The sequence below is a fragment of the Streptomyces sp. NPDC055189 genome, from assembly GCF_053606765.1.
In genome coordinates this window covers 226,578-283,958 of the sequence record NZ_JBSGSG010000002.1, presented here as the reverse complement: position 1 = coordinate 283,958, position 57,381 = coordinate 226,578, and the positions used below count along the sequence as shown (strand labels likewise).

Here is a 57,381-nt window from a genome sequence, read left to right as displayed (position 1 = left end):
GGCGGCCGGCGTGGCTGCCGCGGCGGCGAACTCCGGCTGGTGCGGGCCGCAGCCGCCCCCGCTGATGTCGAGCACGGGGTGGATGGACGGCACGACGTGGGAGACGTTGCCCATGTCCGTGGATGCGAAGGGCCCGCGCCGCTGCGGTTCGGGTCGCCCGAGGGCGCGCGCATTCGCCTCCCACAGCGCGACGAGAGCGGCGTCCGACCGGAAGTCGAGATAGTCGGGCGCGGGCTGTTCAAGCTCCACCGCGCACCCGGCCGCGAGCGCCCCCGCCCGGAAGCAGTCCGCCACCCGCTCCCGCAGCTCGCGCAGCTCCTCCACCGACGGGGTCCGCAGCGCGTACGCGGCGCTCGCCCGCTCGGGAATCGCGTTCAGTGCCGTCCCGGCCTCGGTCGTGATCCCGTGCACCTTCCACTCGCCGGGCAGCTGCTGCCGGAGCAGTCCGAGTGCCACCTGAGCGACGGTCAGCGCGTCCGCCGCGTTCCGCCCGTCCTGCGGGTTGAGCGTGGCGTGCGCGGACTTGCCGGTGTACGTCGCCGAGAGCGCCCCCATTGCGTACGAGTGGAAGTCGGCGACCTCGAACGGGCAGGGGTGCACCATCATCGCCGCGTCGACCCCCTTGAAGGCCCCGGCATCGAGCAGCAGCGCCTTCCCGGCGCCGCTCTCCTCGGCGGGAGTCCCCAACACCCGTACAGTGAGCCCCAGTTGATCGGCTACCGGAGCGAGTCCGAGCGCGGCCCCCACACCCGCCGCCGCGATCAGATTGTGCCCGCAGGCGTGGCCCATCCCCGGCAGCGCGTCGTACTCGCAGGCGAGCGCGACGGTCACGGGCCCCGTACCGATGGTCGCCTCGAAGGCGGTGTCGAGCCCGTACGCCGGAACGGTCACCGCGAAGCCGTGCCCGCGCAGCACATCCGCGCACCACCCGGCGGCCTGCCGCTCCTCGAAGGCGATCTCCGGATGGGCATGGATCCGCCGGCTCAGCCCGACGAGCTCGTCGCGCACCTCGCCGATCCGAGCCCGGATCTCCTCCTTGAGCCCGTCGCCTGCCACGCGTCCTCCTCGCCACTGCCGCCGACCCCCGCCCGGACAGCTTACGGTCGCCCCCTCACCGGGCCCTCACCTGCTCAGACCGGCAGCAACCGTCCGATCAGCGCGCTGAGCTGCCGCGCGTTGCGGCACTCGTACATCTCCACGTACTCGGCGTAGGTGCCGGCCGCCGAGTCGCCCGTCCGCCACTGGGCGCGGCCCTCCGGGTTGAGCCAGTACAACTGGCGGGCGCGGGACGCGATGGTGCGCAGGGCGGGGACGTTCGGGTCGCTCATGTTCGTCCGGGCGTCGCCGAGCACGAAGACCGTGGAGCGCGGAGTGACCGCCTCGGCGTACCGCTCGGCGAACTCGCCCAGGGAGGTGCCGTAGTCGCTGCTGCCGTGGTAGCCGGTGACCGCCGCTCCCGAGATGATGCGGCTGCCGAGCCCCTCGGGGTCGGCCGTGCCCCGCGCGATGAGATCCGTGACCTCGTCGACGCGGTTGACGAAGGCGAAGACCCGCACCTTGCTGAACTGGTCGTGCAGCGCCTGGACGAGCAGCATCGTGAAGTTGGCGAAGCCCGCCACCGAGCCGGACACGTCGCACAGAAGGACAAGTTCGGGGCGCGCGGGGCGGCGACGGCGCAGGACCGGGCGCATCGGGACGCCGCCCGTCGAGAGGGAGCCGCGCAGTGTTCTGCGCAGGTCGATGTGGCCGCGGGCGGCACGGCGGCGGCGTGCGGCCAGGCGCGTCGCCAGTTTGCGGGCCAGCGGCTGGAGCGTCCGGCGCAGTTCGTCGAGCTGTGCGCGGCCCGCGAGGAGGAAGTCGACCCGGTCGGCGGTGGGGGCGATGGCACGCCGCGCGATCACGTCCGCGCCGCGCCGCTCGGCGACCCGGCGCCGCGCTTCGGCGCCCACCTGGCCGCGGAAGTTCTCGATGCGGCGGCGGATCTCGTCGGCGGTGAGGCGGTCGGTGAACTCGTCTCCGGCGATTCCCTCGGCGGTTGCCTGTCGGATGCCGGCCAGGATCCGGGCGAGCAGGGTCTCCGGGCGGAGCCGCGACAGCGTCTGGTGCGACGACCACCCGTCCGAACCGCCGCTGCCGCCGGAACCGGGCCGCGTTCCGTAGCCGCCCATGCCGTCGACCGCTTCGGCGGCCAACTGGGTGAGCAGCGCCTGGTCGTTGGCGGCGAGCGCGGCGGCCAGGCGGTCGCGCAGGTCGTCCCTGTCGAACTCCCGCAACGGGCCGGAGACTTCTGCGGCGCCCGGAGCGCCGACCCCGCGCGGGAAGTACAGGTCGAAGACGGGGTCGAACACCGGCCGCTGCCCCTCGCTGTGCAGCAGCGCGGCGGCGAGCCCTTCCCGCATCCGCTCCCGGTCGTCGAGGCCGAGGGCATCGATCGCCTGCCCGGCGTCCACCGTCTCGCCCGTACCGATCCGGATCCCGTGCGAGCGCAGCGCCTGCACGAGCGCGGTCAGCCGCTCCGGGACCCCGGCCCGGTCAGGAACCCCCCGCTCCGGAACTCCGGTGGCCGGCGACGCGCTCACACCGCGTCCAGGTCCAGTTTGGCCGCCGCCTTCAGCACGTCGTCCTGGTGCTTGAGGACGACGCCGAGACTGTCGCGTACGACGTCCTCGTCGAGCGAGTCGGCGCCGAGCGCGAGGAGCGTGCGGGCCCAGTCGATGGTCTCCGCGACCGAGGGCACCTTGCGCAGGTCCATGGCGCGCAGCGCGCCGACCACGCGGACGACGGACCGGGCGAGCGCCTCGTCGAGTCCGGGCACCTTGAGCCGTACGATGCGGCGCTCCAACTCCTCGTCGGGGAAGCCGATGTGGAGGAAGAGGCAGCGGCGGCGCAGCGCCTCGGAGAGTTCGCGGCTCGCGTTCGAGGTGAGGACGGTGAAGGGGCGGCGCTCGGCGGTGATGGTGCCCAGTTCGGGGACGGTGACCTGGAAATCGCTCAGAACCTCCAGGAGCAGCCCCTCCACCTCGACGTCCGCCTTGTCGGTCTCGTCGATCAGGAGCACCTTCGGCTCGCTGCCGCGGATGGCGGTGAGCAGCGGACGCGGGAGCAGGAACTCCTCGCTGAAGATGTCCGTGCGCGTCTCGTCCCACGACTCGTCGCGGCCCGCGGTAATGCGCAGGAGCTGCTTGGCGTGGTTCCACTCGTAGAGCGCGCGGGACTCGTCCACGCCCTCGTAGCACTGGAGCCGGACCAGACGGGCGTCCGCGACCTTGGCGACGGCCTTGGCGAGCTCGGTCTTGCCGACGCCCGCGGGGCCCTCCACGAGGAGCGGTTTGCCCAGGCGGTCGGCCAGGAAGACGGTGGTGGCGACTGCCGTCGAGGCCAGATAGCCCGTCTCGGCGAGCCGCGTGGCGACATCGTCCACGGATGTGAAGAGCAACGGGGCCTCCGGCTTGTGCGGGTTCGTGCGGCTGGGGCGGGGTGCGGCTCACGCCAGCTGATCAGGCCGCCGGGCCGCTCCACAACGGTGCCGCCGCGTTTGCGTCGAACGTCACGCGGGCGCGCCCGCACCCTCCCCGGGCTGCTGAGTCCGGTACCGAGACCCACCGGGATCCATGGCCCCTTCTCGTATCCTTGCGGCATGAGGCGGACCTCCTTTGCCAACTGGCCCTGCTCCATCGCCCGCACCATGGATCTGCTGGGCGACTGGTGGACGCCGCTCGTGCTGCGCGAGGCGTTCTACGGGATCAAGCGGTTCGACGTCTTCCAGCAGGAGCTGGGCATCGCACGCAACACCCTCACCGACCGGCTGCGCCGCCTCGTCGACGAGGGCCTGATGGAGAAGCGTGCCTATCAGAGCGAGCCGGTGCGCTACGACTACGTGCTCACCGAGAAGGGCCGCGACTTCTTCGGCGTGCTCGCCGTGATGAACAGCTGGGGCAACCGCTGGCTGAGCGGTGACGAGGGAGCGCCGGTCGTCTTCGAGCACGACCGCTGCGGGCACGAGGGCGAGGCCGAGGTGGTCTGCGGCCACTGCAAGGAGCCGATGTCGGCGGCGGACACACATGCTCGCCTCGGCCCCGGCTACCCGGCGCGCCTCGCCGAACGGCCTGACATCAGGGACCGCTTCAGCCGCTGAATCCACCGCCTCCGGGCCGGTCTTTAGCCCTTGACGAGTGAGTCTATCTACGCAACTCTCGTGCTCAGCGACTACGAGAGCGGCTACAGAGAGGCGACCCACGATGGAGTGGACAGGCGCGCGCTACGCGGACAGGCCGACGGCCGCGGTGCGCACACGGATCGCCGCGTCACCGGAACGCGTGTGGGAGCTCGTCTCCGACATCCGCCTGATGCCGGAGCTGAGCACAGAGCTCCGGTCCGTCGAATGGCTGGACGGAGTGACCGGGCCCGCGCTCGGCGCCCGGTTCATCGGCCGCAGCGAGCACGCGTCGTTCGGCGGGTGGCAGACCACCTCGTACGTCGTGGAGTGCGAGGCCCCGCGCGTCTTCGCCTGGGCCGTCGAGGATCCCGAACAGCCCAGCGCGGTCTGGAGGTTCAGCCTCGCGGCGGCGGACGACGGCTGTACGGAGCTCGCCCAGTGGATGCAGATGGGGCCGGGCCGCTCGGGCCTCTCGCACGCGATCGACCGGATGCCGGAGAAGGAACAGAAGATCGTGTACGTACGGATGCGGGAGTTCGAGCAGAACATGACGGCCACGCTGGACGCGATCAAGAAGCTGGCCGAGGGCGCGGGGTCCGGGGAGGCGAGCGCGTGATGCGTACGTCGACGACCATCGAGGCGTCCGGGGCTAACTGGCGGGAGACCGTCGACTTCGTCACCGAGGCCGAGAAGCTGGGGATGGACATCTGCTGGGTCGCCGAGGCCTGGGGCTCCGAAGCGCCCTCCCCGCTCGGTTACTTGGCCGCGCGCACCGAACGCATGCTGCTCGGCTCCGGCATCATCCAGCTCGCGACCCGGACCCCGGGTGCCATCGCCCGCGCGGCGATCACCCTCTCGAACATCTCCGATGGCCGCTTCATCCTCGGGCTCGGACCGTCAGGGCCGCAGGTGATCGAGGGCCTGCACGGAGTGCCGTTCGCGCGCCCCCTCACCCGGATGCGGGAGACGGTGGAGATCGTCCGTATGGCGGCCACCGGCGAGAAGATCTCGTACGAGGGGCGGGAGTTCACCCTTCCCCTGCCCGGCGGTGACGCGAAGCCCATGCGTCTGTCCATGCGCGCCGAGCACGAACTGCCCGTCCACCTGGCCACGCTCTCGCCCAAGATGCTGCGCCTGACCGGCGAGATCGCCGACGGCTGGCTCGGCACCTCCTTCGTCCCCGAAGGGGCGAAGGAGGCCTACTTCGACCACCTCGACGCGGGCCTCGCCGCCTCCGGCCGCTCCCGCGGTGACCTGGACATCTGCCAGGGCGCCGAAGTGGCCTTCGCCGACGACGAGGACGCGCTGCGCACCATGGTCGCGAGCCGCAAGAAGGAACTCGCCTTCAGTCTTGGCGGTATGGGCTCCGCCACCACCAACTACTACAACAACGCCTACAGCAGGCAGGGTTGGGCCGAGATCGCGGCCGAGGTCCGCGCCTGCTGGCAGTCGGGCGACCGTGACGGCGCCGCGGCCCTGGTCACCGACGACATGGTCCTCACCACCACCCTCATCGGCACCGAGGACATGGTCCGCGAGCGGCTGAAGGTGTGGCGGGACGCGGGCGTGGACACCGTCCGCTTCTACCCGGCGGGCGAGAGCCTGGCCGCGCGGCTCACGACTCTGGGGCGGGCGATCGATCTGGTGCGGGACCTGGAGGAGCGGGAGAGCGCTCCGCGGGCCCGGCCGTCAGGCGCCACAGTGAGGTGACCTCTGCCGCGCGGGCCGCGTGCAGGGGGTCCGCGGGGTCGGACGCCCGCGGGTGACGGGGCCGGGTGTCGAGGCGTTCGGCGACCCGCAGGCCCGCTGCCGTGAGGGCCGAGCGCAGTTCGCCCGGGGCGCGCAGGCCCAGGTTTTCGGCCAGGTCCGACATGATCAGCCAGCCTTCGCCGCCGGGCAGCAGATGCGCGGCCAGGCCCGTGAGGAAGGCGTGGAGCATGGCGCCCCCGGGGTCATAGACGGCCCGGTCGAGCGGGGAGTTGGGCTTCGCGGGGAGCCAGGGCGGATTGCATACGACGAGGCCCGCGCGGCCCGGCGGGAACAGAGCGTCGCCGGTGGTGATCTCCACCCGCCCCGTCAGGCCGAGGCGGTCGATGTTGGCGCAGGCGCAGGCCACCGCACGCGGGTTGTTGTCGGTGGCCACGACACGGCGGACGCCCCGCCGGGCCAGGACCGCGGCCAGGACGCCGGTGCCGGTGCCGAGGTCGAAGGCCGGTCCGCCGTGCGCGGCGGGGGCGGGCAGGGGCGCCTGCGCCACCAGGTCGACGTACTCGCCCCTGACCGGTGAGAACACCCCGTAGTGCGGGTGGATGCGGGCGCCGAGCGCGGGGATGTCCACACCCTTCGTACGCCACTGGTGCGCGCCGATCACACCGAGCAACTCCCGAAGGGAGACGACCGAGGGTGCCGTTCCCGGAGGGCCGTAGGCCTCTTCGCAGGCGGCCCGGACATCCGGCGCCCTGCGCAGGGCGAGCGTGTGGTCGGCGCCCAGTGGTACGAGCAGCCTGCCGAGCACACGGGCCCGGTGGCCGTCGGCGCGGCGCCGCAGATGGAAGGCCGCGTTCGCGGACGAGGCCGCCGAAGGAACCTTGCGGTCGATCCGGCGCTCCAGTGCCTGGAGCAGCTGGCGCGCCTGGTGGTAGTCGCCCTGCCACAGGAGGGCAGTGCCTTCGCAGGTCAGACGGTAGGCGGTGGAGGCGTTCATGCGGTCGTCTGCCACGACGACATGGCGGGGCGCAGGCATTCCGGTCTCGGAGTGCCAGCGGGCGGTGTGTTCGGCGTCGCCGTCGATCCAGCGGATCTCGGACACGAGTACTCCTCAGAGAGTGAACGTGCAGGGGCACGAACAGCACTTCGACGAGGAGCGGGAGCGGTCGGCTCAGGACCTGGAGCGGTCTGCTCAGTCGGCTCAGGACAGGTGGTGCGGCTCCCGCGTCGAAGTGCGGGAGACGTCGCCGAGCACCAGGCCGGGCACCGTGCCGAGCGTCATGACGGGCTCCTTGAGGAGGTGAGGAGACGAGGAGGTGAGGAGGTGAGGCGTGAGAAAGGGTGAATGTCTCACACGGCACCGCGGGCGGGCAATCGACTTCCCGGCCCCCCTGACGCGACCACCCGCGAACGGCCTGACCAGGCCGTCCGATGATCCCCAACTACCAGTCCAGAAAAGCCCGTTGGCTCCTGGAATCCCTTGATCTAGCCTGGTAGCCGCCTGAGGGGGGTCGCATGAGCGAAAGCGTCGAGCACACCCGGGACAGCAAACGGCGAGCTCCGGCCGGCAAAGGGGAGCGGGTCGCCGACTGGGCGGACGGCCGCCTCGGCATCCACACCCTGGCCAAGAGCCAGATGCGCAAGATCTTTCCCGACCACTGGTCCTTCATGTTCGGGGAGATCTGCCTCTACAGCTTCCTGATCCTGATCCTCACCGGCATCTGGCTGACGCTCTTCTTCGAGCCGAGCGGCTCCGAGGTGATCTACGACGGCGTCTATACGCCGCTCAAGGGCATCCAGATGACGCGGGCGTTCGAGTCCACCGTCGACATCAGCATGGAAGTGCGCGGCGGTCTGCTGATCCGGCAGATCCACCACTGGGCCGCGCTCGTCTTCGTGGCCGCCATGCTCGTGCACATGATGCGGGTGTTCTTCACCGGTGCGTTCCGCAAGCCGCGCGAGGTCAACTGGCTGTTCGGCTGGACGCTGCTGTTCCTCGGCATCATCACCGGCCTCACCGGATACTCCCTCCCCGACGACCTGCTCTCCGGCACCGGCATCCGTTTCGCGCAGGGTGCGATCCTGGCCATCCCGATCGTGGGGACGTACATCTCCTTCTTCCTCTTCGGCGGAGAGTTCCCGGGTGATGCCATCATTCCGCGGCTCTTCAGCGTCCATGTGCTGCTGTTGCCGGGGATCATGCTGGGGCTCGTCGTCGCCCACCTGATCCTGGTCTTCTACCACAAGCACACCCAGTTCGCCGGGCCCGGTAAGACCGAGAAGAACGTGGTCGGGGCGCCCTTCCTGCCCATCTACGTCGCCAAGGCCGGCGGCTTCTTCTTCCTCGTCTTCGGCGTCCTCGCGCTCATGGGCGCGATCGCCACCATCAACCCCGTGTGGGTGATCGGGCCCTACCGCCCGGACCTCGTCTCCACCGGCGCCCAACCCGACTGGTATCTGGGCTTCTCCGAGGGCCTGATCCGGGTGATGCCCACCTGGGAGATCAACCTCTGGGGTCACACGGCCGAACTGGGCGTCTTCATCCCGTTCATGCTCTTCCCGCTGATCCTCGCGGCGATCGCCGTCTATCCGTTCATCGAGGCCTGGGTCACCGGCGACAAACGCGAGCACCACATAGCGGACCGGCCGCGCAACGCCCCGGTGCGCACCGGGCTCGGTGTGGCGTGGCTGACGCTGTTCGGCGTACTGATGGTCGGCGGCGGCAACGACATCTGGGCCACGCAGTTCCATCTCTCCATCAACGCGATCACCTGGTTCGTGCGGATCGCCGTCTTCGTCGGACCGGTGCTCGCCTTCTTCGTCACCCACCGATGGTGCATGGGGCTCCAGCGCCGCGACCGCGAGAAGGTGCTGCACGGCAGGGAGAGCGGCACGATCAAACGGCTGCCGCACGGTGAGTACGTGGAGGTGCATGTCCCGCTCACCCAGGGCGAGTTGTACAAGCTGACCGCACACGAGCAGCCCAAGCCGTACGAGATCGGCCCGGTGGTCGACGCGCACGGCGTGGCACGCAAGGTCACCCGCGGCGAGCGGCTGCGGGCACGCCTGGGGCGGGCCATGTTCGGACCGTCGGCGCAGATACCCAAGGCGACGCCGGAGGAGTATCTGGAGATCCAGCACGGCGGCGGCGATACCCATCACTGACGGCCAATCCTGCGGTTAGCCTCACGGAGTGACACAAGTACCCGTGAAAAATCCGAAGTTGTACGCCATCAGTGATCTGCACGTCGCGTACGACGACAACCGGAAGTTCCTCAAGTCGCTGCGCCCGGAGACCGACGAGGACTGGCTGATCGTCGCGGGGGACACCGCCGAGCGCATGGCCGACGTCGAATGGGCGCTGCGCACCCTCACCGAACGCTTCGCCAAAGTGGTGTGGACGCCGGGCAACCACGAACTGTGGACGCCCCGCGACGATCCCATCCAGCTGCGCGGCGAGGAGCGCTACCGCCATCTCGTGGAGCTGTGCCGCTCCCTGGGCGCCGTGACCCCCGAGGACCCCTACCCCGTGTGGCGCGGCGAGGGCGGCCCGGTCACCGTGGCGCCGCTGTTCCTGCTCTACGACTACACCTTCCGCCCCGAAGGCACGTACGCGAAGCAGGACGCACTTGAGGCGGCACACGCGGCGGGCATCGTCTGCACCGACGAGGTGTTCCTGCACCCCGACCCCCACCCCGGCCTCGACGACTGGTGCCGCGCCCGGGTGGCGCTCACCGAGGAGATGCTGGCCCTGCGGACGCCCGGTATCCCCACGGTCCTGATCAATCACTGGCCGCTGGTGCGCGACCCCACCCGGATCCTGACCTACCCGGAGTTCGCCCTGTGGTGCGGCACCGAACTGACCGCCGACTGGCACGTGAAGTACGAGGCGGCGGCGGTCGTCTACGGCCATCTGCACATTCCGCGCACCACCTGGCACGACGGCGTCCGCTTCCAGGAGGTCTCGGTCGGCTATCCGCGCGAGTGGCGCCGCGAGCGGCATCCGGACCCGATGCTGCGCCAGATCCTGCCGGAGCCGCGGAACACCGCGTGATCAGCGGGGCCGGGACCGGGGCCGGGGCGCGTCGAGGCGGTGGGCGAGTGCGGTGAGGTCGGCGAGGCGCAGCGTCCGGTCCGGTTCGGCGGATCCGGGAAGCGGGACGTGCAGGGGCGCGGTCCAGCCTGCCGGTATGGCGGCGATGCCGTGGCGGGCCCCGGCCAGTGCGCCGGTGACCGCGGCCACGGTGTCGGTGTCGCCGCCCAGGTCGACCGCCGCGCGCACCGCTTCCTCGTACGAGGACGTGGTGCGCAGCGCCCAGACGGCTGAGCCGAGGCAGGGCCAGACGGCGCCGTTGAACTCGGTGGCGTCGTCGGGATGCCAGCCGGGAGCCAGGACGGTGGCATAGCGCTCGCAGTGGTCCGGGTGGACCAGGGCCAGCGTCCGGGGGATGGCGGCCAGCGGATCGCCGCCCTCCAGGGTCAGCCGCAGCAGTTCGTGGAAGAGTGCCGTGCCCTCCCAGGCGGCGCGGTCGCCGTGCGTCAGGGCGGCGATGCGGCGGGCCGCGTCCATCGTGGCCGCCTGCCCGGCACGGGCGTAGTAGAGCGCCGCGGTGGTGGCCCGCATGAGCGAACCGTTGCCCGCCGCACGGTGGTTGACCTGGAAGTGGAGCGCGGCGGCGAGGTCCCAGGGCAGGCCGTTCGTGAGGACGTCCTCGGTCTGCAGGCCGATGTCCTTGGGCTCGGCCGCCGCCCACCGCTGGAACCGCCCGTAGATGTCGGGCAGGTCGAGCCCCGCGTGTGCGAGCAGGGAGTCGGCGACGTGCAGGGCCATCTGCGTGTCGTCCGTCGCTTCACCCGCGTCCCAGCCGGCCCCTCCGCCCATCTCCCCGCCCGTGCCGGGCTCCGGGAAACGCGCGGAGAAGTCGCCCGCGAGCCCGAACTCGAAGGGCGCACCCAGCGCGTCACCCACGGCGGATCCGACGAGGGCGCCCGCGGCGCGCTGGGCACGGTCAGGGACGGGACTCATGCGGGCAGGCTAACCGGGCAGGGCCCGCGGGAGTCGGGCGGCCCCGCCGAACTCCCGCAGCCAGTCCGGCCGTACGGCCGCCATGCCGAACCCCGAGGGGGCCCGCAGCGGTCCGTGCGACAGATGTTCCTCGCGATAGCGGCGGCAGTCGCGGTGCCAGGTGTAGATGCCCGCCATCCAGTTCTCCAGCTCGCGCACATAACCGTCGAGGATGTCCCGCGTCTCCTGCGGAAGGCCGAAGTCGTCGTACAGGACGGGCAGTTCGTGGGCGACGACGTGCTGGAACTGGCTCAGGCGCGACTTCATCAGGTCGTCGATGATGCCGAGGGCCGTCGGATAGTCGCAGTCGAAGAAGTTCTGGACGACGAGGATGCCGTTGTGGAGCTCGCCCTCGTACTCGATCTCCTTCTGGTACGAGAAGACGTCGTTCATCAGGGCCGAGTAGTCACCGGCCGAGTTCTCCAGGCTCCGCATGGGCCCGGTGCGGTAGATCTCCTGCGGGACCTTCGGGCCGTGGCCGAGGCGGCACAGGCTCATCGTCAGCGGGGAGCCGAAGGTGAGGCGGCGCATCTCGATGTAGTCGACGGGGTCGGGGATACGGTTCTGCGCCTGGTTGTCCAGCTCCCAGAGCCAGGCGGCCGTCATGACCTCGACGGCGGTGCGCAGCGTGCGGCGCGCCTCCCGGTCCATCGGCGCCGCCGTACGGACCCACAGATCGGCGAGGCCGCGCTCCATGGCGCTGACCGGGACCGGCATGCCGTCGAGGTCCAGCGGCATGAAGAGCGAGAGCCGGTCGTTGCAGAGCTTGGCTCCCGCGAGGTCGCGGGGCCTGCCGAAGACCGCGGGGAAGTAGTCGTCCCCGTAGGTCCCCCAGGTCAGCCAGGCCGAGCTCAGGACCAGGGCTTCGAGGTCCGCGTCCGGGTGGATGCCCGCCGCGCAGAGCGGAAAGTCGTAGCCGTGCACCTTGCGCGCGTCCCAGATGTCCGAGCCCGGCACCCCGGGCTGCGGTCCGAGCATGCCCATGCGGTCCGCCCAGTCCACGGTAAGCGGGCGGACCGCCGCCAGATGGGGCGAGAGCCGCGTCTCGAACGGCAGGTCGAAGTCCGGGAGCCGGGAAGGACCCACCCGCTGGAAGGGAACGTGCGTGTGGGCGCGCAGCCGCTCCGCGCCCGTGGCGGCGATCAGCGCCTTGATACCTGCGGTCGACGTGCCGGGCCCGGTGGGTCCCGCGAGCGGCGAAGGCGAGGCGCCGCCCTTGTTCATGTACCGGCTGGAGACCATGTGCCACTCGTGCCCGCCGGACTGCCAGTCCTGAAGGCCCTTGGTGTACGCGAGCACGTCCGCGCACTCCTTCGCGGGCAGCCCGGACTGCACGAACAGCGGCGCGAGTTCGGTCAGGGCCGTGTTCTCGAACTGCTGCATGCGCGAGGTCAGCAGGTCGTTCACGGCGTCCGCCGCCTCCTGCGTGGTGCAGTGCAGGAACTTCTCAAGGACGAGGACGCCGTTGGAGAGTTCACCCTCCTCCTCGATCTCCCGCTGGTACGAGAAGAGGTCGTTGCGCAGGTGGACGGCGTCGGAGAACGACTCCTTCAGAACGCGTAACGGCCTGGAACCGGCGACGGCAGCGGGGACTTCCGCGCCCGTCGCGTACTCGACGAGCCCCGCCGACCAGGGCGCTCCGCCCACCTTGCGGCGCATCTCGATGTACTCGACGGGGTTGGCGACCCGCCCCTCGTTGATGTTCGAGAGCTCCCACAGCGACTCGTTGAGCAGGTTCTCGGTGCTCTCGGCGAACCGGGCCCGCCAGTCCGTCGACATGTGCGGCACCGTGCGCGCCCACAGGTCCGCGAGCCCCGCCTCGACCGGATTCGTCGGCTCCGGCACGGGCGCGGACAGGTCCAGCGGCATGAAGGCGGGCAGCCGCTCCAGATAGGCCTTGCCGCCCTCGCGGTCCCGGGTCCGCTTGAACAGTTCGAGGAAGTGGTCGTCGAAGAAGAACACCCACACGTACCAGTCGGTGACCAGGGACAGCGTGGGGCCGTCGCAGTCCGGGTGGGTGTACGCGCACAGCAGCGCGTAGTCATGGGCGTCCAGGTCCCGCTGCTCCCAGACACCCGAGCCCTCCAGCATCCCCATGTCACGCGCCCACGTCCCGGAGTGCTCCCGCGCCCCTTCCACGTGGGGGTTGAGGCTCGCGGGGTGCGCCAGGTAGAAGGTGGGCAGTTCGAAGGGCTGCGGCATGCGGCGTTCTCCTCGCGCGGTGGCTTACGGGCAGCGGAGCACTACCCGCGCGAGGGAGGCCGATGCGGCGGAGGCCGCAGCGTCACACCATCGCGTGACGTCAGCGCACCGGAGCGCCGGGGCCGAGCGGGATGCCGAGCGCCCACCAGGCGAGGAAGAGCAGCGTCCAGGCCGCGGTCATCGCGACGGCGAGCGGCAGCGTGTACGAGGCGAGCGTGCCCAGCCCCGCCGACTTGCGGTAGCGCTGCAGGAAGCCGAGCGCCATCACGAAGTACGGGCTCATGGGCGTGATGGCCGTCGAACCGGAGTCGGCGATGCGGAAGAGCGCCTGCGTGGTCTCGGCCGGGACGTCCACGAGCATCAGCATCGGTACGAGGACCGGCGCGGCAAGCGCCCACATCGCGGACCCGCTGGTGACCATGACGTTCACGACGGTCAGGAGCAGCAGGATGAGCAGGAAGACGAACACGATGGGCAGTTGGCTGTGTTCGAGCAGCTCGGCGGCCTTGACGGCGAGGACGTCGCCGATGTGCGTCCAGTCGAAGTAGGCGAGGAACTGGGCGATCGCGAAGAAGAGGACGAGCACGGGCGCCATCTGTTTGACGCCCTCGACCATCAGCTTCGGCACGTCGCCGGCCTTGCGCACGGACCCCGAGCGGAGCCCGTAGACGACACCCACGAGCGCGAAGAGGAAGCCGACGATCGCCGCGATGCCGTCCAGGAGCGGTGACTCGACGATGCTTCCGCCCTCACCGCGCAGGGGCGAGGAGACCGGTACGACGGCCGCGGTGAGGGCCGCGGCGGCCACCAGGAAACTGATGCCCGCCCGGCGCAGGGCCGAGCGCTCTCGGTCGCTGAGGGTGAGCGCGTCGATGTCGTCGAGATCGGCGTCCGGGTCCGGGTCGAGATCGGGCCGCTTGCTCAGGACGAAGCGGGTCACCAGCGTGATGACGGCGGCGAGCAGCAAGGAGGATGCGATGTTGAAGAACCAGTTGCTCAACGGCGACACGTACGCGTCGTCGCCGCCCGCGATCTTCGCGGCCGCCGTGGTGATCCCGGCGAAAATCGCGTCGTTCGGTGTCGGCACGGGGCTCGCGTCGTAGCCGGACGCGATGGACGTGTAGGCGACGACGATCCCGAGCACGGGGGAGCGGCCCACGGCGCGGAAGGCGAGCCCGCCGAGCGGTACGAGGATGACGTAGGCGGCGGCCGACGCGACATGGGACACCGTGCCCGCGAAGGCGACGGCGAAGACGACCCAGGACGCCGGCACGCGGGAGACGCCGACCTTCATCAACGCGGCCAGGAATCCGCTGCGTTCGGCGACCGCGACGCCCATGATGACCACGACGATGGTCGCCATCGGCGGGAACGCGGCGAAGTTCTCGATCATCGTGGAGACGGCCATGGCGAGTCCGTCGCCGCTCAGCAGGCTCTGTACGGAGACGTGTTTGCCGTCGCCGGGCGCGATGACGGAGACGTCGAACCCGGCGAGGACCGCGCTGATCACGGCGAGGATGCCGGAGAGGATCCAGAACAGCCAGAAGGGGTGCGGCAGCGCGTTCCCGGCGCGTTCGACGACGGCCATCGCGCGGATGAGGCGGGGGAGCGGGGGATCCGTGGAGGGTGGTGGGGGCGGTGCGTCGGGCAGGGCTGGGGGCGGGGATGACATGGCGGCTCCGCGGGAGTGGGTGAGGAGAGGAGGGGAGGGGGTGAGCGGGAGAGGGCGCGGCTCAGCGCAGGTGGCTCAGCGCAGGTGCTGGCGGCGCAGGAAGCTCCACAGGGCCTCGTGGGCCTCGATGCTCTGGGTGGTGTAGCCGCCGCCGCTGTAGCTGTCGGCGCCGGGCCAGGTGTGCCCGCCGTCCGTGACGGCCACATGACGGACTTCGGCGCCTGCCTTGCAGTCGGTCCAGCGGGACTCGGTGATGTCCGGGGCGGTCGCCCGGTCCGGGGTGCGGGTGCGGCAGCCGTTCAGGCCGGCGCGGGTGCTGAGCCAGTCATGCAGCGCGGGCAGCCCGCGGTCGGGGTCGCCGCCGTAGGGGATGGTGGCGTCCCCCGTGCCGTGGAAGTCGATGACCGGGACCGGCCGGGAGGGGCGGCAGTTCTCGCCGGTGCCGGGATAGAACGCGCCGGCGACGGGGGCGATGGCGGCGATCCGGTCGGACATCCGGCAGGCGAGGAGCGCGGTGAACCCGGCGCCGTTCGACTTCCCGGTGGCGTACACGCGCCGCTCGTCCACGCAGAGCCGTGCTTCCAGCGAGTCGAGCAGATCACCGGTGAACTCCACGTCGTCCACGCCGGGCGCGGCGTACGGAGCGCCCTGCCACGCCTGCCGCTGCCCGTCACCGGTGCCGACGACACCCTCCGGGTACGCGACGATCGCGGGCAGCGACGACAGCTTGCTGAACTCCTCCGTGCCGCTGCCGGTGTTGCCCCGCCCGTGGAAGGCGAGGACGACGGGCCACTCGCGATCGCCGGTGTACCCCTTGGGCAGGTGCAATTGGTAGGTGCGGGTCAGGCCGCCGCTGGTGAGGGTGTGCGGGGCGGTGGTGCCGGGCGGCTGGGGGTCGGCCTGGCGGCATCCGGGGACACCGGCTTTCGCGTACGCGGGGGAGGTGAGGTTCACCCCCGCGAGCAGGGTGAGTCCGGCGATGACAGAGGCGGCCGTGCGGGACAGTACGCGTTTCAAGGCAGGCTCCTTCCGCCGGCGGCGCGGGGCGCCGACGGCTGGGGGTGAGGGAGGGGGTGGGAGAGGTGCGGATGCTCAGGGAGGCCGGGGAACAGAGGGGGTGACGGGGCGTCAGCCCGTGATGTCCAGCCACTCCTTGGCGAAGGTGACTATGCGGTGGATGGCGGCGTCCACGATCGCGCGGCCGTCCTCGGGCGTGGCGCGGCGCGGATCGCCGAGTACGCCGTTGGGGCTGAGCCGGTCGTACGGCAGGGTCAGGGCGGGGTGGCCGCCCCGGCGTGCCAGCCGGGAGAGGGGGTCGAGATCGTCCTGGGTGACGGACCCGGGGGTGAGCCGTTCGCGGTGCACCAACTCCGGTGCGAGGTACAGCATTTGGGCGGTCTCCGCCTCACCGCTGTGCCCGTGCACCTCGCTGGGCCGCATGGCCGCGACGGCGTCCGGGGCGAGCGTGGTCAGCGGGGTCCAGGCGAACCGCAGGCCGGGGTGGGTGACGAGCAGGTCCTGCGCGACGGTGCTGAGCGTGGCGTTGTTGCCGCCGTGCCCCGTGATCACGAGCACGTCCCGCCAGCCGTGCCGGTGCAGGCTCTCCACGTAGTCACGCACGAGCGCGGCAAACGTGCCCGTCGACAGGCTCACCGTGCCCGCGAAGGCCAGATGGTGCGGCGAGACCCCGATGCCCAGCGAGGGCCCGATGACGGCACGCCCGGCGAGCTGCGAGGCCACCAGGTCGGCGACATGCTCGGCCCGGATGGTGTCGGTGGCCATCGGCATGCCGGGTCCGTGCTGCTCGAAGGCGCCCGCGGGAATGATGACGAGCGGGCTCGCGCGGACCGCGTCGGCGGCTTCGACGGTGGTCATCTCGGCCAGGTGGTACGGGCGTCGAGTGGGGGTGTCGTTCATCGGGAGCCCTCCCCGGGGAAGTCCGCCGCCAGTACCGCGTCGCGGATCGCCGTCAGATGTTCGCGGGTGAGGCGCTCCGCCGCCGCCGCGTCACCGGCCTGTACCGCCGCGTAGATCTCGACGTGTTCGGCGTGGTCGCGCTCGCGGTCGTTGTAGCGGTGCCGGATCTCCACCTGCTCGCGTGCCCGCACGTACAGCAGGGCCTCGACCGCTTCTCTGAGCAGTGCGTTGCCGCTGGCCTCCGCGAGCGCCACGTGGAAGTGCACGGACTGGCGCAGGGACTCCTCGGGCGGCAGCAGGGCGTTGCCGGTGGCGAGGGACAGCTGCCGAATCCCGTCCGCGGAGCGGGAGCGCGCGGCAGCGGCCGCGATCGCCGGTTCCAGGACGAGTCGGGCGCCGACCAGTTCGAGGACCGAGGCGCGGTCGCTGCGCGGCTGATGCGGGTTCGCCAGGAGCCTGCGGTCCACGCCCGGGCCCACGTACGTCCCTGAACCGTGCCGGAACTCCACCACTCCGGTGGCCTCCAGCCTGCGCAGCGCCTCGCGCACGGTCGGTGTGGTGACCTCGAAGCGGCGGGCCAGCTCGCGGGAGGAGGCGAGGGCGTCGCCGGGGGTGAGGCGTTCGGTGCGGATGATCTCGACGATGTCGTCCGCGAGGCGCTCGGAGAGGGAGGGTTGACTGCCGTAACTCATGAAGTGAATAAATCACTTGGTCTCTAGCTCGGTCAATGGTCATGACAGGGCCAACCGGAATTTGCGTTCCCACGCCCCCTTGTACATGCCATCTTTCTCGACCTAGCCTGCTCGCGTGATTCAGCCGTGGTTCACGGAATCCAAGCTCGGAATCTTCCTCCACTGGGGCATCTACAGCGTGGACGGAGTGGCCGAGTCCTGGTCCTTCTTCGACGACCGGGTGCCCTACGACCGCTACATGGCGCAGCTCGAAGGCTTCACCGCCGCCGCCTACGACCCCGATGCCTGGGCCGACCTCTTCGTCCGCGCGGGCGCCCGCTATGCCGTCCTCACGGCCAAGCACCACGACGGGGTCGCCCTCTGGGACACGGCGGCGGGCGACCTGTCCGTCGTCAAGCGCACCCCCGCGGGCCGCGACCTCATCACCCCCTACGTCACCGCCCTGCGCGCCCGCGGCATCAAGGTCGGCCTGTACTACTCGCACCTGGACTGGTCCCACCCCGACTACGCCTCCGTGCGCCCCGACGGTCAGGACCCGGCCGAGCGCGGCAACGCCTACTCGATGCCCGCCGCCGGCGAGGAATCGGAGGAGAGGTGGGCGGCCTTCCTCGCCTTCCACCGCGCACAGGTGCGGGAACTCCTCGAACGCTTCGAACCGGACCTGCTGTGGTTCGACGGCGAGTGGGAGCGCAGCGCGGAGCAGTGGCGGATGGCGGAACTCGCCGAGGAGATCCGGGCGCTCTCCCCGCACACCGTCGTCAACGGCCGGCTCACCGGGCACGGCGACTACGCCACCCCCGAGCAGGGCGTACCGATCGAACCGCCCGCCAAGGCATGGGAGTTGTGCCTCACCGTCAACGACTCCTGGGGCTACCAGCCGCAGGACACCCGCCACAAGTCACCGCGCCAGCTCGTCCGCGTCTTCGTCGAGACCATCGGAGGCGGCGGCAACCTGCTCCTCGACGTCGGCCCGAAGGAGGACGGCACGCTGCTCCCCGAACAGACCGAGCGCCTCGAAGCGCTGGGGGAGTGGACGTCCCGGCACGCCGACGCGGTCTACGGCACGGGACGCGGCCTTGCGCACGGCCACTTCTACGGCCCCTCGACGCTCTCCGCCGACCGCCGCACCCTCTACCTGTTCCTCTTCGACCGGCCCAACGAGTACGTGGTGCTGCGAGGCGTACGCAACGGCGTGACGTCCGCCCGCGTGCTCGGCTCGGACACCGCCGCCCGGCACGAGAGGGTCGGCGGCCTCGGTGACGTACCCGGCTGGGAGTACGTGTATCTCACCGACGACCAGCTCGATCCGCTGTGCACGGTCATCGCCCTGGAACTCGACGGCGACCTCGACCTGTACGGCGCGCACACGCGGGACTGACCCCCGCATCCGCCCCGCATCCGCACCCCCACCCCCACCCCGAAGTCACGAAGTCACGAGATCCGGAGGCCTCATGCCCCGCACCACTCGCGCTCTCAGACCTCGAACGGCGCTCCTCGCGCTGGCCGTCCTGGCGATTCCCCTGGCGATCCCCCTGGCACCGTCGGCCGCCGCCGAGCCTCCGTCGGCGCAGGAGGGCGCCGCGGCCCGCCGGCTTCCGGTCGTCTCCCCGACCCCGCAGCACATGGCCCGCGCGGGCGACGACGTGCGGCTCGCCCGGCGCGCCGAACTCGTCGTCGCCGACGACACCGACGAGGCGGCGAGGAGCGGCGTCACCGAGACGCTGCGCGCCCACGGGGTGCGTGACATCGACGTACGGGCGAAGGCGTCGGGCCGCGCCCCGCTGACCATCCTGCTCGGCCCGGCGACCAGGCCCGACATCGCGAAGGCACTCGGCGCGACGAAGGTGCCCGAGCAGGCCGAGGGATACGCGCTGCGGGCCGGGCACCGCACCGTCGCGCTCGGCGGCAAGGACGCGACCGGGCAGTTCTACGCGGCACAGACCCTCGGCCAGCTCATGTCGAAGGGGCGAATAGCGGGCGCGGAGGTCTCCGACTTCCCGGCCATGCCGCTGCGCGGCAGCATCGAAGGGTTCTACGGCCCGCCCTGGACCGAGGCCGAACGCCTCGACCAGATGGACTTCCTGGGCGACACGAAGGCCAACACGTACGTCTACGCGCCCAAGGACGACCCCTACCACCGCGAGAAGTGGCGCGACCCCTACCCGGCGGACAAGCTCGCCGAACTCGGCAAGCTGATCGACCGCGCGAGCGCCAACCACGTGCGCTTCACGTTCGCGGTCTCGCCGGGCGGCTCCATCTGTTACTCCGACCCGGCAGACCTCAAGGCGCTGACGGCGAAACTCCAGGCGATGTACGACCTGGGGGTGCGGTCCTTCTCCGTCCCGCTGGACGACATCAGCTACACCAAGTGGAACTGCGACGCCGACAAGGCGAAGTTCGGCGAGCCGGGCCGCGGGCCCGCGGCGAAGGCGCAGGTGGGGCTCCTCAACACCATCCAGCGGGACTTCATCGCCAAGCACGAGGACGCCAATCCGCTGCAGATGGTGCCCACGGAGTACGGCGACCTCACCGACACCGCGTACAAGCAGACGATGCGGGCCGAGCTCGACGGCGCGGTGGAGGTGATGTGGACGGGCACGGACGTGGTCCCGCCGGAGATCACCAACTCCCAGGCGGAGAAAGCAGCCGAGCTCTTCGGACGGAAGGTGTTCGTCTGGGACAACTACCCCGTCAACGACTTCGCGCGTACGGCCGGGCGGCTGCTGCTCGCGCCCTACGACAAGCGCGAGCCCGGCCTGTCCGGTCACCTGAGCGGCATCGTGTCCAACCCGATGAACCAGGAGGGGGCCAGCAAGCTCGCCGTCTTCACCATGAACGACTTCTCCTGGAACGACCGGGGATACGAGCGGGCGCGGTCGGGGCGGCAGGCGGCGCTGTATCTCGCCGGGGGCGACGAGCGGGTCGCCGACGCGGTGCAGACGTTCGTGGACCTCAACCACGCGGCGCCGACCTTCGGCGAGTCGAACTGGCAGCCGCAGTCACCCGTGCTCGGACCGAAGCTGGACGCCTTCTGGAAGCGGTACGAGAGTGACCCCTCCGGGGCGGTACGGGTGCTGCGGCCCACCGCCAAGGAGATCGAGAAGGTCCCGGCGGTGCTGCGTTCCGGGGTGCCGGACGAGCAGTTCCTGCACGACGCGAAGCAGTGGCTCGACGCGACGGAGCTGTGGGGTTCCGCGCTGGGACATGGGCTCGCGGCGCTGACCGCCGCCCAGAAGGGGGATGACGCCGGGGCGGCGCGGGAGCGCGCGGCGATGGAGTCCCTGGCGGGACAGGCACGGGCGATCACCGTGGACCCGGCGGAGCATCACCAACTGGGCCAGGTGAAGATCGCCGACCCGTACCTGGATGAGTTCGTGAAGGGAGTCCAGGACAGGACCTGACCCGCCGCTTCGCGGCGGATGTCTCCCACCCACCCACCCGTTCTGCCGTCCCTGTTGTGGGCAGGCGTTCCGCACGGCGGAACGGGTGGGCACAACGCCCCGATGCCGGGTGGCGGTGAAAGCGGCGCCAGTTCTGATGGCAGGGCACGCCGTTGCGGTAACTGATACATCAGTCAGGATCGCAATAGCGTGGTCTAGCTGGAGAAGGACGCCCCGCAGATTGCGATCAGCGCAATGCGCGGGTAGCGTAACCGCCCATGCAGCAAGACCCCGAGGTCGCGGACCGAGTCCGCAAGGTCATCGCCGACGCCGGCGCGACGCAGCGTGAATTCGCGCGCCGCATCGTGATGGACCCCTCCAAGCTCTCCCGCTCCCTGGGCGGCACCCGCCGCTTCACCGCGGCGGAGCTCGCCCGCATCGCGGACACCGGCGGCGTGGACGCGGGCTGGCTCCTGGGCGCCCAAAATGTCGTGACCACCCCGGCCCGCCGGGAACGTACCCCCGCCGCCCCGGTGGAAGGCGGCCGCCCCCTCCAGATCGTCCGCGAAACCGTACGGCTCGTGGCGGAGCGCGGTTTCCACGCCGTACGCGTCGCGGACATCGCCGAAGCCTGCGCGACCAGCACCGCCGCCATCCACTACCACTTCCCCGGCCGCGACGACCTCCTGGAGGCCGCCGTCCGCTGGTGCATGGACGAGGACACCGCCCGCCGCGCCGCCCGGGTCGCCGACGCGGCCGACGCCGCCGACGAGCTGCGCCAGCTGATCGAGCTCCAGATTCCCCGCACCCCGCAACAGCGCTGGCAGTGGAGCGTCTGGCTGGACCTGTGGGCGGAGGCCGCCCGCTCCACCGCCGTGGGGCGGCTGCACGCCGACTACTACCGGCAGTGGCGCGCGACCGTTGCCGACGTCATCCGGCGCGGTGTCGACCAGGGTGTGTTTCGCCTCGTCGATCCGCAGTCCGCCGCCCTGCGGCTCACCGCGCTGATCGACGGCCTCGCCACCCAGGTGCTCGCCACCACTCCCGGTACGGACGGCACCACTCCCGACGACATGCACGAGGCGCTGCTCGTGTACGTCGACGCGACACTCGCCGCGCCGCACGGCGACGCGTAGACGCATCTTCAGAAGAGCACCAGCACAGCTCCAACACCCCACCCCCGAGGGAGAGTTCACCATGCCCGTGAATCAGGACGTCATCATCACCGCTGCCCTCACCGGCGCGGGCGACACCGTACGCAAGAGTCCCCACGTCCCCGTCACCCCCGAGCAGATAGCCACCTCCGCGGTGGAGGCCGCCGAGGCCGGCGCCGCCGTCGTGCACATCCACGTACGCGACCCCGAGACCGGCGACCCCTCGCGCGACCCCCGTCTGTACCGCGAGGTCGTCGAGCGCATCAAGGAGACCGGCACCGACGTCGTCATCAACCTGACGGCGGGCATGGGCGGCGACCTGGTCATCGACCCGGTCCAGCCGCTGAAGGAGCTCGGCGAGCTGCCCGGCACCGACCTCGTCGGCGGTCTCGACCGCCTCCCGCACGTCGAGGACCTGCTGCCCGACATCTGCACCCTGGACTGCGGCTCCCTCAACTTCGGCGACAACCTCTACATCTCCACCCCCGACATGCTCCGCCAGGGCGCCAAGCGCATCCAGGAGCTCGGTGTGCGGCCCGAGCTGGAGATCTTCGACACCGGCCAGCTCTGGTTCGCCAAGCAGCTGCTCGCGGAAGGGCTGCTCGACAACCCCACCGTCTTCCAGCTCTGCATGGGCATCCCGTGGGGTGCCCCCGCCGACCCGGGCGTCCTGCAGTCCATGGTCAACATGCTTCCCGAAGGCGCCCAGTGGGCCAGCTTCGCGCTCGGCCGCATGCAGATGCCGTGGGTCGCGCAGTCCATCCTGCTCGGTGGCCAGGTCCGCGTCGGCCTTGAGGACAACCTCTACCTCGGCAAGGGCAACAAGGTCTCCAACGCCCAACTCGTCGAGCGCGCCGTGCAGATCACCGAGAACCTCGGCTCGCGCGTCGCCACGCCGGACGAGGCCCGCCAGAAGCTCGGCCTCAAGTCCCGCGCCTGAACTACCCCCCCTCACGACGAGTAGGACCCCTCCATGAGCGACATCGACATCACCACGCCCCCCGCCCCCTGCGCCCCCGAGGACGTGCGCCGCATCGCCTGCGTCGGCGCCGGAGTGATCGGCGGCGGCTGGGTCGCCCACTACCTCGCCCGCGGCTACGACGTCACCGCCTGGGACCCGGCCCCCGACGCCGAGCAGAAGCTGCGCCGCCTGGTGGCTGCCGCCTGGCCCGCGCTGACCCAGCTCGGCCTCGCCGAGGGCGCGTCGCCGGACCGCCTCACCGTCAAGCCCACCCTCGAAGAGGCCGTCGCGGACGCCCAGTTCGTGCAGGAGAGCGCGCCCGAGAAGCTGGAGCTCAAGCGCGACCTCCTCGCCAAGCTGGACGCCGCCGCCCCGGCCGGAGTGGTCATCGCCTCCTCCACCTCCGGCTACCCCATGACCGACATGCAGACCGATGCGGCCGACCCCGGCCGCCTCGTCGTCGGGCACCCCTTCAACCCGCCCTACCTGATCCCGCTCGTCGAGGTGGTCGGCGGCGACAAGACGGCCCCGCACGCGGTCACTTGGGCATCGCGCTTCTACGAGGTCGCGGGCAAGTCCGTGATCACCATGGCGAGCGAGGTCCCCGGCTTCATAGCCAACCGGCTCCAGGAAGCCCTGTGGCGCGAGGCCCTGCACATGGTCGCCAACGGCGAGGCCACGGTGAAGGAGATCGACGACTCGATCACCGAAGGCCCCGGCCTGCGCTGGGCGTTCATGGGCCCCATGCTCACCTTCGCGCTCGCGGGCGGCGAGGGCGGCATGGCCCACATGCTCGACCACTTCGGCCCGTCCCTTAAGTCGCCGTGGACGCGCCTGGAAGCCCCCGAGCTCGACAAGAAGCTGTACGACGCCGTGGTCGCCGGATGCGACGACGCGGCGGACGGCCGCACCATCGCCGACCTGGTGGCCGAGCGCGACCAGGGCGTCATCGACGTACTGCGGGCCACGGGCCGCCTGCCGCAGCAGCGCACGAAGGAGGACACCAAGTGAGCGAGTCCACGACCGTCGAGCCCCTCCCGCTCCTCCACCGGACCGTGCGACCGGAGTGGATCGACTACAACGGCCACATGAGCGAGGCGTTCTACGTCCTCGTCTTCGGCTACGCCACCGACGCCATGATGATCGAGACCGGCCTGCACGCGGGATACCGCGAGTCCACCGGCTGCTCCCTCTACACGGTCGAGGCGCACATCCGTTATCTCGACGACGTGGCGGAGGGCGCCCACCTCGCCGTCCGCACCCGCATCCTGGGCGCGGACGCCAAGAAGGCGCGCTTCACGCACGAGCTGTACGTGGTCGAGGAGCCCGACGCGGACATCGCCCCGGAGGCGACCCCGGTATCAACCACCGAACTCCTCGCCATCCACGTCGACCAGAACACGGGCCGCTCGGCCCCCTTCCCGGACACGATCCGCGAGCACCTCACCTCGCTCGCACAAACTCCCCCGGAGTGGGCGGGCCGCTCGATCGCCACGGTGCCCCGTCAGTCGTAGCCGCTCAGGTGTCGCAGCCGACGCCGTCGCCGTCACGGTCGAGGTGCGGGCCGTAGCCGGGCTCACCGCGGTGGACGGGTGCGGCTCCCGCGGCGCGCGCTTCGCTGCAGTTCCCGTAGGAGACGCTGCCGCCCCCGCCCGTGCCGCTGTCGGCCGAGCCGGGGTCGGCTGCCTCCGGCTGAGCGGTCACGGTGGCCTTCACCGTTTTCGTTACCTTGACGGTCTTGGTGACCGTGGGGGCGGGCTTCGGCTTCGCCGTCTCGGTCGCTGTGGCAGTGGCGGTGGCCGTGAAGGTCGGCGTCGGGCCTGTCTCCTTGGCCGAGGCCTTCGCGTCGGTGCTGCCGTCGTCGCCTAGACCGGCCCCGAGGCCTATGAGGAAGGTGAGGGCGAGGGCGGGCAGCGCGAAACGCTTGCGTGCCCACTTGGGTGCGGGTCTCGGCGTTGACGGCGGCGCGGGAAACGGATTGGCCATGGTGCCCCCTTGGTGCGGGAAAGAGGCACGACGCTAGTCCTGCGCGGTCAGTTGTGAAGGTATTTTGTGCAAGCGGTGATAGATCCGTGACTAATGCTCCAGCTCCTTGTGGGCGGTTTCCGGGAGCCTGAGATACACCGCCGAAGACGCGAGGCAGAGCACGGCCACGTACCAGGGGAAGAGGCCGGGGTTGCCGATTTCCTTGAACAGGGTGCCCATGTACGGGGCCGTGCCGCCGAACAGCGCGACGGTCAGGGAGTACGGGAAGCCGATCCCGGCGGCCCGTACGCGCGCCGGGAACACCTCCGCGTTCACCGCCGCCGAGATCGACGTGAAGCCGGTGAGCAGCACCATGCCCGCGCACTGCACCATCAGGAGCGAGCCGAACGAGCCGTTGAGGGAGCGCAGGAGCGGCACGCTCAGGACGGCGAAGCCGATGCCGAAGAAGAGCAGGAGCGGCCTGCGGCCGAAGCGGTCGGAGAGTAGTCCGCCGACCGGCTGGAGCAGCGCGAAGAACGCGAGCGAGAGGGTGCCGGACAGCAGGGCCTGGCTCTTGCTGATGTCGGTGTTGAGCTCGGCGTACGTCGGAAGGTACGACGTCCATGTGTAGTACGCGATCGTGCCGCCCGCCGTGATGCCGCAGATCAGCAGGGACTGGCGCGGATACTTGCGCAGGGCGTCGAACAGGCCGGGGCGTTCGGCTTCGTCCTGCGGTGCCTGATGGGTCTCGTACGCGCCCTGCCTGATCCAGAAGCCGACCAGGCTGAGTGCCGCACCGATGAAGAACGGCAGCCGCCAGCCCCAGCCGTCCATCTGCCCGTCGGAGAGCGTGGCGACGAGCAGGGCCGCGACGCCGGACGCGGCGAGCTGGCCCGCGCTCGTCGACACGTACTGGAAGCTGGAGAAGAGACCGCGCCGTCCGGGCCCGGCCGACTCGACGAGGAAAGTCGTCGACGCCGCGAACTCACCGCCGACGGAAAGCCCCTGGAGCAGCCGCGCGAGAACGAGCACGACCGGCGCGAGCACGCCCACGGACGCGTACGTCGGCGTCAGACCGACCAGCAGACTGCTGCCGCCCATCAACAGGATGGTGACCGTGAGCGCGGCACGCCGCCCCCGCCGGTCGGCGACCGCGCCCATGAGCAGACCGCCGACCGGCCGCATGAAGAAGCCGACCGCGAAGACGGCGAACGTGGAGAGCAGCGGCACGAGGGAGTTGTCCGCGCCCTTGGGGAAGACCTGGTCGGCGATGTACGTCGCGAGAAACGTGTACGCGTACCAGTCGTACCACTCCACGGCATTGCCCACCGACGCGGCGAGCAGCTGCCGGACTGGCCGGCGGGTCCTGGCGGGGAGCGTGTCGGGCACGGGCACGGGCTCGTGCCGGGGTTGCTGTGTCATGATCACGACCTTCCCCCGCCCGGCCCGCCCGCACACGTCCGGCGTGTCGAGGCTGTGTGCAGGTCAGCCCGTCGTCGGCTTGTACGAGTACACCGACGTCGTCACCAGGCACGGCACCGGCGGTACGACCTCGGCGCGCAGCGTGCGCCGGTCGGTGTCGTAGTCGACGCCCTCCGTCTCGAAGGTGCCCGAGCAGATGCTCCGTTGCGGGACGGCGAACAGGCTCGTGACCTTGCCCGTGACGGGCTTGCCGTCGAGCGCGTGCTCCAGGTCCACCTGAAGGACGGGGCGGTCCTGGGGCCACAGCTCCTTCGACCCGTCGTTGGACGCACACACGAGGCGGGTCGCGGAGACGAAGTCACAGCCCTGGATGTCGCGCACCGGCTTGTCGAGCGAGATCTGACCGGCCTGGGGGAGCGCACCGCCGGTGGGCGGGGTCGAGGAGTTGAGGAGCGGGGCGGGGAAGACCTGGAGGCGGTTCTGGTCGCCCCACTCACCCGACACCAGCCACTGCTTGTCCGGCGAGACGGCCGCGAAGGAGTTGTTCAGCTTCTCGCCCGCGTCGAGCTTGTGCTCGTAGAGGTAGCGCTTCCCGCCGGGCGTCGTGACGGCGAACATCTTCGACTTCGCGTCGTCGCCGCCCTGATAGGCGTCGACGGTGTGGCCGTCGGCTATGTCCGGGTCGCCTATGTGGGTCCAGCCCTTCATCCGCAGGTCGAGCGGGACCGAGGCGAGACCCCGGTAGAGGAGGCTGCCGTCCGCGCGGCTCGCCAGGCCCTGGCTGCCGGTGAGGGAGTTGACGGACGAGACGCCGGATTCCTGCCAGCCGCCGGGCGATCTCGGTGCGCTGTCGGCCGACGCGCCGGTGCCGGTCGCCGTCGTGAGCGCGAGGGCGCCGAGCAGGGCGGCGGCTGCCTTCGCGGACGTCTTGAGGGGTGTCATCGGTGCGCTACCTCCGTGGGGGGTCGATCGCTGCCGGGCAATCGTACGTAACGTGACCTCTGTCCACGGGTGAGTTCTGACAGGTCGACAGGTCGACAGGTGCTCCGGTGGCTGTTGCGACATCTGCTCCGACATCTGCTCCGACAGAAGGTGGTTGAGACGTGAAGCTGGTCATTCTCGGTGGCGGCGGATTCCGCGTTCCGCTCGTGTACGGCGCGCTGCTCGGCGACCATGCCGAAGGCCGGGTCACCGAGGTCGTGCTGCACGACCTGGACGCGGGCCGGCTCGGCGCCGTCGCCCGAGTCCTCGCCGAGCAGGCGGAGGCGTCCGGGGTGCCGGACGCGCCCGCCGTCACGGCCACCACCGACCTCGACGAGGCCCTGCGAGGTGCGGACTTCGTCTTCTCCGCGATCCGGGTGGGAGGTCTCGAAGGGCGGGCGGCCGACGAGCGGGTGGCCCTTGCGGAGGGCGTACTCGGGCAGGAGACGGTCGGTGCGGGCGGTATCGCGTACGGCCTGCGGACCGTTCCCGTCGCCGTCGACATCGCCCGCCGCGTGCGGCGGCTCGCCCCCGACGCGTGGGTCATCAACTTCACCAACCCCGCGGGTCTGGTCACCGAGGCGATGTCCCGCCACATCGGCGACCGCGTCATCGGCATCTGCGACTCGCCGGTGGGCCTGGGCCGCCGCGTGGCCCGCATGCTGGGCGGCAACCCCGACGAGGCGTTCATCGATTATGTGGGCCTCAACCACCTGGGCTGGCTGCGGGGCCTGCGGATCGCGGGTCGCGACGAGCTGCCACGGCTCCTCGGCGACACGGAACTCCTCGGCTCGTTCGAGGAGGGCCGCCTCTTCGGCGCGGAGTGGCTCCAGTCCCTTGGCGCCATCCCGAACGAGTACTTGCACTACTACTACTTCAACCGCGAGGCGGTCCTGGCCTACCAGGAGGCGAAGCAGACGCGGGGCGCGTTCCTGCGGGACCAACAGGCGCGGTTCTACTCGGAGTTGGGTAAGCCAGGGGATAGCTCCTCGGCACTTGCGGCGTGGGACGCGACGCGGGCGGAACGTGAGGCCACGTACATGGCCGAGAACCGGGAGGCCGCGGGGGTCGGGGAGCGTGCGGCAGAGGATCTCGAGTCCGGCGGGTACGAGAAGGTCGCCCTCGCCCTGATGCGGGCGATCGCACGGGACGAGCGCACGACGCTGATCCTCAACGTCCGCAATCGCACGACCCTCGCGGCCCTGGACGCCGACGCGGTGATCGAGGTCCCGTGCTCCGTCGACGCCAACGGCGCCCATCCCATGTCCGTCGACCCGCTGCCGGGGCATGCGACGGGGCTGGTGTGCGGGGTGAAGGCGGTGGAGAGGGAGGTGCTCTCCGCTGCGGAGAGCGGCTCACGCACGACTGCGGTCAAGGCGTTCGCGCTGCATCCGCTGGTGGATTCGGTGGCGGTGGCGCGGCGGTTGGTGGAGGGGTACCGGGAGGTGCATCCGGGCCTGGGCTACTTGCGCTGATTCTGGCCGGGGGCCTGGCGCTTGTCCGTCTGTGGGTGCGGGGCTGCGCCGGTTGCCGTGCTCCGGGCGGAAATACCGGCACGTCCCCTTGCGAGCGCTGCCGGCTGCGGGGGCGTTGCGGTGCGGCGCCGGTATGTCCGTCCTCGCCATCCGCCACCGGACGCTCAACTGCTTCGGTTCGGGAGTGCCGCGAACCGTGCTCCGGGCGGAAATACCGGCACACCCCCTCGTGTCTCGATGCCGGCTGCGGGCCGTCGATGGTTTGGGATATGTACGGTCCGTCCTTCACCGAACCGGCTGTGAGGGAGTGGGCGCGGGGCTGCGATGATCAGCGGATGAGTCCCGTCATCTCCATCGGATCCGCTGCCTCCCGCCCCTGCACACTCGTCGTGTGCCGGGGCTGCTGCTGCGGTGACGCGCGCAAGCACCCCGGCATCGACCATGACTGGCAGCTGGCGCGGATGCGGGCCGCTGCCGCGGAGTCGGCAGGGAAGTTCGCGGTGCGTACGAGCGAGTGCCTCGGGCCCTGCGGGCAGGCGAACATCATCGTCGTACAGCCCTCGCGAGAAGGGCGCCGGAGAGGCGGCCGGGCCGTCTGGGTCGGCTTCGCCATGGACGACGAGTCCATCGACGACATACTCGCGTGGGCCGAGGCGGGCGGACCGGGCATCGCGGCGCCCGCGGCAGCGCTCACGCTGCAGGTGGTCGACCCCCGGAAGGCGTGAGCTTCAGGCCGCCGACTTCGAGCCTTCGAGGACCTTGTCGAGGAAGCCGTGCAGATTCGCCACGGTGCGTGCGTTCTGCTCCTCCAGGGTGAGGCTCTCCTCGAAGCGGCGGGCCAGCGCCGTGGTCCTCTTGCCTCGTACGTAGAGGGAGCAGGCGAGGTCCGCGCAGATATAGATGCCGACCGAGTTGCCCTGCCTGCCCGCCGGGCCGGAGAGGGGCGCCACGAGCAGCGTGATGCCGGAGCCGGACTGCGGGGTGACGCAGACCGAGCAGATGCTGGACTTGAGCAGGCTCTTGCGCGCGCCGGTCGAGGCGCGCAGCGCGATGCCCACGTACTTGCCGTCCCGCTCGGTCACGATGTAGCCGCGGTCCGGGGCCTTGGGGTCACGCCAGCCGAGGAAGTCCAGGTCGGACCAGGGCGTCTCCGGGAAGCCCGCAGGGAGAGTGAGCCTGCGGGCCTCGCCCTTGGAGCAGTTGACGAAGGCCGCGCGGATCTCTGACTCGCCGATAGGTTCCATGATCCGGAATTTACCAACGCAACCCCAAAACCGTCCTCCCCTTTTCCCCCGACCACCACGCCCCCGCACCCGGCATCGAGACGCAAGGGGACGTGCCGGTATTTCCGCCCGGAGCACGGTTCGCGGCACTCCCGAGCCGAAGTAACCAAGCGTCCACCGGCGGATGGCGAGGACGGACATACCGGCGCGGCCCCGCCCCCTAAGACGGGCAAGCACCGCACCGGAACAGCCCCGCAGTCGGCATCGAGACGCGAGGGGGTGTGCCGGTATTTCCGCCCGGAGCACGGCAACCGGCACTCCCCAGCCGAAGCCTCCAAGCGCCCACCGGCGGATGGCGAGGACGGACATACCGGCGCGCACCCGCCCCCACAGCCGGAGCAGCACCGCACCGGAACGCCCCCGCACCCGGCATCGAGACGCAAGGGGACGTGCCGGTATTTCCGCCCGGAGCACGGCTCGCGGCACTCCCCAGCCGAAGCAGTCGAGCGCCCACCAGCGGATGGCGAGGACGGACATACCGGCGCGGCCCCGCACCCACAGACGGAGCGCAGCCGAGCCGTACCCCCGGCACCGGGCAACGCCACCCGCCCCTCAGCCCACCGGCGCCCGCGCCCTCAAGAACCGCGTCCGGTAGCGCAACCGGAAGCCCAGCGACTCGTACAGCCGGATCGCATTCGTGTTCCGTGCCGACGTATGCAGGAACGCAGTCTCCCCACGGGCGCGGATGCCGTCGGCCACCGCCAGGACAAGGCGCGAGGCGAGGCCCTCACCCCGGTGGGCCGGGTCCGTGCAGACCGCGCTTATCTCCGTCCACCCCGGCGGACGCAACCGCTCCCCGGCCATGGCGACGAGAGCACCCCCGCGGCGTATGCCGAGGTACGTGCCGAGCTCGACCGTGCGCGGCAGGAAGGGACCGGGCTGCGTGCGCGCGACCAGATCCAGCATCTCCGGCACATCCTCCGCCCCGAGCCGCACAGCCTCCGGATCGGGCGCGGCAGCCACCCCCGCGTCCACCAACTGCACGCCCTCCGCGTCGAACATGAGCTCCCACTCCGCCGGCAGGTCCACCCGCACCCCGGCCAGCGGAACCTCCTCGCCGGGCCCGAAGAGCGCCGCGAGGTCCGCCCAGTCACCCGCCTCCGGAGCATCCGGCAGCCCCAGCCACGGCGACACGTCCAGCGGATACCGCACCACGCGCCCCCGCCGCTCGGCGAACCGCGCATGCGGCCCGTTCAACGCGGCGTACGCGGGGTTGTCCAGGGGGTGCGAGGGGTGCGAGGAGTGCGAGGAGTGCGAGGAGTGCGAGGAGTGCGAGGAGTGAGCAACCGAAAGGCCGGCATTGACGCCGCCGGCCCCCACACCGCCGGAGGCCGCGAGGCCAGCCCCCCTCACGCCCCCACCTCAATCACAACCTTGCCCCGCACATGCCCGCCCTCGACCGCACGCAACGCCTCATCGGCCCGCTCCAGCGGATACGTCGCCGACACCTCGGGCCGCAGCACCCCGTCGACGGCAAGCGCGGCCACCGCGTCCAGGACCTCACTCGTCCGCGCCCGCGCAACCGCCGCCCCGCCCAGCTCACCGACCGTCTCCTTGGCCGCGGCCGTGATCAGCTTCCCCTCACGGTCGGGGAGGAGGGCCGCCACCGCCACCAGATCCTCCCCGCCGACCAGATCGAAGACCGCGTCGACCCGACCGCCCGGCGCAGCCGCCCGCACCCGGTCCGCAAGGCCGGACGACGACGCGACATCCCGCCCCGCCGGCACATGCACCGCACCCAGCGACTCGACGAAGGACTTCTTGCCCGCGCTCGCCGTACCCACGACCCGCACCCCGTAGTGCCGCGCCAGCCGCGCCGCGGCCACGCCCACACCGCCACCGACCCCGGTGATCAGCAGCGTCGCCCCGGCCGGCAGAGCCAGCTGACGCACACCGTCGTACGCCGTCGCCGCCGCGACCGGCAGCGCCGCTGCCTCCGTGAAGGTCAGGCCCGCGGGCTTGCGGGCGGTGAGGGAGACGGGCAGGAGGGTGTGCTCGGCGTAGCCGCCGGTGTCCGGGTTGCCGAACACCTCGTCGCCGACCGCGAACCCCTCGACGCCCGCGCCGACCGCCTCGATCACGCCGGCGACCTCGCTGCCGAGCACCTCGGGGAACTCGGCGGGCGGTGCCCCCGGCCTCCGCTTGCCCGCCCGCAGCTTCCAGTCGACCGGGTTGACCCCTGCCGCCCGCACCGCGACCAGGAGCTGGCCAGGGCCGGGCTCCGGCGGGTCCTGGTCGACGAAGGCTTCCACTTCTGGGCCGCCGAACCGGGTGGATACGTACGCGTTGGACATGTGCTCCCTCGCTTCGAGCCGTGAACCGAACCTTGAACCGAGCCGTGAATCCAGCCGTCACCCAGAAATCGATGTGGGTGTCACCTTGGACGACCGCCATGATCGCCCTGCTATTCCCCGTACGCCGCAGCGTTCACGAGCTCGCAATGACCGGCTCGGGTGAGGGCGAGTGGGGGCGGGTGAGGGCAGTTGAGGGCGCGCCACGAGCCGCCCGGCCAAAACTGAACGACCAACAAAGTTTTGCTGACACGAGCCTTGACCTTAAGTGTTCAACCAATCAAGACTCAGGCCCCGTAATACCGCACTGGCGCGGATGACGCATTCAGCTCTTGGCGTCGTCGACCCAGTTCGGCATGCCCAGAGCCGCGTTCGGAGGCCATTTCGCCATGCCTGCCACCACACGTCGTGAACTCATGAAGCAACTGGGCGGCACCGCAGCCGCCTTCGCCTTTGTGGCCGCCGCCGGCCCGATCGCCGCGGCGACGCCCGCCGCGGCAGCCGAGGCCGCCCAAGGCACCGGAGCCGCAACCTCCCCGGGCGCGGCCGCCGCCACGCGCCGCGTCCGGGGGCTCGTCGCCCGTCTGACCCTGGACGAGAAGATCAGCCTCGTCCACGGCGCCACCGACCCGCGGAGACTGGGACAGGCGGGATACCTGCCGGGCATCAAACGCCTGGGCATACCGGAGCTGCGGCTGAGCGACGGCCCCGCGGGCGTGAACGTCACCGAGTCCGCGACCGGCCTCCCGCCGGTCGCCACCCTCGGCTCCTCCTTCAACCTCGAACTCGCCCGCGAGTACGGCGAGGTCATGGGCCGCGAAGGCCGCACCCTGGACATGGACGTGCTGCTCGCCCCGCAGATCGAGCTCTCCCGCACGCCCTTCTTCAGCCGCAACAAGGACCAGTCCGGCGAGGACCCCTACCTCAACGGCCTGATCGGCGCCGCCCAGGTCGAGGGCGTCCAGGCGCAGGGCATGCTCGCCCAGGCCAAGCACTTCCTCGCCAACAACCAGCGCCTGCACGAGTTCGACCGCGAGAAGCCGGAGAACTCGTACGACTTCGTCGTCGACGACCGGACCCTGCACGAGCTGTACCTGCCCGCCTTCGAGGCCGTCGTCCGCGCCGGAGTCGCCTCCGTCATGTCGGCGTACAACCACCTCAACGGCACGTGGAACTCCGAGCAGAGCACCACCCTCACCGGCATCCTGCGCGGCGAACTCGGCTTCAAGGGCTTTGTCACCTCCGACTGGGGCGCCACCCACTCCACGGCCGCGCTCGAAGCCGGGCAGGACATGCAGATGTGGGACGGCTCTTTCTACGGGGAGCCGCTGAAGAAGGCCATCAAAGACGGCTCCATCCCCGAGTCCGCCCTGGACACCGCCGTCTCCCGCATCCTCGGCCGGTACGACGCCTTCGGCATGCTCGACGGCAGCCGCGTCCCCGCCCGCAAGAAGATCGACGTCAGGGCCGGCGCCCGCGTCGCCCGCGAAGTCGCCGTACAGGGCGCCGTGTTGCTCGCCAACGACGGCGGGCTCCCGCTGTCGCACACCGCGCTGCGCGACCTCGCCCTCATCGGCCCGACCGCGGGCCAGGTCGCCACATCGGTCTCGGGCGAGCGTGCGTACGGCTTCGAGGACCGCCTGGTCAGCCCGCTCGACGCACTGCGCCGCAGCACGAAGCGGAAGATCGCCTACGAGGTCGGCGTGGACCTCACGGGCACGGCAGTGCCCGCGTCAGCGTTCCCCAAGGGCCTGACGCGCAAGAGCGGCAGCGCGGGCACCCCCGCCCCTACGGACAGGACGGTCGACTTCGTCGGCGACAAGGCCCTCCCCGTCGGTACGACGGCCGAGTGGACCGGCACCTTCGTGCCGCCCACCACGGGCGAGTACGCGCTCAAGATCCAGGGCTGGGGCGCGGCGGTCTCGCTGAGCCTCGACGGCAAGGAGCTGACGACCGCGGCGGGCGCCCGCGACAGCTTCGCCCGCAAGTGGTCCTCGATCGTCCCGACCACCGACGGCCTCGACAACGGCCAGGCCGACCCCGTCGAGCTCACCGGCGGCAAGTCCTACCAGGTCGTCGTCAAGGCCACGGGCTGGGCCGCCACCATCGACGGACGCGGTCCGGTCCAGGTGCGGTTCGCCTGGGTGACACCGCAGCAGCGCGCCGCTTCGATCACTGCGGCGGCGAAGCTGGCCCGGCGCGTGCACACCCCGGTCGTCTTCGCCTTCAACGGCTCGGGCGGCTCGGTGGGCGGTGGCGGCGACTTCACCACGCTGACGCTCCCCGCCCACCAGGACGAACTGATCACGGCGGTCGCCGGGGCCAACCCGCGCACGGTCGTCGTCCTGACCACCGGCTGCCCGGCGACCATGCCCTGGCGCCGCGAGGTCGGCACGATCCTGCACACCGGTTACGTCGGCCAGGAGGGCGGCTGGTCCACCGCCGATCTCCTCACCGGCCGCGCGAACCCGGGCGGCAAGGCCACGGTGACCTGGCCCAAGAAGGACACGGACCATCCCACCCTGGACCCGGCCCACCCCGAGCGCTACTACGGCGTCGACGGAGTGGTCACGTACAGCGAGGGCATCTTCACCGGCTACCGCGGCTTCGACAAGGCGGGCATCGAACCCCTCTTCCCCTTCGGACACGGCCTGTCCTACACGGAGTTCGGCTACCGCAACCTGTCCGTGCGCCGGGCGGGCGAGGGCTACGAGGTGTCGTTCACGGTGACCAACAGGGGGCGACGCACGGGCGCGGAAGTCCCGCAGGTTTATGTGGGTGCGCCGCGCGGTGCCGGTGTCGAGATGGCCCCGAAGACGCTGGCCGCCTTCGACCGCGTCGAACTCCGCGCGGGGGAGTCGCGGCGGATCACGGTGCGGGTCGCCGAGCGGCAGCTGTCGTACTGGGACACCGACCGCGGCCGCTGGGTGCGCCCCGAGGGGCGGCGCGCGGTGTACGTCGGTTCGTCGTCGCGCGACATCCGGCTGACGGGAGTGGCGCGCTAGAGGGCGGCAGGGAGACCCACGTCACCTGGGTGCGTGTCACAACTCGCGGGGCTGTCTCGTCCAAGAGACGTAACCAGTACCGACGAGACGTAACCAGTACGGACGACACAGGAGTGCATCATGGAAGCTCGGTTGAACCCGATGGCGAGCCCGGTCGCGGCCAAGGCACTGAAGCACATCGTCGCCGCGGGCAAGGCGCTCGGCGAGTCGACCCTGCCGGACGCGACGCGCCAGCTGGTGATGCTCCGTGCCAGCCAGATCAACGGCTGCGCCGGATGCATCGACATGCACACCAAGGACGCCGCGCACGCGGGGGAGACCTCGGTTCGCCTCAACCTGGTCGCCGCCTGGCGCGAGGCCACGGTGTTCACCGAGGCCGAGCGCGCCGCACTTGAGGTGACGGAGGAGGGCACGCGCATCGCGGACGCGGCCGGCGGAGTCTCCGACGAGGTGTGGGCGAACGCCGCCAAGCACTACGACGAGGACCAGCTCGCCGCCCTGATCACCCAGATCGCCGTCATCAACGCCTTCAACCGCCTCAACGTCATCAACCGGCAGCCCGCGGGCGACTACCGGGTCGGCCAGTTCGACTGACGCGACCGTCTAGGGCCGCCGCTTCCCTTCGGCCGGCTCGTCCAGGCCCTTGCCGTCCACGGTGAGGGCCCGGGTGAGCCGGTCCAGGTGGGCGCGGTACAGCCCGACGAAGTCCAGGCGCCCTTCGGCGACGGCCCACTGGACCTGCAGTCCGTCGGAGACGGCGAGGATCTCGCGGGCGATGCCCTCCGGGTCGATGTCCGACCTCAACTGCCCTGCTTCGACCGAGCGTTGAAGCGCGGAGGCGAGGAAGTGCGCGACGCGTTCGTACCGTTCGGCGAAGTAGGTGTGCGCCGGGTGCGCGGGGTCGCCCGCCTCCGCCGACAGCTTCGTGTAGAGCTGGATGAGCCCCGGCTGGGTGAGGTTGTACGTGGCCAGCGCGAGCACCTCGCGGAACAGCGCGCGCACGTCGTCGCCGGAGTCACCCCCTGAGTCGGGACCGAGCCGTCCGAACGTACGGACCGTGCGTTCCTCGCGGGCTTCGAGGACCGCCATCAGGAGGCGCTGCTTCGACCCGAAGTGATGGGTGATGACGGTGGCGGACGTATCGGCCTCCGCGGCGATCTTCGCCAGTGAGGAGTTCAGATAGCCCGCCTTGGCGAAGAGCACGAGAGCGGCGTCGATGATGGCCGCTCTGCGGGAGTCGGCGGCGGCGTACTGCCCGCTCGGGCGGTGGCGGGGGGTGTGCTGCTCCATGGGGGCAGACTACGTTTCCCCGGCCCCACCATCTGTTTATCCGGCCCCACCACCTGTTACCAAGGCCCCGCCGTCCCCGCTTCAGCCCGGCTGCCGCTACTTCAGCCCTCGGTACAGCGCCCCCACCAGATGCACGCTCCGCAGATCCTCCCCGGAGGTCCCGCCGCCCATCCGGTTCATCGCGTACGCGTAGGAGACCCGGTTCTCGGGGTCGGCGAACGCGTAGGACCCGCCCGCGCCACCGTGCCCGAACGCCCGCGGGTTGGGTCCGGCCTGCCCGTAGCGGTTCAGCATGTAGCCGAGCCCCCAGTCCCACTTCTCGCCCCACTCCGTCCCCGCGGCGAGCACCAGGTCGGGCTCGTCGGGTTCGCCCTGCCGGGTCCGCAGGCGCTCCACCGCCGTGGGGCTCGGGAGTTCCCCGCCGCCGAGCGCGGCGTACACCTTCGCCAGACCCCGCGCCGACGCGTGCCCGTTGGCCGCGGGGATCTCGGCGCAGCGATAGGCGGCACTGTTCACGTTGCCGACGGGCAGGTACTGCAGGGCGAGCGTGACGACGGCCATGGGGTGCTCGTCGATCGAGCCCACCGGCGGCTCCGGCGGGGGAGCCGAGCCGAGCGCGCTGCGCGGGCCGTCCGAGGCGATCGGCCTCGCCATGTCCGCGCACCGGCCGTGCTCGCTCTCCGGAGTGCCCACGAAGACATCGGCGTCCAGCGGCCCCGTGACCTCGCTGCGCAGGAACGTACCGAGCGAGACCCCCGTGATCCGCCGCACGACCTCACCGACCAGATAGCCGAAGCTCAGCGCGTGGTACCCCTGCGCCGTTCCGGGCTTCCACCACGGCGCTGTCGCGGCCAGCGCCCCGCAGACCTTCTCCCAGTCGTAGAGGTCCTCCGGCGTCATGGGCTCGCTCGGCGCGATCACTCCGGAGCGATGGCTCAGGAGCCAGCGCACGGGGATGTCCGCCTTCCCTTCCGCGGCGAACTCCGGCCAGTAACGGGCGACCGGCGCGTCCAGGTCGAGTTCGCCCCGGTCGGCGAGCAGATGCGCGCACAGCGCCGTCATCCCCTTGGTCGTGGAGTAGACGTTCACCAGCGAATCGGGCTGCCACGCGCGCGTGCCCTTCTTGTCCGCGTCACCGCCCCACAGATCGACGACGAACTCCCCGTCGACCGTGGCCGCGACGGACGCCCCGAGATCGCCCCGCTCGACGAAGTTCCGCTCGAACTCCTCGCGTACGCCCTCGAAACCGGGAGCACAGGTGCCGTGGATGCGTGCGGTCATGACTCTCCTCGATCGCTGGAAGCGCCGGCCCGCCACATCCTCGCTCATGGTTGCCCGCGGCACCTAGAGTGCGGCGGCAGAAGTCGGCAGAGGGCAGCCTTGGATTCGGCAGAGGAGAGCCTCTGAAGAGAAGGTCGGAGGAGAAAAAGAAGAGGCAAGGAGGTGTTCCCACTCCTTGCCACTCTTAATTTATAGCGCACGGGGGGCCTTGCGGCAAGGCCCGGGTCTTGCCGCACAATCGCAGGCCAAAGCCACTGCCTGCGGAAACAGGAGATCCACTAAGTGCCTGCGTTGCTGTCTGCGTTCGACCTTCCCGCCAACCTCGCCGCCAAGGCCGACCCGACGCTGATCGCCCACGACGAGAAGCACTTCGCGGCCATCGCCCAGAGCCTCGAGCAGACGATCGCCGAGGTGACGGAGCGTCTCGACGTCCAGCGCAAGGCGCCCGGCGGCATCGGCCGCGATGCGATGGACCGGGACCTGGAGATCCACCGCCTGACCGGCCGCCTGCGCGCCCTGAGCCGCTTCGGCCTCGACCTGTGCCTCGGGCACATCGTCACCGAGGACGACCCCGAGCCCGTGTACATCGGGCGGCTCGGCCTCACCGACAGCGAGGGGCGCCGGCTGCTGCTCGACTGGCGCGCGCCCGCGGCCGAGCCGTTCTTCGCGGCGACCCACGCCGACCCGATGGGCCTGGCAAGCCGCCGCAGATACCGCTGGACCCGCGGCCGTATCAGCGACTACTGGGACGAGGTGTTCACCGCCGACGGGCTCGAAGGGCACGCGGCGCTCGACGACCAGTCCGCCTTCATCGCCAGCCTGGGCGGCAACCGGTCGTCGCAGATGCGTGACGTGCTCTCCACCATCCAGGCCGACCAGGACGCCATCATCCGGGCGGGCTCCCGCGGCGCTCTCGTCGTCGACGGCGGCCCCGGCACCGGCAAGACCGTCGTCGCCCTGCACCGTTCCGCCTACCTCCTCTACTCCGACCCGCGCCTCGGCCACAGCAGGGGCGGCGTGCTGTTCGTCGGCCCGCACCGGCCCTACCTGAACTACGTCGCCGACGTCCTGCCCAGCCTCGGTGAGGAGGGCGTGCAGACCTGCATCCTCCAGGATCTCGTCGACGAGGGAGCCGACGCGGTGGCCGAGGCCGACCCGGAGGTGGCCCGTCTGAAGTCGTCCGCGGACATGGTCAAGGCGATCGAGACGGCCGTCAGGTTCTACGAGGAGCCGCCCGCCAAGGGAATGACGGTCTCGACCGACTGGGCCGACGTCCGGCTGAGCGCCGATGACTGGGCCGAGGCGTTCGAAGCGGCGGGACACGGCATCCCGCACAACGAGGCGCGCGAGCAGATCTGGGAGGAACTCGTCGCGATCCTCCTGGACAAGATCGACGGCGACGTTCCCGGCGAGCTCTTCGAGAGGTCGCTGCGGCACGACGAGGAGCTCGTCACCACCCTGCACCGCGCGTGGCCGCTGCTCGAAGCGGCGGACCTCGTGTCGGACCTGTGGTCGAACTCCGCCTACCTGCGGATGTGCGCGCCCTGGCTCACCACGGACGAGGTGCGAGAGCTCATGCGCAAGGACGCGCCTCAGGCTTGGACGGTGTCCGATCTGCCGCTCCTGGACGCGGCACGCCAGCGCCTCGGCGACCCGGAGGCGGCCCGACGGAAGCGTCGCCATGATGCTGTCCTCGCCGCCCAGCGCGAGCAGATGGCGCAGGTCGTCGACAACCTGATCGACGCCGCGTCCGCATCCGGCGCCGACGGCGACGACGGTGAGGGTCTGGTGACGATGTTGCGCGGTCAGGACGCCAAGGTCAGCCTGGTCGACGAGTCCGAGCTGCCGCCCGCGGCCCCGGACCGGCTCGCGGGGCCGTTCGCGCACGTCGTCGTGGACGAGGCGCAGGAGCTGACCGACGCGGAGTGGCAGATGCTGCTCCTTCGCTGCCCGTCGCGGAGCTTCACCATCGTCGGGGACCGGGCCCAGGCCAGGCACGGGTTCACGGAGTCGTGGCAGGAGCGTCTTGAGCGGGTCGGGCTCGACCGCGTCGGTGTGGGGTCCCTGAGCATCAACTACCGGACGCCGGAAGAGGTCATGACGCAGGCCGAGCCGGTCATCCGGGCCGCACTGCCGGACGCCAATGTGCCGACTTCCATCCGCAGCAGCGGTATCCCCGTCGTACACGGGCCGGTGACGGAGCTGGACCCGGTCCTCGACGAGTGGCTCGCCGCCAATGCCGACGGGATCGCCTGCGTGATCGGAGACCCCGCCTTCGCGGCGACGGAGCGCGTGCGGTCGCTGACCCCGGAGCTGGCGAAGGGGCTTGAGTTCGACCTGGTCGTCCTCGTCGACCCCGACAACTTCGGCGAAGGGATCGAGGGAGCGGTCGACCGCTATGTGGCGATGACGCGGGCGACCCGGCAACTGGTCGTCCTCACGAGCTGAACGGCGGTATGCCGGACGGCGGTGTGGGGGCAGGAGAAGGCGCAAGCCTGGCATGTCGCAACATATGTGCCCGGTACGGCACTTAATGCCTCATAGGGTCGGGCTTGTGTCTTGCCCGCCAAGGGTTGGACTTCTCTTCACGTCCAGGTCACAGGCCCTTCCCTGATCCTTGCTCCCCTTGACACACTGCACCCGCTCACGTCCCCCACACCACAACACGAGGTCGAATCCACTCATGCCAGAACTCAATCGGCGCCGGTTCATGCAACTCGCCGGCGGCACCGCAGCCTTCGCGACGCTCTCGCAGAGCATCGCCCGCGCCGCCGCCCTGCCCGCACAGCGCCGCTCCGGCTCCATCGAGGACGTCGAGCACGTGGTCGTCCTGATGCAGGAGAACCGTTCCTTCGACCACTATTTCGGCACCATGAAGGGCGTGCGCGGCTTCGGTGATCCGCGTCCCGTGACCCTGCCCAGCGGGAAACCCGTCTGGAACCAGTCGGGCGGCGGCAAGGAGGTGCTGCCCTTCCATCCGGACGCCGAAGACCTGGGCATGCAGTTCATCGCGGGCCTCGACCACGACTGGGCGGGCGGCCACAGCGCCTTCAGCAACGGCAAGTACGACAACTGGATCGCCGCCAAGTCCGAGCGGACGATGGCCTACCTGACGCGCGACGACATCCCGTTCCACTACGCCCTTGCCGACGCGTTCACCGTCTGCGACGACTACCACTGTTCGTTCATGGGGGCCACCGACCCCAACCGCTACTACATGCTGTCCGGCCACGTCGGCAACGACGGCAAGGGCGGCGGCCCGGTCCTCGGCAACCAGGAGGCGGGTTACGACTGGACGACGTATGCCGAGCGCCTGGAGCAGGCCGGGGTCTCCTGGAAGGTCTACCAGGACATCGGCGACGGCCTGGACGCGGCCGGACACTGGGGCTGGATAGACGACGCCTACCGCGGGAACTACGGCGACAACTCGCTGCTCTACTTCAACAAGTACCGCAACGCCAAGCCCGGCGACCCCCTCTACGACAAGGCGCGCACCGGCACGAACGCCAAGGCGGGCGACGGCTACTTCGACATCCTGAAGGCCGACGTGAAGGCCGGCAAGCTGCCGCAGGTCTCCTACATCGCCGCACCCGAGGCGTTCTGCGAGCACCCTAACTGGCCGGTGAACTACGGCGCCTGGTACATCGCGCAGGTCCTGGACGCGCTCACCTCCAACCCCGAGGTGTGGGCCAAGACGGCGCTGTTCATCACCTACGACGAGAACGACGGCTACTTCGACCACGTCGTCCCGCCGTACGTGCCCAAGGACGCGAATCAGGGCCTGTCCACCGTCGACACGAAGCTCGACTACTTCCCCGGCGACGCCAAGTACGCCGCCGGACACTACGGCCTCGGGCAGCGCGTCCCGATGGTTGTCGTCTCGCCGTGGAGCACCGGCGGTTACGTGAACTCCGAGGTCTTCGACCACACGTCGATCATCCGGTTCATGGAGACGCGCTTCGGCGTGCGGGAGCCCAACATCTCGCCGTGGCGGCGCGCCATCTGCGGCGACCTGACCTCCGCTTTCGACTTCAGCGGCAAGGACATGGACCCCGACGAGATGCCGGACACCTCCGCCTACGAGCCGCCGGACAAGGAGCGCCACCCCGACTACGTGCCCAAGGCGCCCGCGAAGGCCAGCCTTCCCAAGCAGGAGTCCGGCTCCCGGCCCGCGCGGCCGCTGGCGTACGCCCCGCTGGTGGACGGAAAGGCGGCGCCCGCCGACGGCAAGTTCACGCTCACCTTCAGCGGCGGCGACGCGGCCGGCGCCTGCTTCCAGGTCCGCTCGAACAACCGCACCGACGGCCCCTGGACGTACACCACGGAGGCGGGCAAGCAGATCTCCGACACCTGGAACACGAAGTACTCGAAGGACGCGTACGACCTGTCGGTGTTCGGCCCGAACGGCTTCCTGCGTGTCTTCAAGGGACCCGGCAAGACCGCGGGACCCGAGGTCACCGCCCGCCACGACAAGACCACGGGCAACCTCAAGCTGACCCTGAAGAACACGGGCGGCGCCGACGTCAACCTCAGCGTGTCCAACGCCTACGGAGGCGGCGCCCAGACGTTCAAGGTGAAGGCGGGCGGCACCGTCCAGCACACCGTCGACCTGAAGACGAGCAAGCGCTGGTACGACGTGACGGTGAAGTCCGACGCGGACGGCACCTTCCTGCGGCGCTTCGCCGGGCACGTGGAGAACGGCCGGGCCGGGGTCAGCGACCCGGCGATCGCCACCGCCTGACCTGACGGTGTGACCGCCTGACCGTGTGACGCGGCCGTCGCCGGACTACAGTTCCGGCGGCGGCCCCCACGCACCCAGGTCGGGGCGCCCCCAGGGCAGTCCCGTCCGCTCGCAGGCGAGCCGCAACTCCTCGGGATCGGGCACGTTCAGGCTCTCCTTGCGGATGACCTGGCCCGTCGGCGACCAGACGAGGAGCGTCTCGACGCCGTCGTCGTGGTCGTCGACGCCCACACCGCCGATCGTCTGCCGCGCGTGCTGCCACTCGGCCTTGCCCTGACCGCCGTTGGCCGCCATCCGGATGCCCTGCCCGCCGAGGACGAGCGCGGGGCGGCGCCGGTCGTACACCCACCCGCCGAGCGCGCCGACGGCAGCGCCCGCGGGAACACCCCAGGCCGCCCAGCTCAGGCCGCTGTCGAAGAGATAGCGCAGCTTGAAGGCGAGCACACCCATGACGACGACACCGGCCACCACACCGGCGATGTAGTACCACTTGCGGGTCCCGCCCGGCATGCCCACGGTCACTTCGGAGGCGGGCGCGGCGGCTGCCGCTGCTGCCGCCGGGGGAGCGGGCGGTGCGTACGCGGGACGGTCGGAAGCCGGCTGGGCCGAAGGCGCCGAGAGGCCCGCGAACGCCGCCGACTCGTACGCGTCACGTTCCGGATCGCTCACCGGATAGCCCAACGCCCTTGCCTGGTCGCGCAGTTCACTGCGCGACACCCGCAGTGCGCCGAGCGGCGCGTGCAGCAGTTCCTCGCCCTGTGTGTCCCGCAGCCGCAGCCACGGGTGCCCGGACCGGGTGTGCAGTTCAAGGCCGCCGATCTCCGTGCGCGGGATGCGGATCGCGCCGTGCTCGCCCTCCCAGCCCACGTGCTCGACGCCGAGCGTGAAGCGTGCCTCCGGCAGCATCCGGTGCGGCAGGAAGTCCGGGTCCACGTCGTAGGCGTTGCTGCGCGGCTGGTCCTGGATGACGCGGTAGCCGCGGGAGCGGAGCACGGCGAGCAGTTCGTCCGGCGGGATGTCGCCCGAGTACGAGGTGCCGATCAGGGCCAGGTCGTGGCCGTAGAACTGCATGATGAGCGAGACGCTGACCTTGCCGTCGCCACTCTCGCGGGTGAGTTCCGTGGGGACGATGCCGGCGATCGCGGACGCGGGCAGCTCGGTCGTGCCGAACCACGGGTCGCGTGCGGTGACGCCCTGCGGGCTGACGGTCCAGTGCGCGGGCGGGGTGCGCAGGACACGGTAGAAGGACCCCGCGGCCCACACGAGAACCACCGTGGAGAGCGAGGCGATCAGGGCCACGCGCCCCTCGATGCTGTCGTCCGACGGCACAAGGACCGTCCCGAGACCGACGAGTCCCACCACGCAGAAGCCGATCCGCCGGCCCAGCCTGCGCGAGCGGACCTCGGGTTCGGGCCGGGAGAGCTCGACCGGGCCGACCGCCTGCGCGGGCAGCGGACCCTCGGCCGCTGCCGCGAGCAGCGCCGCCTCGCGCCGGGAGAAGCCCGCCTCACGGGCGGCCGCGTTGCCCTCCGGTTCGCCGGGCCCGTCGAAGAGCCGCAGCGGGGCGCCGAGCCGCCGGGTGGTGGCCCAGAAGGGGAACATGGCGATGGCCATGTCCTCCAGGCCCATCGCGCAGAGGTTGCCGACCTTCGTCGAGCCGTAGTCGGTGGGCGCGCGCACTTCGAGGGTCATCGCGCTGAGCAGCAGGGGGTGCTCCCGCGAGAAGGGGTACGTCGCCGTGGCCCGGCCGCCGCGCAGCCGCTGCAGGCCCGCGCCGCTCAACCGCCAGACCGTACGGGGGCTCAGGCGCGGCCAGGCGGCGCCGAGCAGCCAGCCGAGCAGGGCGGCGGCGAGCGGGACCAGCGTACGGACGAGGGCGTCGGCGGCACTCACATAGGCGAGCACGCCCGCGACGACACCGGTCAGCGGCGGCATCCACCAAGGCGCGAAGACGGACCGCGGCCGGTTCGACTCGATGAACGGACCCGCGACCCGGCCCGCCGCATCCTGCCGCGCCGTCGAAGCGCGTGCTGATTCCATTGTCATGCCCTCCCCGAGATCCGCCCGAGCCTCCCGCCGAAAACGGGAGGCCGTCAAATCCCCCGCACGCTTAGCATGCGGAGGCATGAGCTTCCCCCATCGCACGAGCACGGACGGCGTCCCCGACAAGCCTGTTCTCGACGGGCTCGAGGAGAAATGGTCGCGGCGATGGGACGAGTCGGGCGTATACGCCTTCGACCGGTCGAGGACACGTGCCGAGATCTTCTCCGTCGACACCCCGCCGCCCACGGTCAGCGGCTCCCTGCACGTCGGGCACGTCTTCTCGTACACCCACACCGACGCCGTCGCGCGCTATCAGCGCATGCGCGGCAAGGAAGTCTTCTACCCGATGGGCTGGGACGACAACGGCCTGCCGACCGAACGCCGTGTCCAGATCCACTTCGGCGTGCGCTGCGATCCGGCGCTCCCGTACGACCCGTCGTTCGAGCCACCGGAATCACCGGCGGGCCGACTGCCCGTCTCCAGGCGGAACTTCATCGAACTGTGCGAGCGCCTGACCGTCGAGGACGAGAAGGCCTTCGAGGAGCTGTGGAGGACGCTCGGCCTCTCCGTCGACTGGTCGCACACGTACCGCACGATCGGCACGGAAGCCCGCGCCACCGCGCAGCTGGCCTTCCTCAACAACCTGGCGCGCGGCGAGGCGTACATCGCCGAAGCCCCCACGCTGTGGGACATCACCTACCGCACGGCCGTCGCGCAGGCCGAACTGGAGGACAGGGAGCGCCCCGGCGCCTACCACCGGCTCACCTTCCACGGCCCCGGCGGACGGCCGGTCGCGATCGACACGACCAGGCCCGAACTGCTCCCGGCCTGCGTCGCCCTGGTCGTCCACCCCGACGACGAACGCCACAGGGACCTGATCGGCGCCACGGTCCGTACCCCGCTCTTCGGCGTCGACGTGCCCGTCGTGGCCCACCGTGCCGCGGTCCCGGACAAGGGCACGGGGATCGCGATGATCTGCACGTTCGGCGATACGGCCGACGTCACCTGGTGGCGCGAGCTGCGGCTCGCCACGCGCCCGGTGATCGGCTGGGACGGCCGCTTCCTCGCGCAGCCGCCGAGCGGGATCGAGACTCCGGAGGCGGTCGCGGCGTACGCGAAGCTGGCGGGCGCCACGGCGCACACCGCGCGGGAGCGTGTCGTGGAGCTGCTGCGGGCGAGCGGTGAAATGGAGAGCGAGCCGCGGCCCGTCACGCACGCCGTGAAGTTCTACGAGAAGGGCGAGCGGCCCCTGGAGATCGTCACCACCCGGCAGTGGTACCTGCGCAACGGCGGCCGCGACGAGCGGCTGCGCGACGAACTGATGGCGCGCGGCGGCGAGCTGTCCTGGCATCCGCCGCACATGCGGGTGCGCTACGAGAACTGGGTCGGCGGCCTGAACGGCGACTGGCTCGTCAGCCGCCAGCGCTTCTTCGGTGTGCCGATCCCGGTCTGGTACCCGCTGGACGGCCACGGCGAGCCGGACTACGACCGGCCGATCGTCCCTGACGCGTCCGCCCTGCCCGTCGACCCGAGCGCGGAGGCGCCGCCCGGATACGAGGACGACCGGCGCGGGGCGCCGCACGGCTTCACGGGCGACCCGGACGTCATGGACACCTGGGCCACCTCCTCGCTCACCCCGCAGATCGCGGGCGGCTGGCGCTCCGACCCGGATCTGTTCGCGCGGGTCTTCCCCATGGACGTCCGCCCGCAGGCGCACGAGATCATCCGCACCTGGCTGTTCTCGACGGTGGTGCGCGCCCACGCCGAGCAGGGGGAGCTGCCGTGGCGGCATGCCGCGATCTCCGGCTGGATCCTCGATCCCTTCCGCAAGAAGATGTCGAAGACCAAGGCGAACGTGGTCACACCGGGAGACCTGCTCGAGCGGCACGGATCGGACGCGGTCCGCTACTGGGCGGCGAGCGGGCGGCCCGGCACGGACACGGCGTTCGACGTCGGGCAGATGAAGGTCGGCCGCCGCCTGGCCATGAAGGTCCTCAACGTGGGCAAGTTCGTGCTGAGCCTGAGTGGGGCGGGGGCCCACGCTCCGGTCACCGAGCCGCTCGACCTGGCGGTCCTCGCCGAACTCGCCGCGACGGTCGAGGAGGCGACGGCGGCCTTCGACGACTTCGACTACGCGCGGGCCCTCGAACGCACGGAGCGGTTCTTCTGGCGCTTCTGCGACGACTACGTGGAGCTGGTGAAGGCGCGGGCGTACGGCGACGAAGGCCACGGCGACGAAGGCGGGGGCGCCGGAACGGAGTCGGCGCGCGCGACGCTGCGGACCGTCCTCGACGCGCTGCTCCGGCTGCTCGCGCCGGTCCTTCCCTTCGTGGCGGAGGAGGTGTGGTCCTGGTACGCGCCGGGCTCGGTCCACCGCGCGGCCTGGCCCGTCCCGCGGGTTCCCGCCGGCGCGGACGCCGCGGTCCTCGCGACGGCCTCGGAGGCCATCGCGGCGATCCGCAGGGCGAAGTCGGAGGCACGGTTGTCCATGCGGGCTCAGGTGGCCGGGGTGGTCGTCTCGGGGCCGCGCGCGAGCCTGGACCGATTCGAGCTCGCGCGGGCCGACGTGCGGGCGGCCGGGCGGGTCGGGACGGTGGAACTGAGGGAGGCGGAGGCGCCGTTGGGGATCGAGGTCCGGCTGTAGGCGCGACCCGTACGGCGTCTGCGCGGGAGCCGTCCGGTGAGGCCGACATCACAGGTCCCGCCAAACGCTGGCGAACCGCCCGACCCATCGGGGTAGTGTGCGCGGGTGACAACGCATTCGAACACTCCTGCAGGCTGGTATCCGGACCCCCAGGGCGCACCCCAGCTGCTGCGCTGGTGGGACGGTTCCCAGTGGACCCAGCACACCAGCCCGGACCAGCAGGCAGGCGGCCAGGCCGCGCAGGCCCAGCAGGTCCCGCAGCAGGCCACGGCGGCTCAGGCCGCCCAGCCGCAGCAGGCCCAGCAGCAGGCGCAGGCCCCGTACGGCGGCCAGCAGCAGGCTCAATACGGCCAGCAGCAAGGGCAGTTCGGCCAGCAGCAGGCCCCGCAGCAGGCCCAGTACGGTCACCCCCAGCAGGCGGCCCCGCAGGCCGATCCGGCCAAGGTGCAGCGCCAGGTCCAGCAGCAGGCGGGCGTCGCGACCACGGCCCAGGGCGGCGGCACGCTCTTCACCGAGCCGGTCCTCGTGGTGAACCAGAAGGCCAAGCTCATCGAGCTGACCAACGAGTACAGCGTCATGGACCAGTCGGGCAACACGCTCGGCTCCGTCGTCCAGGTCGGTCAGAGCACGCTCAAGAAGGTCGCGCGCTTCGTCTCCAGCGTCGACCAGTTCATGACGCACAAGCTCGAGATCCGCGACGCGTACGGCCAGCCGGTGCTGCACCTGACCCGGCCCCGCAAGTTCGTGAAGTCGCGGGTCATCGTCGAGCGCGCCGACGGCCAGCCGATCGGTGAGATCGTCCAGCAGAACATGATCGGGAAGATCAACTTCGCAATCATGGTCAACGGCCAGCAGGCCGGCGCGATCAAGGCGGAGAACTGGCGCGCCTGGAACTTCTCGATCGTCGACCACGCGGACAACGAGGTCGCCCGGATCACGAAGACCTGGGAGGGCCTCGCCAAGACGATGTTCACGACCGCGGACAACTACGTCCTGCAGATCCATTACCAACTGCCCGAGCCGCTCCTCAGCCTCGTGGTGGCGACCGCGCTGACCGTTGACACGGCTTTGAAGCAGGACTCGCGCGGCTTCGGATGAGGTTTTTCCTCACGGAAGCGGGCCTCGGCACCCTGGGTTCAGGGGGCCGGGGCCCGTTGGTTTTCTGTCGTCTGACGGCGCGTTGTGGCTTGTCGCGCCGTTCCTCGCGCCCCTTACGGGGCTACGGCTGACGGCAGGAAGTCCTCCGCGGACAGCTCCGAAGGTGCCTCTGTGCGCACCTCGTCCCGTGGTGAGCGGGTCAGGACCACGACGCCGTACGCCGCGATCGCCGCGCCGCCCGCCGCCAGGAACAGGCCGGCCACGCCTCCCTGGAGGCGCTCGCCGAGCAGTGCGAGGCCGATGGCTGCCGCGGCCACCGGGTTGGCCAGGGTGACGACGGCCAGTGGCGCCCCCAGGCCCCCGCGGTACGCGGTCTGGGACAGGGCGAGGCCGCCCACGGCGAACGCGGCGACGAGCACCGCCACGACGATCACCTGCGGGCTGAGCAGCGGACCCGAGCGGTCCGTCGCGGCGACCGTCACCGTCTGCGTGAGCGCGGAGGCGACACCCGAGGCGAAGCCGGAGGCCGTCGCGTGACGCAGCCCCGGCCGCGTACCCGGACGGGAGAGCACGCCGATCACGGCCACCGTGGTGCCCGCGACGGCCAGCGCCTCCGTCAGAGTCAGCGTGTCGTCGGGCGCGGGCCCGGACGCGGTGAGGAGCAGGGCGCTGAGGCCGATGAGCGTGAGCCCGGTGCCACGCCACTCCGGCGCCGTGACCCGCCGCCCCGCGAGCCGCGCGCCCAGCGGCACGGCGGCGACCAGGGTGAGCGCGCCGAGCGGCTGGACCAGGGTGAGCGGGCCGTACTTCAGGGCCGCCACGTGCAGCAGCGCCGCGGAGGCGTTGAGCCCCACGGAGGACCACCAGGGGCCGCTGCCGAGCAGCCGCAGGAAGCCGGTGCCGCTGACGCGGGACGCGAGGCGTTCCTGGGCCACGGCGGCGCAGGCGTACGCGGCGGCCGATACGAGGGAGAGCGCGACGGCCAGGAGCGTGGCGTTCATCGGCGTACCCCCGGCGCGGCCAGCCGCTGTGCGGGCGCGTGCCGCCGTACGACGAGGGAGCGCGCGGGGTCCGGCAGCTTGATCACGGCGAGCGCGATGCCGAGCAGCGCGGTTACCGCGATGGCGTCGAGCCAGTAGTGATTGGCGGTCCCGACGACCACGAGCAGGGTGACCAGCGGGTGCAGCAGCCACAGCCAGCGCCACCGCGAGGCGGTCGCGGCGATGAGCCCGACGGCGAGCATCAGCGCCCACCCGAAGTGCAGGGACGGCATCGCGGCGAACTGGTTGGCCATCGTGTCCGTCTGCGGGGCGGCGCCGTAGACGCTCGGCCCGTACACCTGCCCGGTGTCCACGAGCCCCGTCGCGGCCAGCATCCGGGGTGGCGCGAGCGGGAAGGTCAGGTGCAGCACGAGGGCCGCCGCGGTCAGCGCGGCGAGCACCCGCCGGCTCCACAGGTAGTGCCGGGGCCGGCGCACGTAGAGCCAGATCAGGAACAGGACGGTGGCCGGGAAGTGCACGGTCGCGTAGTAGGTGTTCGCGACGTGCACCAGGGTGTCGCTGCCGAGCAGCACGTCCTGTACGGCTCCCTCGCCCGGCAGGTGCAGGGTGCGTTCGGCGTCCCACACGTGGTGGGCGTTGCGGAAGGCCTCACCGGTGTGGCCGTTGGCCAGCTGCCTGCCGAGTTTGTAGACGAGGAAGAGTCCTACGACTAGGAGGAGCTCGCGGACGAGGGGCGGTCGGGCAGATGTGTCCGGCTCCCGGACGGATATGTCCGGTTCCCTTTCTGCAGGCTCGGTTCGGGATTTCATCCCCCGGCCCCTTTACGTGATGACTGGGTGGTGCGGGTGCGTGGTGCGGGTATCGAGTGGGGGAGTGCCCCGCTCATCGATACGCCAGTGTACCGATACGCCAGTGTACCGATACGGAGCCGTACCGGTACACTGGCGTATCGATAGCGCCGGTCGAAGCCGTCGCACCGAGGAGAAGAGTCATGACGTCGCCGGACCAGGCAGTGGACGCAGCGGTGGACGCGGCGGCAGCGGACCCCGTGGGCTCGTCGCGCCGCTCCAAGATCACGCCCGAGCGTGAGCAGGAGTTCTACGAAGCGGTCCTCGACCAGCTCCGCGAGTGCGGGTACGACGCCGTGACGATGGAGGGCGTGGCCGCGACCACCCGGTGCAGCAAGTCCACGCTCTACCGCCAGTGGAAGACGAAGCCCCAGTTCGTGGCCGCCGCGCTGCGCGCCAACCGCTGCGTACGTTTCGCGGGCATCGACACCGGCACGCTCGCCGGTGATCTGCGCGAGGCGGCGAAGGCCGCGGGGGAGTGGTCGACGCGCGACAGCATGCTCGTGCAGGCGCTCAGCCACGCGGTGCTGCAGGACGAGGACCTGCGCAGCGCGCTGCGCGAGGCGCTGGTGGAGCCGGAGACCAGGGCGCTCGACGACCTGGTCGAGCGCGGGGTCGCCCGGGGTGAGATCGCGGCGGACCATCCGGCCACGAAATTCATCACGGCTCAGCTCATGGGCGTGGTCCGTGCCCGGCCGGTGCTTGAGGGCAAGTACGCGGACGAGGAGTATCTGTCCGCCTTCGTGGAGGCATGCGTGCTGCCCGCACTGGGTCTGACCAGACCCACCTGATCGTGGACCGGGGCCTCATGGATGACGGGCCCCGATCTGCCTGCGCCGCGCCGCACCGTGGGGACGGGGGTGGCGTGGCCCCCGTGGCCGGGCGGGCGGAACCCCTGAGGTTTCCGCCCGCCCGGCTTCGACGTTTCCGGCCGCCGCCGCAGGCCCCGTAGAGGCCCTGATCAGACTTCCTGGCCGTTGCCGCCTCCGCCGCCGGACGACACCTTGATCCCCTTGGTGATCTCGTCCATCACGGAGAGCTTCGGGGACTTGTCGTTGACGTCGATGCCGAAGCGGACGATGACCAGCTCGGACTTCATCACGGGGGACGGGAAGGCCAGCGACTGGACGTAGCCGTCGTCGCTCTTCTCGGTGACGGCCTTCCAGCGGACGAGGTAGCCCTTCTGGCCCGCGACGGTCACCTCCTTGGACTCCAGCTCCTTGTGCGAGGTGATCTTGCCGTAGGTCTTGCCGCCGTAGGACTCCTTGGCATTGACGGCGATATCGGCCTTGGCGGCTTCTTCCGCCGTCTTGGCGTCGATCTTGAAGCCCTTGGCGAGTCCGAGGTACGCGCCGCCGCGGGTGCAGGTCTTGTCCGTCTCCCCGGGGCACGGATACGGGCCCGTGGTCACTGAGGCGCCGCCCTGCTCGCCGGTCGCGCCGGTCCAGTCGTCCGGCACGGGGAGGCTGAGGCCGCTGGCTTTGTCGGGGGCGTACCCCTCTTCCGAAGGCGCTTCGGGGGAGCCGCCGCCCGGAGGCTGGGACTGCTCGGGGTCCCCGGGTCCCTCGGAATCACGTGGTTCGCCGGGCTTCGCCGGGGCGGAGGACGAGGGGTCCTTCGCGGCGTTGCCGCCGCCCCCGTCGTCGTCCGAGGTCAGGAAGTAGACGCCGCCGCCTATCCCGGCCAGGACCACGAGGGCCGCGCCGACGGCTATGCCGGTACGGAGGCCGCGCTTCGGGGCGACGGGCTGGCCCGGATAGGAGGGATAGCCCTGATATGTGCCCGGATGTGCTTCCGGGGCGCCGGCCGGAGCGCCTGCCGGGGCGGCGGGCGGATAGGCCGGGGGAGCTGTCGGGGCCGCCGGAGCCGGAGTCGCCGGAGCCGTCGGAGCGGAGCCCCACCCGGCGGCGGAACCCACCGCGCGGACCTGGTCCGTCCATACGTTCCCGTCCCACCAGCGCTCGGTACGGGGACCGTCAATTGTCTGGCCGGGGTCGGGATACCAGCCGGGAGGGGTTACCTGGGTCATGGGCGCCAGGGTATGAGCATTCGGTGAAAGAGGGATGAGAGGGGGCCTGTACGGAGGTCACCGATCGGCAGCGTTATCGGCAGTGCTGTCGGCAGCGTTATCGGCAGTGCCATCGGCCGCGCTGTCGGCAGGAGGCCGAGGCGAGTTCACCCCTGCCCGTCCACCACCAGGCGCACCGGTCCGCCGCCCGCAGGCGCGGGCACCTGAATCCCGGAACGCCCCGGAGTGATGGACCCCAGCACGCTCGCGTGCCGGGCGCCCGTGCTCTGCGGGACCGTCCCCGGCAGCCCGTGCGCCGTCAGAAAGCCCAGTACGGCGAAGGCGTACGCCTCCTTCGCGGCGGACGGCAGTCCGAGCTCGTCGGAGGTGCGCACCGGGATGCCGCCCCCCAACTCGGCCCGCAGGAAAGCCATCAGCGTCGGATTGCGCGTACCCCCGCCGGAGGCGATGACCTCGGAGGCGCCGACCGCCCTGACGGCGTCGGCGACCGTACGGGCGGTCAGCGAGGTCAGCGTGGCCACGACGTCCTGCGGGGCGAGGGCCTCGTGCTTGGCGAGCGCCGCCCGAAGGTAGGGCAGATGGAAGAGCTCCTTGCCGGTGGTCTTCGGGGCGGGCCGCGCGTAGTACGGCTCGCCGAGCAGGCTCGCGAGCAGCCCCTCGTCGACCGTGCCGCGCGCGGCCATCTCGCCCTCGGGGTCGTACGTGAGCCGCCCTCGCGTCAGTTCGTCCACGGCGGCGTCGATGAGGGCGTTCGCCGGGCCCGTGTCGAAGGCGGTGCCGTCCGGGGCGGTGATGTTGGCGATGCCGCCGAGATTCAGAGCCGCGGGGGCGCCGGGCCTGCCCCGCAGCCACATCCGGTCGACGATGCTGACCAGCGGGGCGCCCTGGCCGCCGGCGGCGATGTCGCGGGGGCGGAAGTCGGAGACCACCGGGAGTCCCGTCCTCTCCGCGATCCACGCGGGCTGCCCGATCTGCAGGGTGCCGTGCACCTGACCGTCCTCCACCCAGTGGTAGACCGTCTGGCCGTGCGAGGCCACCAAGTCGGCTCGTCCGTCGCACAGTTCGCGGTCCGCCTCGGCCGCCGCGGCGGCGAAGGCCTGGCCGATGCGGGTGTCGAGGCGGCAGATGTCGGCCAGCGTGGTGGCGGCGGGCGGCAGCGCGGCGCCGAGCGCGGTCCGCAGTGTCTCGTCGTACCCCCGGGTGATCAGGCCCAGTGGGGAGAGCAGCAGCCGGTCGCCGTCGATCGTCAGGTCGGCCGCCGCGGCGTCGATGGCGTCGTACGAAGTCCCCGACATCAGCCCGATTACGCGCACGCGCTTGCCCCTCTCGCTCTCCTGGCCAGTGTGTTTGATCATTGCAGCGATGACGTGGCGTGTGCACTCGCACGTACGATCCAGTTTCCGTCGCGGACGGAAGTCGCAGAGGGAAGCAGAGGGAAGCAGAGGGAAGGGGAGGTGGCTGGTTCATGTCCGGCACGGGCAGCGCCACGGGATCGTCGGCCGGTCCGCGTACAGGGGCGCGCCGCACGAACCTCACCCGATCCGACGGTTCCTGGAACGGCCTGCTCCTTGAAGTGCGGGACCAGCCGCGGCCCGGCCTGTGCCTGCGGACCGCGGGTAGCCGTCTGCTCCTGACGCAGGGAGACACCGCGGACCCGCTGCTCCTCGCCCTGGTGGACCCGAACCACCAGGGCGTCGATTTCTACCGCACCGGCCGCTACCGCCCCCTCGTACCGCCCCTGCGTGCGCAGACGGCCCGCGACTACGCGGGCTCCCCGCAGCGCGGGGCCCACCACTTCGCGTCGCTGCTCGCCTCATCGCCGGACAGCCCCCTGCACGACGGGCGCTGGGTGCTCTCCCCGGACCCGACGCTGCTCCTCCGGCCGAACCACCGGGGCCTGCCCGCCGGAGAGTACTGGCAGTCGCTGCTCGTCGAGGGCGACCCCGACGGGTACATCGACTGGTGGATCCACAGTGGCTCGTGGGAGATCTTTCCGCTGCGGGCCATCCCGGATGCGGACGACCCCCGGGTCAAGGCGTACCGCAAGCAGGCCAAGGACGGCACGCTGCCGCCCGTCCTGCTCTGGTGGGTGAGCGGGCTCGACAGCCACCTGCTCCTGGACGGCCACGCCCGGCTTGCCGCGGCGATCGCCGAGTCCGTGGAACCGGCCGTCCTCGAACTTCAGCGGACCACCCCGCAGGACGAGGTGGACACCGGCACGGAGCGGGCCGTGGCGACGTACGAGGGCGAGCTGGCGAGGTTCACCGAACTACGCGCCGCGCAGGGCCCCCACGTCCCCGACGGCGCCGAATTCGCGGGCCCGGCCCTCGCCCGCCGCCTCGAACAACTCCGCACGGCCCACCGCCCCACGTGGGCCTGGCCCCTGGCGGGCGGCGTCCAGGAGTGGCGCCGGATCGCCCGTGAGCAGGTGGGTGAGGGGGGTTGGGAGTACGCGTGAGTGTGAGAAGTGGGGGGCGAGGCGGCGCAGGCGCTTGAGCCCCGATATCGCTGCACCGGGCACCGGGCACCGGGCGCCGGACGCCGGGCGCCGGACGCCGGGCGCCGGACGCCGGACGCCGGACCGCGGACCGCGGACGACGGACTGCGGACGACGGTGCCGACTATCCCCCTCGGGCCCCGGTCGGCACGAGGCGTCAGCCATCCCCCTCGGGCCCCGGCCGGCACGAGGCGTCAGCCATCCCCCTCGGGCCCCGGCCGGCACGAGGCGTCAGCCATCCCCCTCGGGCCCCGGTCGGCACGAGGCGTCAGCCATCCCCCTCGGGCCCCGGTCGGCACGAGGCGTCAGCCATCCCCCCCCGGCCCCCGGCCAGCACCAGGCGTCGGCACTCCGCGGGGCTGCCCCACGCAGTGCGTAGTGCCCTCGCCTTTGTCAGCCACAGGGACAGGTCGTACTCCGCCGTGTAACCGATCGCCCCGTGCAGTTGCAGGGCCGCTCGCGCGGCGGCGTACGCGGCCTCGCTTGTCGCCGCTTTCGCCGCTGCCACGTCCGCCGTCTTGAGGGTCAACGCCGCCCCGTACAGCAGGGGGCGGGCGAACTCCAGGCCTATCAGGACGTCTGCCAGGCGGTGCTTGACCGCCTGGAAGCTGCCGATCGGTGTGCCGAACTGGGTGCGTTGCTTTACGTACGTGACCGTCCTGTCCAGTAACGCGAGCCCGACCCCCAGCGCCTGCGCGGCCGTCGCGAGCGCGGCCCAGTCGGCCGCGTACCGGGAAGCCTCGGTCACCGAGGGGCCCGAGGCGAGGAGTTCGCCGGGCCGGAGCCGGGCGAGGCGCCGCGCCGGGTCCAGCGAACGCTCCACGCGCGCGTGCCCGGCGGCCAGGCGCAGCTCTGCGTCCGCGGCGGTCAGCCGCACCGTCGCCGCGTCCGCGTCCAGCGCGAACGGCCCCCCTTCGGGGAGGGCGAGCGTCGCGACGGCCTCGCCGGAGGCCAGAGGTGCGAGGAGCCGCTTGGCCGGGGCCGTCTCGCCCAGCGCGGCGAGGCGGGCGAGCAGCGCGCCCGCCGCCACCGTCTCCACCACAGGACCCGGCACCGCATGCCGCCCCAGCTCCACGAAGGCGATGGCCACTTCGACCGGAAGCAGCCCCACCCCTTCGTACTCCCCGGGAACGGCAAGGGCGAACACGCCCGCATCCGCAAGGCGCCCCCACACGACACGCCCCGGCGCGTGGTCCCCGGCGCCCCACGCCCGCGCGGCCGCCGGAGTGCCGGCCGCCGACAGCATCGCGTCGAGCGAGCGCGCGAACTCCCGCTGCTCGGCATCCAGGAGGAACCTCATCAGCGGCGTCCCTTCGGCAGTCCGAGCAGCCGCTCGGCGATGATGTCGCGCTGTATCTCGTTGGTGCCCGCGTAGATGGGCCCGGCAAGTGCGAAGACATACCCCTCCGCCCATTCACCACGGTCCGCCGACTCGCCGTCCGCCAACTCGCCCTCGGTCAGCTCGCCCTCGGTCCCGAGGAGATCCAGCGCCGTCTCGTGCAGCGCGATGTCGTACTCGGACCAGAAGACCTTGTTCAGGCTCGACTCTGCGCCGATCGTCTCGCCCGCGGCGAAGCGCGACGCGTTGGCCCAGGTGAACAGCTGATAGGCGCGGGCCCCGATCACGGCGTCGGCCACCCGGTCGCGCAGCGCGGTGTCCGCGGGATCGCAGTCGGCGCGCCACTGCCGCACCAGGCGCTCCGCCGCGGCGACGAAGCGGCCGGGGGAGCGCAGCGTCAGACCGCGTTCGTTGCCCGTCGTCGACATCGCGATCCGCCAGCCCTGGCCAGGCTCACCGATCACGTCCTCGTCCGGCACGAAGACGTCGTCGAGGAAGAGCTCCGCGAACGCGGGCTTGCCGTCCAGACGCCCGATGGGGCGGACGGTCACGCCGTCCGCGTCGAGCGGGAACATCAGGTACGTCAGGCCCCGGTGCGGCCTGGCGGAGTCGGCGGCGGGCTCGCTGCGGAACAGGCCGAACGCGCGGTCCGCGAAGGCAGCCCTCGACGACCAGGTCTTCTGCCCGCTGATCAGCCAACCGCCGTCCGTGCGGCGCGCGGTGGAGCGCAGCGACGCCAGGTCCGAGCCCGACTCCGGTTCGGACCAGGCCTGTGCCCAGATCACCTCGCCGCGCGCCATCGGTGGCAGCACCCGCGCTCGCTGCTCGGCGCTGCCGAAGTCGAAGAGGGTCGGCGCGAGGAGGTTGATGCCGTTCTGCGAGACCCGGCCGGGGCCGCCCGCGGCGAAGTACTCCTCCTCGAACACCAGCCATTTGACGATGTCGACGCCCTGTCCGCCGTACTCCTCGGGCCAGGAGACCACCGACCAGCGGTCGGCCGCGAGCTGGCCCTCCCAGGCGCGGTGGGCCGCGAAACCCTCGCGGGTCTCCAGCGAGGGCAGCGGCCCGGCGGGCACGTGGCCGGCGAGCCACTCGCGCGCCCGCTGTCTGAACTCCTCTTCCCCGGCGGTGAAGTCGAGGTCCATCAGTGGCCCACCTCTTCGGTCGGTTCTTCTCCGGCTTCTTGCCCGGTTCTTCTCCGGCGGCCTTCCCTAACAAGTGTTTGGTAGATTACCCTGAGAT

47 protein-coding genes (1 of these 47 cut by a window edge) are annotated in these 57,381 nt (G+C 71.2%); 21 read left to right on the top strand and 26 right to left on the bottom strand.

Annotated elements, in window-relative coordinates; translation table 11 throughout:
* The 3 genes from ACWFR3_RS03020 to ACWFR3_RS03010 form a co-directional block, all read right to left on the bottom strand.
* A protein-coding gene (locus ACWFR3_RS03020) for a M20 family metallopeptidase (RefSeq protein ID WP_453732743.1) crosses the window boundary here: on the bottom strand, positions 1–1,056 show its 5' portion. The gene continues 81 nt to the left of window position 1, outside the view; the window shows 1,056 of its 1,137 coding nt (coding positions 1–1,056); its start codon is at positions 1,054–1,056; its stop codon lies beyond the left edge, outside the window.
* Between the two features lie 74 nt (positions 1,057–1,130).
* Positions 1,131–2,579 carry a vWA domain-containing protein gene (locus ACWFR3_RS03015; protein ID WP_453732742.1) on the bottom strand — a complete coding sequence of 483 codons (1,449 nt, stop codon included), beginning with the start codon at positions 2,577–2,579 and terminating at the stop codon, positions 1,131–1,133.
* A complete protein-coding gene (locus ACWFR3_RS03010) occupies positions 2,576–3,436 on the bottom strand; it encodes an AAA family ATPase (protein WP_453732741.1) in 861 nt (286 codons plus the stop codon). The genes ACWFR3_RS03015 and ACWFR3_RS03010 overlap by 4 nt, the downstream gene beginning before the upstream one ends.
* A 201-nt stretch (positions 3,437–3,637) precedes the next feature.
* Between ACWFR3_RS03010 and ACWFR3_RS03005 the strand changes: the two genes are divergently transcribed.
* The 3 genes from ACWFR3_RS03005 to ACWFR3_RS02995 all read left to right on the top strand — a co-directional run bounded on the left by ACWFR3_RS03005 (position 3,638) and on the right by ACWFR3_RS02995 (position 5,866).
* Entirely contained in the window at positions 3,638–4,135 is a 498-nt protein-coding gene (locus tag ACWFR3_RS03005) for a winged helix-turn-helix transcriptional regulator (protein WP_453732740.1), read from the top strand.
* Between the two features lie 103 nt (positions 4,136–4,238).
* Positions 4,239–4,772, top strand: a complete 534-nt coding sequence (locus tag ACWFR3_RS03000) for an SRPBCC family protein (protein WP_453732739.1) — start codon at positions 4,239–4,241, stop codon at positions 4,770–4,772.
* Positions 4,772–5,866 carry an LLM class flavin-dependent oxidoreductase gene (locus ACWFR3_RS02995; protein ID WP_453732738.1) on the top strand — a complete coding sequence of 365 codons (1,095 nt, stop codon included), beginning with the start codon at positions 4,772–4,774 and terminating at the stop codon, positions 5,864–5,866. The genes ACWFR3_RS03000 and ACWFR3_RS02995 overlap by 1 nt, the downstream gene beginning before the upstream one ends.
* Here the strand turns inward: ACWFR3_RS02995 and ACWFR3_RS02990 are convergent.
* Both ACWFR3_RS02990 and ACWFR3_RS02985 read right to left on the bottom strand, forming a co-directional pair.
* Entirely contained in the window at positions 5,772–6,965 is a 1,194-nt protein-coding gene (locus ACWFR3_RS02990; protein WP_453732737.1) for a methyltransferase, read from the bottom strand. The genes ACWFR3_RS02995 and ACWFR3_RS02990 overlap by 95 nt on opposite strands.
* A 99-nt stretch (positions 6,966–7,064) precedes the next feature.
* Positions 7,065–7,217 carry a hypothetical protein gene (locus ACWFR3_RS02985; RefSeq protein ID WP_453732736.1) on the bottom strand — a complete coding sequence of 51 codons (153 nt, stop codon included), beginning with the start codon at positions 7,215–7,217 and terminating at the stop codon, positions 7,065–7,067.
* A gap of 161 nt (positions 7,218–7,378) precedes the next feature.
* On the opposite strand from ACWFR3_RS02985, the gene qcrB reads away from it, so the two are divergent.
* On the top strand, positions 7,379–9,028 hold the full coding sequence (gene qcrB, locus ACWFR3_RS02980) for a cytochrome bc1 complex cytochrome b subunit (RefSeq protein WP_453732735.1): 1,650 nt from the start codon (positions 7,379–7,381) through the stop codon (positions 9,026–9,028).
* Positions 9,029–9,071: 43 nt separating this feature from the next.
* Positions 9,072–9,917, top strand: coding sequence for a metallophosphoesterase family protein (locus tag ACWFR3_RS02975; protein WP_453732734.1), 846 nt, complete (start codon positions 9,072–9,074; stop codon positions 9,915–9,917).
* On the opposite strand, the gene ACWFR3_RS02970 is transcribed toward ACWFR3_RS02975, so the two are convergent.
* The 6 genes from ACWFR3_RS02970 to ACWFR3_RS02945 form a co-directional block, all read right to left on the bottom strand.
* Complete coding sequence (locus ACWFR3_RS02970) at positions 9,918–10,889, bottom strand: ADP-ribosylglycohydrolase family protein (RefSeq protein WP_453732733.1); 972 nt, start codon at positions 10,887–10,889, stop codon at positions 9,918–9,920.
* 9 nt (positions 10,890–10,898) lie between these two features.
* Positions 10,899–13,130 carry a terpene synthase family protein gene (locus ACWFR3_RS02965; RefSeq protein ID WP_453732732.1) on the bottom strand — a complete coding sequence of 744 codons (2,232 nt, stop codon included), beginning with the start codon at positions 13,128–13,130 and terminating at the stop codon, positions 10,899–10,901.
* 100 nt (positions 13,131–13,230) lie between these two features.
* On the bottom strand, positions 13,231–14,802 hold the full coding sequence (locus tag ACWFR3_RS02960; protein ID WP_453732731.1) for an AbgT family transporter: 1,572 nt from the start codon (positions 14,800–14,802) through the stop codon (positions 13,231–13,233).
* 75 nt (positions 14,803–14,877) lie between these two features.
* The gene (locus tag ACWFR3_RS02955) at positions 14,878–15,819 is read right to left on the bottom strand and encodes an alpha/beta hydrolase family esterase (protein ID WP_453732730.1); all 942 of its coding nucleotides are present in this window, start codon (positions 15,817–15,819) and stop codon (positions 14,878–14,880) included.
* 111 nt (positions 15,820–15,930) lie between these two features.
* Positions 15,931–16,719 (bottom strand): creatininase family protein, encoded by a 789-nt coding sequence (locus tag ACWFR3_RS02950; protein ID WP_453732729.1) that lies wholly within the window; start codon positions 16,717–16,719, stop codon positions 15,931–15,933.
* The gene (locus ACWFR3_RS02945) at positions 16,716–17,411 is read right to left on the bottom strand and encodes a FadR/GntR family transcriptional regulator (RefSeq protein ID WP_453732728.1); all 696 of its coding nucleotides are present in this window, start codon (positions 17,409–17,411) and stop codon (positions 16,716–16,718) included. The genes ACWFR3_RS02950 and ACWFR3_RS02945 overlap by 4 nt, the downstream gene beginning before the upstream one ends.
* A gap of 118 nt (positions 17,412–17,529) precedes the next feature.
* Here ACWFR3_RS02945 and ACWFR3_RS02940 point away from each other — a divergent pair, with 118 nt between their 5' ends.
* The 6 genes from ACWFR3_RS02940 (at position 17,530) to ACWFR3_RS02915 (ending at position 24,420) form a co-directional block, all read left to right on the top strand.
* Complete coding sequence (locus ACWFR3_RS02940; protein ID WP_453732810.1) at positions 17,530–18,789, top strand: alpha-L-fucosidase; 1,260 nt, start codon at positions 17,530–17,532, stop codon at positions 18,787–18,789.
* A gap of 73 nt (positions 18,790–18,862) precedes the next feature.
* Positions 18,863–20,812 (top strand): beta-N-acetylhexosaminidase family protein, encoded by a 1,950-nt coding sequence (locus ACWFR3_RS02935; RefSeq protein ID WP_453732727.1) that lies wholly within the window; start codon positions 18,863–18,865, stop codon positions 20,810–20,812.
* Positions 20,813–21,069: 257 nt separating this feature from the next.
* Positions 21,070–21,927: a TetR family transcriptional regulator C-terminal domain-containing protein gene (locus ACWFR3_RS02930; RefSeq protein WP_453732726.1), complete on the top strand. Its 858-nt coding sequence runs from the start codon at positions 21,070–21,072 to the stop codon at positions 21,925–21,927.
* Between the two features lie 61 nt (positions 21,928–21,988).
* Positions 21,989–22,885, top strand: a complete 897-nt coding sequence (locus tag ACWFR3_RS02925) for a 3-keto-5-aminohexanoate cleavage protein (RefSeq protein WP_453732725.1) — start codon at positions 21,989–21,991, stop codon at positions 22,883–22,885.
* A 33-nt stretch (positions 22,886–22,918) separates the two neighbouring features.
* The gene (locus ACWFR3_RS02920) at positions 22,919–23,917 is read left to right on the top strand and encodes a 3-hydroxyacyl-CoA dehydrogenase NAD-binding domain-containing protein (RefSeq protein WP_453732724.1); all 999 of its coding nucleotides are present in this window, start codon (positions 22,919–22,921) and stop codon (positions 23,915–23,917) included.
* Positions 23,914–24,420 (top strand): thioesterase family protein, encoded by a 507-nt coding sequence (locus ACWFR3_RS02915; protein ID WP_453732723.1) that lies wholly within the window; start codon positions 23,914–23,916, stop codon positions 24,418–24,420. The genes ACWFR3_RS02920 and ACWFR3_RS02915 overlap by 4 nt, the downstream gene beginning before the upstream one ends.
* Positions 24,421–24,424: 4 nt before the next feature.
* Here the strand turns inward: ACWFR3_RS02915 and ACWFR3_RS02910 are convergent, their stop codons facing one another.
* From ACWFR3_RS02910 to ACWFR3_RS02900, 3 genes are all read right to left on the bottom strand, one after another.
* Positions 24,425–24,892: an excalibur calcium-binding domain-containing protein gene (locus tag ACWFR3_RS02910; RefSeq protein ID WP_453732722.1), complete on the bottom strand. Its 468-nt coding sequence runs from the start codon at positions 24,890–24,892 to the stop codon at positions 24,425–24,427.
* Positions 24,893–24,982: 90 nt separating this feature from the next.
* Entirely contained in the window at positions 24,983–26,293 is a 1,311-nt protein-coding gene (locus ACWFR3_RS02905) for an MFS transporter (RefSeq protein ID WP_453732721.1), read from the bottom strand.
* Between the two features lie 63 nt (positions 26,294–26,356).
* Positions 26,357–27,235 (bottom strand): hypothetical protein, encoded by an 879-nt coding sequence (locus ACWFR3_RS02900; RefSeq protein WP_453732720.1) that lies wholly within the window; start codon positions 27,233–27,235, stop codon positions 26,357–26,359.
* A 161-nt stretch (positions 27,236–27,396) separates the two neighbouring features.
* On the opposite strand from ACWFR3_RS02900, the gene ACWFR3_RS02895 reads away from it, so the two are divergent.
* The gene (locus tag ACWFR3_RS02895; protein ID WP_453732719.1) at positions 27,397–28,749 is read left to right on the top strand and encodes a 6-phospho-beta-glucosidase; all 1,353 of its coding nucleotides are present in this window, start codon (positions 27,397–27,399) and stop codon (positions 28,747–28,749) included.
* A 335-nt stretch (positions 28,750–29,084) separates the two neighbouring features.
* A complete protein-coding gene (locus ACWFR3_RS02890; RefSeq protein ID WP_453732718.1) occupies positions 29,085–29,474 on the top strand; it encodes a (2Fe-2S) ferredoxin domain-containing protein in 390 nt (129 codons plus the stop codon).
* Positions 29,475–29,477: 3 nt separating this feature from the next.
* Here ACWFR3_RS02890 and ACWFR3_RS02885 read toward each other — a convergent pair whose 3' ends face one another.
* The 3 genes from ACWFR3_RS02885 to ACWFR3_RS02875 all read right to left on the bottom strand — a co-directional run bounded on the left by ACWFR3_RS02885 (position 29,478) and on the right by ACWFR3_RS02875 (position 32,326).
* Positions 29,478–29,993, bottom strand: a complete 516-nt coding sequence (locus tag ACWFR3_RS02885) for an FBP domain-containing protein (RefSeq protein WP_453732717.1) — start codon at positions 29,991–29,993, stop codon at positions 29,478–29,480.
* Positions 29,994–30,584: 591 nt separating this feature from the next.
* Entirely contained in the window at positions 30,585–31,253 is a 669-nt protein-coding gene (locus ACWFR3_RS02880) for a GNAT family N-acetyltransferase (protein WP_453732809.1), read from the bottom strand.
* Positions 31,254–31,381: 128 nt separating this feature from the next.
* Positions 31,382–32,326: an NADP-dependent oxidoreductase gene (locus tag ACWFR3_RS02875; protein ID WP_453732716.1), complete on the bottom strand. Its 945-nt coding sequence runs from the start codon at positions 32,324–32,326 to the stop codon at positions 31,382–31,384.
* Positions 32,327–32,712: 386 nt separating this feature from the next.
* On the opposite strand from ACWFR3_RS02875, the gene ACWFR3_RS02870 reads away from it, so the two are divergent.
* Together ACWFR3_RS02870 and ACWFR3_RS02865 are read left to right on the top strand one after the other, a co-directional pair.
* Complete coding sequence (locus tag ACWFR3_RS02870; protein WP_453732715.1) at positions 32,713–35,328, top strand: glycoside hydrolase family 3 protein; 2,616 nt, start codon at positions 32,713–32,715, stop codon at positions 35,326–35,328.
* A gap of 120 nt (positions 35,329–35,448) precedes the next feature.
* Positions 35,449–35,922 (top strand): carboxymuconolactone decarboxylase family protein, encoded by a 474-nt coding sequence (locus ACWFR3_RS02865; protein ID WP_453732714.1) that lies wholly within the window; start codon positions 35,449–35,451, stop codon positions 35,920–35,922.
* Positions 35,923–35,931: 9 nt separating this feature from the next.
* Here ACWFR3_RS02865 and ACWFR3_RS02860 read toward each other — a convergent pair whose 3' ends face one another.
* Together ACWFR3_RS02860 and ACWFR3_RS02855 are read right to left on the bottom strand one after the other, a co-directional pair.
* Complete coding sequence (locus ACWFR3_RS02860; RefSeq protein ID WP_453732713.1) at positions 35,932–36,618, bottom strand: TetR/AcrR family transcriptional regulator; 687 nt, start codon at positions 36,616–36,618, stop codon at positions 35,932–35,934.
* A 96-nt stretch (positions 36,619–36,714) separates the two neighbouring features.
* Complete coding sequence (locus ACWFR3_RS02855) at positions 36,715–37,899, bottom strand: serine hydrolase domain-containing protein (RefSeq protein WP_453732712.1); 1,185 nt, start codon at positions 37,897–37,899, stop codon at positions 36,715–36,717.
* Positions 37,900–38,181: 282 nt separating this feature from the next.
* Here ACWFR3_RS02855 and helR point away from each other — a divergent pair, with 282 nt between their 5' ends.
* Together helR and ACWFR3_RS02845 are read left to right on the top strand one after the other, a co-directional pair.
* Complete coding sequence (gene helR / locus ACWFR3_RS02850) at positions 38,182–40,347, top strand: RNA polymerase recycling motor ATPase HelR (protein ID WP_453732711.1); 2,166 nt, start codon at positions 38,182–38,184, stop codon at positions 40,345–40,347.
* Positions 40,348–40,582: 235 nt separating this feature from the next.
* Positions 40,583–42,640: a phosphocholine-specific phospholipase C gene (locus ACWFR3_RS02845; protein WP_453732710.1), complete on the top strand. Its 2,058-nt coding sequence runs from the start codon at positions 40,583–40,585 to the stop codon at positions 42,638–42,640.
* Between the two features lie 45 nt (positions 42,641–42,685).
* Here ACWFR3_RS02845 and ACWFR3_RS02840 read toward each other — a convergent pair whose 3' ends face one another.
* Entirely contained in the window at positions 42,686–44,680 is a 1,995-nt protein-coding gene (locus ACWFR3_RS02840; protein ID WP_453732709.1) for a hypothetical protein, read from the bottom strand.
* Positions 44,681–44,765: 85 nt separating this feature from the next.
* On the opposite strand from ACWFR3_RS02840, the gene valS reads away from it, so the two are divergent.
* Complete coding sequence (valS, locus tag ACWFR3_RS02835) at positions 44,766–47,327, top strand: valine--tRNA ligase (RefSeq protein WP_453732708.1); 2,562 nt, start codon at positions 44,766–44,768, stop codon at positions 47,325–47,327.
* Between the two features lie 105 nt (positions 47,328–47,432).
* Positions 47,433–48,425, top strand: a complete 993-nt coding sequence (locus tag ACWFR3_RS02830; protein ID WP_453732707.1) for a phospholipid scramblase-related protein — start codon at positions 47,433–47,435, stop codon at positions 48,423–48,425.
* Positions 48,426–48,538: 113 nt separating this feature from the next.
* Here the strand turns inward: ACWFR3_RS02830 and ACWFR3_RS02825 are convergent, their stop codons facing one another.
* Entirely contained in the window at positions 48,539–49,426 is an 888-nt protein-coding gene (locus tag ACWFR3_RS02825; RefSeq protein ID WP_453732706.1) for a DMT family transporter, read from the bottom strand.
* Complete coding sequence (locus ACWFR3_RS02820) at positions 49,423–50,235, bottom strand: phosphatase PAP2 family protein (RefSeq protein ID WP_453732705.1); 813 nt, start codon at positions 50,233–50,235, stop codon at positions 49,423–49,425. Before ACWFR3_RS02820 ends, ACWFR3_RS02825 begins: the two co-directional genes overlap by 4 nt.
* A gap of 215 nt (positions 50,236–50,450) precedes the next feature.
* Between ACWFR3_RS02820 and ACWFR3_RS02815 the strand changes: the two genes are divergently transcribed.
* Entirely contained in the window at positions 50,451–51,065 is a 615-nt protein-coding gene (locus ACWFR3_RS02815; protein ID WP_453732808.1) for a TetR/AcrR family transcriptional regulator C-terminal ligand-binding domain-containing protein, read from the top strand.
* A 170-nt stretch (positions 51,066–51,235) separates the two neighbouring features.
* Here the strand turns inward: ACWFR3_RS02815 and ACWFR3_RS02810 are convergent, their stop codons facing one another.
* Positions 51,236–52,303, bottom strand: a complete 1,068-nt coding sequence (locus ACWFR3_RS02810; RefSeq protein WP_453732704.1) for a DUF2510 domain-containing protein — start codon at positions 52,301–52,303, stop codon at positions 51,236–51,238.
* 146 nt (positions 52,304–52,449) lie between these two features.
* Entirely contained in the window at positions 52,450–53,616 is a 1,167-nt protein-coding gene (locus ACWFR3_RS02805) for an anhydro-N-acetylmuramic acid kinase (RefSeq protein WP_453732807.1), read from the bottom strand.
* A gap of 152 nt (positions 53,617–53,768) precedes the next feature.
* On the opposite strand from ACWFR3_RS02805, the gene ACWFR3_RS02800 reads away from it, so the two are divergent.
* Complete coding sequence (locus tag ACWFR3_RS02800) at positions 53,769–54,761, top strand: hypothetical protein (protein WP_453732703.1); 993 nt, start codon at positions 53,769–53,771, stop codon at positions 54,759–54,761.
* A gap of 307 nt (positions 54,762–55,068) precedes the next feature.
* Here the strand turns inward: ACWFR3_RS02800 and ACWFR3_RS02795 are convergent, their stop codons facing one another.
* The gene (locus tag ACWFR3_RS02795) at positions 55,069–56,100 is read right to left on the bottom strand and encodes an acyl-CoA dehydrogenase family protein (protein WP_453732702.1); all 1,032 of its coding nucleotides are present in this window, start codon (positions 56,098–56,100) and stop codon (positions 55,069–55,071) included.
* Positions 56,100–57,284 carry an acyl-CoA dehydrogenase family protein gene (locus ACWFR3_RS02790; protein WP_453732701.1) on the bottom strand — a complete coding sequence of 395 codons (1,185 nt, stop codon included), beginning with the start codon at positions 57,282–57,284 and terminating at the stop codon, positions 56,100–56,102. The genes ACWFR3_RS02795 and ACWFR3_RS02790 overlap by 1 nt, the downstream gene beginning before the upstream one ends.
* Positions 57,285–57,381 lie beyond the last annotated feature (97 nt).

Bases quoted from the DNA above. Each gene is read 5' to 3' on its own strand.
- ACWFR3_RS03005 (WP_453732740.1), top strand. From the start codon at position 3,638: ATGAGGCGGACCTCCTTTGCCAACTGGCCCTGCTCCATCGCCCGCACC.
- ACWFR3_RS03000 (WP_453732739.1), top strand. From the start codon at position 4,239: ATGGAGTGGACAGGCGCGCGCTACGCGGACAGGCCGACGGCCGCGGTG.
- ACWFR3_RS02995 (WP_453732738.1), top strand. From the start codon at position 4,772: ATGCGTACGTCGACGACCATCGAGGCGTCCGGGGCTAACTGGCGGGAG.
- qcrB (WP_453732735.1), top strand. From the start codon at position 7,379: ATGAGCGAAAGCGTCGAGCACACCCGGGACAGCAAACGGCGAGCTCCG.
- ACWFR3_RS02970 (WP_453732733.1), bottom strand. From the start codon at position 10,889: ATGAGTCCCGTCCCTGACCGTGCCCAGCGCGCCGCGGGCGCCCTCGTC.
- ACWFR3_RS02965 (WP_453732732.1), bottom strand. From the start codon at position 13,130: ATGCCGCAGCCCTTCGAACTGCCCACCTTCTACCTGGCGCACCCCGCG.
- ACWFR3_RS02960 (WP_453732731.1), bottom strand. From the start codon at position 14,802: ATGTCATCCCCGCCCCCAGCCCTGCCCGACGCACCGCCCCCACCACCC.
- ACWFR3_RS02950 (WP_453732729.1), bottom strand. From the start codon at position 16,719: ATGAACGACACCCCCACTCGACGCCCGTACCACCTGGCCGAGATGACC.
- ACWFR3_RS02945 (WP_453732728.1), bottom strand. From the start codon at position 17,411: ATGAGTTACGGCAGTCAACCCTCCCTCTCCGAGCGCCTCGCGGACGAC.
- ACWFR3_RS02935 (WP_453732727.1), top strand. From the start codon at position 18,863: ATGCCCCGCACCACTCGCGCTCTCAGACCTCGAACGGCGCTCCTCGCG.
- ACWFR3_RS02930 (WP_453732726.1), top strand. From the start codon at position 21,070: ATGCAGCAAGACCCCGAGGTCGCGGACCGAGTCCGCAAGGTCATCGCC.
- ACWFR3_RS02925 (WP_453732725.1), top strand. From the start codon at position 21,989: ATGCCCGTGAATCAGGACGTCATCATCACCGCTGCCCTCACCGGCGCG.
- ACWFR3_RS02920 (WP_453732724.1), top strand. From the start codon at position 22,919: ATGAGCGACATCGACATCACCACGCCCCCCGCCCCCTGCGCCCCCGAG.
- ACWFR3_RS02910 (WP_453732722.1), bottom strand. From the start codon at position 24,892: ATGGCCAATCCGTTTCCCGCGCCGCCGTCAACGCCGAGACCCGCACCC.
- ACWFR3_RS02905 (WP_453732721.1), bottom strand. From the start codon at position 26,293: ATGACACAGCAACCCCGGCACGAGCCCGTGCCCGTGCCCGACACGCTC.
- ACWFR3_RS02900 (WP_453732720.1), bottom strand. From the start codon at position 27,235: ATGACACCCCTCAAGACGTCCGCGAAGGCAGCCGCCGCCCTGCTCGGC.
- ACWFR3_RS02890 (WP_453732718.1), top strand. From the start codon at position 29,085: ATGAGTCCCGTCATCTCCATCGGATCCGCTGCCTCCCGCCCCTGCACA.
- ACWFR3_RS02885 (WP_453732717.1), bottom strand. From the start codon at position 29,993: ATGGAACCTATCGGCGAGTCAGAGATCCGCGCGGCCTTCGTCAACTGC.
- ACWFR3_RS02875 (WP_453732716.1), bottom strand. From the start codon at position 32,326: ATGTCCAACGCGTACGTATCCACCCGGTTCGGCGGCCCAGAAGTGGAA.
- ACWFR3_RS02870 (WP_453732715.1), top strand. From the start codon at position 32,713: ATGCCTGCCACCACACGTCGTGAACTCATGAAGCAACTGGGCGGCACC.
- ACWFR3_RS02865 (WP_453732714.1), top strand. From the start codon at position 35,449: ATGGAAGCTCGGTTGAACCCGATGGCGAGCCCGGTCGCGGCCAAGGCA.
- ACWFR3_RS02860 (WP_453732713.1), bottom strand. From the start codon at position 36,618: ATGGAGCAGCACACCCCCCGCCACCGCCCGAGCGGGCAGTACGCCGCC.
- ACWFR3_RS02855 (WP_453732712.1), bottom strand. From the start codon at position 37,899: ATGACCGCACGCATCCACGGCACCTGTGCTCCCGGTTTCGAGGGCGTA.
- ACWFR3_RS02845 (WP_453732710.1), top strand. From the start codon at position 40,583: ATGCCAGAACTCAATCGGCGCCGGTTCATGCAACTCGCCGGCGGCACC.
- ACWFR3_RS02840 (WP_453732709.1), bottom strand. From the start codon at position 44,680: ATGGAATCAGCACGCGCTTCGACGGCGCGGCAGGATGCGGCGGGCCGG.
- valS (WP_453732708.1), top strand. From the start codon at position 44,766: ATGAGCTTCCCCCATCGCACGAGCACGGACGGCGTCCCCGACAAGCCT.
- ACWFR3_RS02825 (WP_453732706.1), bottom strand. From the start codon at position 49,426: ATGAACGCCACGCTCCTGGCCGTCGCGCTCTCCCTCGTATCGGCCGCC.
- ACWFR3_RS02820 (WP_453732705.1), bottom strand. From the start codon at position 50,235: ATGAAATCCCGAACCGAGCCTGCAGAAAGGGAACCGGACATATCCGTC.
- ACWFR3_RS02810 (WP_453732704.1), bottom strand. From the start codon at position 52,303: ATGACCCAGGTAACCCCTCCCGGCTGGTATCCCGACCCCGGCCAGACA.
- ACWFR3_RS02800 (WP_453732703.1), top strand. From the start codon at position 53,769: ATGTCCGGCACGGGCAGCGCCACGGGATCGTCGGCCGGTCCGCGTACA.
- ACWFR3_RS02795 (WP_453732702.1), bottom strand. From the start codon at position 56,100: ATGAGGTTCCTCCTGGATGCCGAGCAGCGGGAGTTCGCGCGCTCGCTC.
- ACWFR3_RS02790 (WP_453732701.1), bottom strand. From the start codon at position 57,284: ATGGACCTCGACTTCACCGCCGGGGAAGAGGAGTTCAGACAGCGGGCG.